This is a genomic window from Pseudobutyrivibrio sp. 49 (assembly GCF_900100545.1).
GTDB lineage: Bacteria > Bacillota > Clostridia > Lachnospirales > Lachnospiraceae > Pseudobutyrivibrio.
The window spans coordinates 1-57,671 of record NZ_FNDP01000007.1 but is presented as its reverse complement, the minus strand read 5'-3'; the positions used below and the strand labels follow the sequence as shown (position 1 = coordinate 57,671).

Sequence of the window (57,671 nt, the reverse complement as noted above, 5' to 3'; positions counted from 1 at the left end):
GATATCTCTGAGCAGCTTCATAAGTTAATTCATTTTTCTCATATAACTCGCCCGACTCCCATGAGATGTCAACAAGTGCGTCTACATCACTATTTATAGCTGCCAATTCATCTTCCATTTCTTTGATAGCATTATTAACATCAAGGCCGCTTTGAACTTCTTCATTCTCTTCTTCATTCTCTTCCGCAGCCTCGAGAAGTATTTCAGTATCTCCTACTTCTAGCCGAGATTCCTGAGCCACTTCAATCTCCTCTAATGGTTCACTTTGAACCGCCTCTGATACCTTTGGTTCTTCTTCTACAAGAATCTCTTGCTCTTCTTGCTCTTCTTGCTCTTCTTGCTCTTCTTGCTCTTCTTGTTCTTCTTGTTCTTCTTGCACCTCAGCCACTTCTGATGTCTCCGGTTCACTGACCTGCATCTCTGCAATTTCAACTGCCTCAGTTGAAGATTCAGAGATTTCAGCAGCGGCAATTTTGGTTGAATTCAGCCATATCCCCATAAATAGTACGCCGCTAAAAACCACCCCTTTAAGCAACTGTCGTTTCATACATTTCATTTAACTGCCTCCTTTCATCTACACTAATTTGAAATAAAGTATTAAACGACTATTCTCCCAGTAAATCCAACCATAGCATAAATTTATGAAAAAAGTGTAATATGCAATAAAAAAGCCATCATGCTGTTTTATTCACAGCGTGATGACTTTTACATACTCAATAATATACTGTTTAATTAAATAAGGCCTAAGAATCCGCACACAAGCACGATGATACCAAGTACAATTCTGTACCATCCGAATACCTTGAAGTCGTGCTTCTTGATGTAGTCCATAAGGAACTTAATTACAAACATAGATACAACAAAGGCAACTACCATACCTACGATAAGGATAAATGCTTCCATTGCTGTGAAGCTAAGACCAAACTTAACAATCTTAAGAAGGCTGGCTCCAAGCATTACAGGGATTGCAAGGTAGAAGGTGTACTCAGCTGCAACTGTACGTGCCACACCGATGATAAGAGCACCTACGATTGTAGCACCTGAACGTGATGTACCTGGGAAGATAGCTGCAATAAGCTGGAACATACCAATTAAAAATGCTGTTGTGTATGTGATATCTGCTACTGAATTAATCTTTGCATTGTGACCGTGCTTCTTTGTCTCAACAATGATGAAGGCCACACCAAACACAATAAGTGCAAGTGCAACACATGTAGGATTGTAGAATAGTTCTTCGAATAAATCATCCCAAAGAACACCTACAATGGCTGCAGGAACACATGAAACTAAGATGTGGAACCAAAGAACAAAGATATCTCCCTTAATCCATGCACCGATACCATTCTCGCTAAGAGGAGCTCTGTTGCCCTTCTTACCAAATGGCCAAATCTTATTCCAGAAAATAATTACTACTGCAAGGATGGCACCAAGCTGAATAACTACCTGGAACATACTGTAAAAGTCCTCAGAAACATTGAGCTTTACAATCTCATCCAAAAGGATCATGTGGCCTGTACTACTAATTGGGAGCCACTCTGTAATTCCCTCAACTATACCAAATAAAATCGCTTTTAAAATTTCTAACATTACTGTCCTCCTTAAAAAAAGCTGTCGGAATTTTTCCGACAGCTTTTATGATACTACAAGGTATTTCCTTCTACAACCTTTTCCTGCCACCCGTTAGCGTGGCGTTCACGCTCTTCCTCTTCTTTCTTCGTCTGCATGATGGCTGTGTTAAGCTGAAGCATTTTAGTATCCATCATTGAAACGATTTCCGAACATTCACGAAGATCGCGGCTGATATAATCTGGTGCATTACCTTCGAACTTGTAATAAATCTTGTGCTCAAGGCTGGCCCAGAAGTCCATTCCTATGGTACGAATCTGAATCTCTACCTTGGTGTCTACCGTCTTATCTGACAGGTAGATTGGAATGGTAACGAGCATGTGGTAGCTCTTATAACCTGACTCCTTAGGATTTTTAATATAATCCTTAATAGAAACAACTGTAACATCTGTCTGACGTCCAATCATCTCGGCTATCTGGTAAATATCCGAAGTGAAGGAACAAACAATTCGCACACCTGCAATATCATTACAATGCTCAATCATGCTAGGTATTGAAACCTCATAACCATTTTTCTTGAGCTTCTTAACAATACTCTCCGGTGTCTTGACTCTTGTCTTAATGTACTCAATTGGATTATATTGATGTACCTGCTGGAATTCATCATTAAGAATTTCAACCTTGGTACGAACTTTTTTAATAGCTGATTCATAAAGTAGCATGACGGTGTTCCAAGAGTTCACACCATCATCTGGAAACATACTCAAATCCAAACTGAATCACCTCCCCGTATTTCTTTACGTATACATTATACCACATTTCTCTGCAACTATTTATTAACTCTTTCTTAAATATTTAATTCCATAAATGCTGCGTGTCATACGCGTGTGGCCAGTCGGAGGTGAGAAGCCATATTGTAAATACGATAGACGAGCAAGCCCAGGTAAGTGGGTAGCACCAACTGATGGTGGTAAACTTTGGTATAAAATGAATCGCTGTGGTCACGTATATGATACGGACACCACACCAGAAGGTGAGCATAGTAGCCATTGGTACAATTGCTTTTCCAGCACCTCGCATTATACCTGCTGCGCAGTGTGAGTAAGCAAGTAAACAATAGAAAAAGGCGCACACTGCCACCTGCATGTGACCATAGGAAATATCCTCTGGATTCTTGATGAACCAACCAAGAGCTGTATCTGCAAACAGATAATAAATAAGTCCGATAGTCTCTGCAAGAACCACACCAGCAATAACGCTCATGCGAGCACCCTTAACTGCTCTGTCGTATTTTCTGGCACCAAGGTTCTGGCTTATAAATGTAGGAATAGCCATGGAGATACTTGTGATTGGAAGGAAGACGAATCCTTCAATCTTCGAGTATGCTCCCATACCGTTCATAGCATGAGGTCCGAAGGCATTGATGTTCTTCTGAACCACAATATTACCTATAGAAATAACAGAATTCTGTAAGCCCATAGGGAGTCCCTGCACAAGAATTTCCTTCATCATCCTTGGATGCCATTTAAAAATATCTCTGATTATTACTCCAGTATTATCGTTTATACGAATCAGGCGAATGAAGCAAAGTAATGCTGATATTCCCTGAGAAACAACTGTAGCTACTGCTGCACCAACTACTCCTGTATGGAAGCCAGCCACCAAAATCACATCAAGCACTACGTTGAGAACTGATGAGAATAAAAGATATAAAAGTGGGTGATAACTATCTCCCACCGAACGCATTATGTTCATAAATACGTTGTATAAAACGATGGTGGAAATGCCACCAAAATAAATATTAAAGTAAGTCAGTGAGTATGGAAGTACCTCTGCTGGCGTATCAATAATGCGAAGCATAAATGGCACAAAGGTAACACCAATCAATGTGGCAACCACAGAACATATCAAAGCAAATAAAACATTACTGTGTATAGATTTTCGAATGTTTTCATCATCCCCTGCACCGTAATATCTACTTATGATAATGCCTCCGCCGGCACCCATTCCACCGAAAAAACCTACAATAAAAAAGCTCAAAGCGCCGCCTGAGCTTATAGCTGCAAAGGCATTACTTTCAGCAAAGTTACCAACAACCCATGCGTCAGCTATGTTGTATAGCTGCTGCAAAAGCTGTCCCATAAATAAAGGAATGCAAAACTGAAACATTCCCTTACCTATAGACCCATTTAATAAATCAATTGATTTACTTTTGTTCATAAAACATTAATCCTCATCAAGTACGTGTATCTCAAGGTAATCAAAGGGAACCTCGTCCACAAAATTATCCTGGGTAAATCTGGCTTTTCCATGACGCTTAAAATCACGGATAGTAGAATCCAACCAAACAGGCTTGCTTGTGTCAAACTCATAGCTTGCCTTATCAACCGCGTTAAAAATCTTGTGTGTGCGAGTCTCCTCTGAATCGTCTTCAACAACAAGGTCGTGAAGCATATGATTATCCTTCCACGATTTGAACCATATTCTCATATACACCTTATCCTCTTCTCTGACGTGATGCCTCATACATCAGTATGCTTGCTGCCACTGATGCATTAAGTGATTCCAGCTGTCCTTCCATTGGAATCTTTAAGTAGCTGGTAGCAAGGGATGCAGCCTCATCTGTAAGTCCATTACCCTCGTTTCCAATCATAAAAGCTGTAGGACCTGAGTAGTCGAATTCGTCGTAGAATTTCTCTCCCTTAAGGTGAGCTGCATAAACTGAAACTCCATGCTGCTCCTTAAGCTCTGTCAAGGTAGCTCCTAAATCAGAAACCACTAAATGAGGTACTCTGAAAATACTGCCCATTGTAGAACGAACTACCTTGGGGGAGTAAAGATCTACTGTAGTATTGTTCATAATAATTCCAGTAGCACCTGCGCCCTCAGCAGTACGAATGATAGTACCCATGTTGCCTGGATCCTGTAAGGATTCTAAAACCACTATATGTGCTGGCTTTCCAGAAGACTTTCCAAGCACATCCTCCATAGTAAAATCCTGCATCTTAACAAGAGCAAGAACTCCCTGTGGGGTAACAGTATCGCTCATAGAATCGAAAACCTTTTTGGCTACCTCTTCTATTTGAACGGATGGTGCCTTGGCTGTAATCTCTGATATAAAAGATGCGCCATCTGCAGAAGAGCCGAAGCCCTCCACATAATAGATAGCATGCAAAAGAGACGATGGTACTTCTGCCACCGCCCTAATTCCCTCAACCACAAAAAGCCTTTGAGCTTTACGCTCTCTGGCTTTTTTGTTAAGTGTCATTATGTTTTTGATTTGATTATTACTCGTACTTGTAATCATTGTTCAAAGAATTGCAAATCTTGTACTGATACTCATCAACATCCTTGTGCATTGCAAGTGCCTCATCGATATCAAAATCAACGAACTCACCGTGGCGATAACCAACTACACGGTTTGTCTTGCCTTCGCAAAGAAGATCAACTGCCATAGCACCCATTGTAGATGCATAAACACGGTCCTTACATGTAGGTGAACCACCACGCTGCATGTGACCAAGGATAGTAGCACGTGTCTCGATACCTGTAGCTGCCTCGATACGCTTAGCCATAGATGTAGAATGACCAACACCCTCAGCATTGATAATGATGTGGTGCTGCTTACCCTTCTTACGTCCCTCGATGATGTGATTTACAAGCTTCTGCTCATCGTAATCATATCTCTCTGGAAGAAGAACATCCTCAGCGCCGTTAGCGATACCGCACCAAAGAGCGATATAACCTGCTCCACGACCCATAACCTCGATGATAGAGCAACGCTCGTGTGATGTAGATGTATCACGAACCTTGTCGATAGCTTCCATAGCTGTGTTAACAGCTGTATCGAAACCGATTGTATATTCTGTACAAGCGATATCAAGATCGATTGTACCTGGAAGTCCAATTGTGTTGATGCCGAAGTGAGAAATCTTCTGTGCACCCTTAAATGAACCGTCACCACCGATAACTACGAGACCATCAATACCATGCTCGCGGCACATATTAGCTGCCTTCTCCTGGTACTCAGGCTGAAGCATCTCAAGACATCTAGCTGTCTGAAGAATAGTACCACCGCGCTGAATAGTCTCAGAAACACTGTGTGCGTTCATATCTATAATTTCGCCGGAAAGAAGACCAGCGTAACCTCGTCTGATTCCTTTAACTGTCTTACCATGAGCAATAGCCTGACGAACAACGGCACGAATAGCCGCATTCATACCAGGTGCATCACCACCGGAGGTAAGAACACCTATAGTCTTAATCTTGTCTGCCATTTGATTATTCCTCCTAAATGTATCCCTTTTCAAACAATCCCAATCTATTTTAGCCTCTTTTGTAAACGTTTTCAATAGTTATTTTTTTAACGTTTTCGCTTCATTTCATACAATCTTTTGTCTGCTTCTGCTAAAAATTCATCTTCACCATATCTGGCAATGAAGGTGTTTTCATCCTCTTGGCAATATATCGTTGGAACTGGGCTCTGTTATTTACCTTAGTCAGCGGTTCCATTATCACCATCACGATTTTATCATCCAAATATTCTTTTTCTGTGTCTATTTATAGTTTTTTCTTTGAGCTCCCACAAACTCAAGCTTTTTATCCACAACCCTGACGTTGTCTGCGCCAAATTTTACACTAAGCACTTTGATGTTATCCTCAGTAGCGGATAAGCTCCAGCTTGGTGGCATTACCTTTTTTGCCTTTTCAGCCTTTAAGTAGATAACTATGCTGTCGTTGCCATCCATGGAACGAATTGAATCTGCCAGTGTAGCTTCTGATGCTTCGTACTCTGCCTTGTCTGCGAACTGAATCCAGACCTCGCGTTTACAGTCATCAAAGGATTTAACATCCTCGCAAATAAGGATAGCCTCGCGCTCGCCATCGTTCTGTACTCGTCCCTTAATGAAAACTTTATTTCCTTCTACAAGTAATGAGCGAACTCTGTCGTAGGTCTTTGCAAAGGCAAGTACCTTAACTGAGCCTGATAAATCCTCAAGAATAATATTTCCATAAGCATTACCCTTGGCTGAATACTTCAGGGCTGCTTCCATGATAATTCCACCGATGATTACCTCTGCTCCATCCTTGATACTTGCAGAGCTGCTCTCATCATCTCCAAAGGCTACCTCTTCGCCCTCATCACCTGCTGTATTAAACTCACTTGCATGAGCTGTAACATTTTTAGCAAGAAGAGGAAGAAACTCATCCAACGGATGACCACTAACGTAAATTCCCATCAGCTCCTTTTCAAAGCTTAGGAGAATCTCTCTAGGAAATTCATCCAAATCTGGCAGGCTAATCCTTAATGATTCTTTCTGCTCTTCATCTGCAAAATCAAAAAGTGACATCTGACCATCAATAGTGTTTTTTCGATCCTTATTAACTGAGTCCATGATGACTTCATAGATGCAGACCTTCTGACGACGGTTGCCCTCTAAGGAATCAAGGGCTCCTGCCTTAATCAGATTTTCGACGGTACGTTTATTGGCATCATATTTAACAACTCGCTTGATGAAATCCTCCAAATCACGATAAAGGCCATTTACTTTTCTGTCTTCTATAATAGCTGCGATAGTGCTGCTTCCAACTGATTTGATAGCAGACAGACCATATCTAATCTTTCCATTATCAACGGCGAAATCTGCCTCTCCATAATTAACATCTGGTGGAAGCAATTCAATTCCTGACTCACGACATACTGCAATGTACTCAGCAATCTTTGTACTGCTGTTAAGCACTGAGGTCATAAGGGCAGCCATGAATTCAAGCGGATAATATTTCTTCAAATATGCAGTCTGAACCGCTACATAAGAATATGCTGCTGCATGACTTTTATTAAATCCGTACTCAGCGAATGGCATAAGCTGATCAAAAAGCCAGTCTGCCTCTTCTGCTGAGATTCCGTTTTTATCAAAGCATCCCTGTACGAAGGTTGGGCGCTCTTCTGCCAGCTTGTCTCTCTTTTTCTTGCTCATCATTCGTCTGACATTGTCAGCACGACCCATGGTATAGCCGGCGCAGGTAGTCATAATCTGCATAACCTGCTCCTGATAAACAGGGAAGCCGTAGGTATCCGCAAGCACATCCTTAAGAAGTGGGAATCTCTGAATAAATGGAGACTCCTTGCCTGTATTTTTACAATCGATAATGTTTGGAATGAAATCCATTGGGCCTGGACGATATACCGCATTAGCCAATATTAAATCTCCAATCTGTGTTGGATTGAGCTGCTTAAGCAAGCTCTTCATTCCTGCAGATTCAAACTGGAAAACACCATCTGTTTTTCCAGCTGCGAAGAGCTCCATTGCCCCTTTATCGTTGTAGTCAATATCATGTAAATCAAGCTTGATGCCGTAATTCTTTTCCACCTGCTTGAGAGTGTCATTAATAACAGTAAGGTTTCGAAGACCAAGGAAATCCATCTTCAAAAGTCCGATTTCCTCAATAACTTCCTTCTCGTACTGAGTGATGATAACATCACCCTTTCCAAGGGCAAGTGGCATATATTCATCTGTAGGCTTTCCAGAAATAACTACACCTGCTGCATGTACACCAGTGTTACGTGGCAAGCCTTCCAGACTCTTACAAATATCAAGAAGCTTTCTGATTTCATCATCAGCCTCATACATAGCCCTAAGGTCTGGGCTATACTTAATCGCATTTTCGATAGTAACCTTTTTGCCATCTGGTAACACATCTGGAATAAGCTTTTTTATGCTGTTGGTGTAAGGAATTGGAAGTCCCATTACACGACCAACATCCTGTACGACGCTCTTTGGCTTAAGGGTACCGAAGGTAACAATCTGTGTTACGCAGTCATCACCGTATTTTTTACGAACATAATCGATAACCTCCTCACGTCCCTCAGGATCGAAATCGGTATCAATATCAGGCATTGATACACGCTCTGGATTAAGGAATCGCTCGAATACCAGATTATATTTCATTGGATCGATATCAGTGATTCCTGTAGTGTAACTGATTAGGGAACCAGCAGCGGAACCACGGCCTGGTCCAACAGGAATATCATGTGTGCGGGCATAATTTATGAAATCCCAAACAATAAGGAAGTACTCGATATAGCCCATCTCCCTGATGGTGTTAAGCTCATAGGTAAGACGCTCCTCGTAAAGGTGTGCATCATCACCGTATCTCTCCTTCAAACCATCGAAACAGAGCTTGTTGAGATATGTCCAGGCATCATAACCTTCAGGAACAGCAAATGGTGGCAAGCCTGCAACATGATATTCGATCTCCACATTACATCTATCTGCGATCTCCTGAGTACGATAAACTGCTTCCTTTGCGTAAGGGAAAAGATTCAACATTTCCTGCTCAGTCTTCACGTAGAATTCCTCTGTCTCGAAACGCATTCTGTCTTCATCATCCATCTTTGCTCCAGTCTGAATACAAAGAAGAACATCATGACTATAGGCATCCTCTTTATTTGTGTAATGGCAGTCGTTTGTACATACAAGTGGAATACCTGTCTCTCTTGAAAGACGCATAAGACCCTGATTTACATTTTTCTGTAAATCGATACCATGATCCTGCATCTCAAGGAAATAATTATTCTCGCCAAATAAATCTCTATATTTAAGGACAATTTCCTTTGCCTCTTCATACTGTTCACGAGCTAAGGCTCTGGCAACCTCTCCTGCCAGACAGGCTGAAAGGCAGATAAGTCCCTCATGATATTTCTCTAAAATCTCAAAGTCTACACGAGGCTTATAGTAGAATCCATCCACATAACCAGCTGAGACAATCTTAATAAGGTTGTGATATCCAACCTTATTTTCTGCAAGCAAAATAAGGTGATAATATCTGTCATCACCTTTTACCATTTCTCTATCAAAGCGCGAGCCTGGCGCAACATATACCTCACAGCCAATGATTGGCTTTACTCCCTGGGCCATGCACTCATCATAGAACTTTGTGACGCCGTACATATTTCCATGGTCAGTAATAGCAGCTGCAGTCATTCCTGAAGCCTTGCATTTTGCGACATAACTCTTTATTTTATTGGAACCATCTAAGAGTGAATACTCCGTATGGGTGTGAAGATGGACAAAACTCATAACATACTCTCTTTCAAAACAAAAAGTCTACCACTATTTTATAGTGATAGACTTTAATAAGTCAAACGTATTTTCTATATATTACTGAACAGTATCGAAGTTGATGATGTCAGCTGCGCCCATCTCATCGTAGAGCTGGTTCATGATTTCCTCTGCCTGTGCAGAATCAATCTGGCTGTAATCTCCACCATCCTCTGACTCATAGAAATATGTTCCATTTCCATCTGTGTCATATACAACTGATGCCTTCTCCATAATCTGAAGAGAATTATCATCACCGATTACATACTTGCAAACCCAGTGATTTGAAGCTGTGTAAATATATCCATCCTTTGTAGCAATTGGGTAAGCTGTTCCACCTGAACAAATCTTTCCAAGCTCTACAATATTTCCATCGTCATAAGTAAAGAGTGTGGCATCGATACCTGCCATATTACCGTCCATATTGTCGTAAGTTCCACTTGTAACTGCGAAAACATCTACATCACCAACAGTAATATTTGCATATCCCATGCCTGCAGTAATCTTCTTTTTGTTAAGCATATCTGTAAATGTACCACAGTCAGTGAAATCAATCTCTGGTGCACACTCGTTAGAAATCTGCTTAATAAAATCGATAGAGTTTTCTTCTAAGTCCTGTGCTGCTTCATTAGAAGCTGTTGGCACTGCCTCGTCCTCTACCTGTGCTGACTCTGTCTCTGTGTTAGTTGCTGCACTGCCACATGCAACCATGGACAAAGCCATAACTCCTACCATTGCTAATACCACAAATCTGTTTTTCATTGTTCCCCGTCCTCCGTTAGTAAAAATTTTAGTATTTAAATATTATAGTAGACACTTGTGTATTTTCTGTTTATTTTTGTTCTCTAAATTCGATATTTATAAGGAATTTTGCTCTTATGCAAGTCTTCTTCCAATTGCTAATTCATCTGCAAACTTCATCAATGCTTTTTCTACTCTTTCATAATCAGATTCAACGAATCTGTAAAGATAAGCATCTCCGATTTCATTCTCTACTGGTGGCTCCTCGTAGAACTCTTCATCAGTATCTCTTGTATAAAGGAATACTCCAATACCTACGATTGCAAATGCTACATATGCGATAATTAAAATCATTTCAATACCTCCTGCGCCCTTGCGCTCAACGTCTACTTTGTTCTCTGTTTCATTTTCTGAACACAGTATACGTCACGAAGTATCACAGAAGTATCACACAGAAAAATCCACCCCCTAAGGGTGGATTTTTCCTATTTATTCGTATCCTTTAACGCATATGCAATATTGATTGCGTGATCAGCGCATCGCTCGATATCTGTAACCATATCGGAGAAGATTACACCTGCGATAGGCTCGCATTTGTTCTCCATGAGACGCTCTACGTGATGATTGATGAGCTGCTTCTCCTGCTTGTCAACCTTTGACTCAAGCTTTTCAATCTTAGAAAGATTGTCATAGTTTTCAGAAGTGAAGATGTCGATAGCAAGCTCAACCTCTTCCATAGAATTCTCTGCCATTTCCTTAAGTTCCTTGGCAGCCTTCTTTGAAAGCTTAGTCTTTTTATTCTTCATGCGTGTAGCGTACTCGATGATGTTCTCAGCATGATCTGAGATACGCTCCATATCTGTTACTGCAATTGTTATAGCAGAAATACGACGAAGCATTGCTGGTGTAAGGTTCAAAGTCTGAAGTCTAACCATTGCATCCTGAATAGCATGGTTAAGAATATTGACAGTCTCCTCACGCTCCTCAACATCCTCTACCTTTTCAGGTGAGTAATCGAAGAAGCAGTCGATAGCCTTCTCATAGTTCTCTGCTGCAATAGCACCCATTCTGGCAGCCTCAAGCTGTGCCTGATGAATAGCCATGTTTGGTGGTACATTGCCCATCTGAGTCATAAATACAAGCTTTCTGTCCTCTGCTGCACGAGTCTCCTCTGGAAGCTCAGGAATGAACATATATGTAAGCTTGATGATGTAATCTGTAAATGGGAATATGATACAAACTGCCAAAATAGCAAAGATTGTATGTGTGTTAGCTATCTGACGAGCTGGATCTGATGATGTAGACTGAATCCAGCTGAGCAATGGTGTCACATTAATAATAATAACGATGATTGCTGCTCTGATTACATTAAATAAAAGATTCAGGATAGCTGAACGCTTTCCGTTTCTATTAGCTGTAAGTGAAGCAAGTAAGTTAGGTGTAACAGAACCGATGGCTGCACCAATTACAAGATATACCGCAACATTGTAATCCAAAATGCCCTGTACAACGAAGGCCTGGAAGATAACTGTTGCTGAAGATGAACTCTGTAAAAGAGCTGTAAACGCAATACCAAATACTAATGCTACGAATGGATTGGTAAGACCACTAAGGAAATTCTTGAACATTTCAGAATGTGAAAGTGGTGCAATGGCTGCTTTCATGATGGTAATACCCTGGAAGAGCATACCAAAACCCATGATAACTGTACCGATGTGCTTTACCAAATCCTTCTTTATAAATAAGTACATTACCGCACCAGAGAAAAGAAACAGTGGTGTGTATGTAGCAATATTAAAGGCTGTAATCTGTGCTGTGATTGTGGTACCGATATTAGCACCAAGGATAACTCCAATAGCCTGTGCTAAAGTCATCATGCCTGAGTTAACAAAGCCGATAACCATAACATCAGTAGCTGAAGAGCTCTGTACGAGGACTGTCATTACAAGTCCGACAACGACAGCTACAAACTTATTAGTAGTAGCTTTCTCTAAAATAATCTGAAGATTATCACCACAACTGTTTTTAAGGCCAGTAGACATAATAGACATTCCAAAGAGGAAAAGACCTACTCCACCTAACAGTGATATCATTTGTGCAATTGTCATTTTATTCTCCTTCTACCCGGTTTACATTCTTAGTAACCGCACTTTTCCTTCATGAAAAGTAAAATAATTCCCTTTCGCTTTTCGTCCGAAATTATCATACCAAATCAGAAGATGAATGTCTAAGAGTTTAATCAATTTCAGCACTTCCTACATATAAGCCTTAATAAATATGCCGTCCTCTCGGTATTCTTCTGAAATCAATTCGCCATTCTCACGAATTTTTGCAATTATTCCAGCCTCTGTATAAGGAATAAGCTTTTCTACATATTCCTTTCCGTCACGAAGAAGCTCCGCTAATATCTCACGAACTCTGTCCAAACCTTTGCCAGTTTTAATAGAAGTATGAACGGTATAATCCGCTCTTAAATCATGGTAATCATGCTCATCTGCCACCTTATCCACCTTATTAAAGATGGTAACAATAGGTTTATCAGCTACACCAAGCTTATCAAGTGTCTCGTACACGATTTCCATCTGACGATCCATCTGGGGATTGCTTACATCAACCACATGAATAATGAAATCAGCATACTTTGCCTCCTCAAGGGTACTCTTGAAGGCATCTACAAGATGATGAGGCAGCTTTCTAATAAATCCTACTGTGTCTGTTAGCAGAATCTTTTGGTCATTATCAAGGAGTAACTCTCTTGTAGTAGGGTCCAAGGTGGCAAACAATGCATCCCACTCAAGGATATTTGCATCAGTAAGCTTATTCAATAATGATGATTTTCCAGCGTTTGTGTAGCCTACAATAGCCGCCACAGGTACACCATTACGCTGACGCTTTGCTCTTGTAATCTCACGGTGTGAAACCACATCTGCAAGTTCCTTTTTTAGCTGCGAGATTCGTCCAGCAATGAGACGCTTGTCCATCTCCAGCTTTTTCTCACCAGGACCACGAGTACCAATAGCTCCACCGCCACCTGCTGCAGTACCACCTACTCGTGACATGTTCTTACCAAAGCCTGTAAGTCTGGTCATCTCGTAGCGAAGCTGTGCAAGCTCAACCTGAATCTTACCCTCGGCAGTTCCTGCTCTTGCCGCAAAGATATCAAGGATAATCAAGGTTCTGTCCATTACCTTTGTATCTAATGCATCTGCTAGATTTCTCATCTGCGCAGGAGTAAGCTCGTCATCACAGACAATTCCTGTAGCACCTGTCTCCCAGATAAGATCTGCTATCTCTTCCACCTTACCAGTACCAACATAGGTACCAGGATTTCTGCGATCCAAATTCTGCATAATCTGACCAACAACCTGCGCACCAGCTGTCTCACACAAATCCTCCAGCTCTTTAAGAGAGTCCCAGGCCTCTGCCTCGTCCCCCTCGTTAACTGCAACCAATATTACTTTTTCTATAATCTTTTCTGTATTTACCATATAAATTCCCATCTATGTTTTCTTTAATTTGATTGTAACACATATAATTGGGGTAATTCTATTGACTCGTGGCAATACATGTGATATTTTTCTATTGAAATTAAATAAACGATTTGCTAGGGGCGCATTTGCTGAGAGGTGTTACACCGACCCTTATCACTTGAACTGGATAATACCAGCGTAAGGAAGCTATTTATACGATCTCCTAGCATTATGTATGAAGGGAGATTTTTTTATTATGATTAACCACATTTCTTCAAAGGAAAACAGCAAAATTAGCTTTACAGCAAAACAGCTTGCATTCTGTGCTGTATCAATAGCTATTGCATTTGTTCTTTCAAACATTAAGCTCCTTAAGCTTCCTATGGGTGGTTCTATTACACCACTCTCAATGCTGGTTGCCTGCCTTCCTGGATTCTTCTTTGGACCAGTTATTGGCATTGTAACAGGCGTTGCTTACGGACTTTTAAATCTCATCGTAGATCCATATATTTTATTCCCAGCTCAGGTAATAGTTGATTACATACTTGCATTTGGAGCCCTTGGACTTTCAGGTTTCTTCACTAAGTCTAAGAATGGTCTCATCAAGGGATATATCGTAGCTGTTCTTGGCCGCTACGCATTTGCGGTATTATCAGGCTGGCTCTTCTTTGGAGAATATGCTCCTGAAGGCTGGAGCCCATTACCTTATTCACTTGCTTACAATGCAATTTATATTTTCACAGAGGCAGCTATTACTATCATCGTTCTCTTCCTTCCACCAGTAAGAGATTTGATGATTAGACTTAAGAACATGGCTACTGGCAATTAATAAAACAAAACGAAAGCTCTGGCCTAAAAAGACCAGAGCTTTTTAAAATTCGATTTCAATTTCCATGGAGGTTTTGATAGGGTCCCCTCCAGTAATAATGTCGTAATCCAACACAAGCTTAATCTTATTTCCCATCTCCATCATCTGATAGTTTCTGGTGAAAATAGGAAGATTCAAATCGCCCATTGGAGTACTGTAAATGTTTTCTGTCTTTTTCCCAGGAAACAGTTCAAGCTTTGAATTAAGCGCACCCTTCTGAGTCATTGAAAGGCTGCGTCTGTCAAAGGAAATAAGACAGCTGATGTCTCCATCCTCGCTGCATCTCTGATAAGAAAGATATCGGCGGTCATTTCGCTCCGCAATCTCTCCTATGTATTCCTGGTTAGTTGTCTCATCATCTGCGCCCATTTTCTGTCTGGACTGTAGATGTATTTTGCAATGATTTTTTTCCATAAATTATTTCTGCTCTCTTATAACCTCGCGAACTGCATTAATCTGATTTGATAAATGTGTGTGAATAATATTCTTAAGGAAATCCACATCTCTTCTGTCGAAGCCGTTGATAATCTGCTTGTGTTCCTCTATAAGCTGTGCATAAACTGATGGATTTTTAACATATTCGTAGCGATATCTGTACATCTGCTCACGAGCTGAATTGATAATAGCCTCAAGCTTTGGATTGGCTGCTGCTGCATATATTACATCATGGAAAGCTTCATCAGCTTCTACAATGCTACGAACATCATCCTTTCTTGTAGCTGCCTCAAAGGCCTTCATAGCCTCCTTAAGCTCCACAAACTGAGCATCAGTCATACGTTCACAGGCGCATCCTACAGCAAGAGCATCAAGGGCATCTCTTACCTCCAGCACATCCTGTAAATCCTTTTCTGTCATCTTAGCTACCTGAGCACCCTTGCGTGGGATTGTAACCGCAAGACCTTCCTGCTCAAGCATTCTAATAGCCTCTCTGATAGGAGTACGACTAACTCCAAGCTTAGTTGCAAGGTGCATCTCCATTAGACGCTCGCCTGGCTTAAGCTCCCCCTTTAAAATCGCCTCTCTAAGTGTGTTGAATACCACATCTCTAAGTGGTAAATAATCATCCATCTGTAATGTAAGATTTTCAGTCATTGTAATTTAGTAACCTCCCTCAATAGCAAGTCATTACCTACTTATTGTTAAACAATGTTGTGAGATACAACTGCTTAACCATTCCCGATTCTGTAAGGGCTTCCTTTGCCGCCTTTGCAGTTTTATTGTCCTCAAAGAATCCAAATACAGTAGGTCCGCTTCCACTCATCATGGCACCAACAGCACCATGATCCATCATGTTTTGTTTTATATCTGAAATGATTGGATACATAGGTATTGTAACCTCCTCCAAAACATTTCCCATGTGAGAGCACAGCGTCTTTAGATCCTGTGCCTTTATGTCCTCTATTAGCTGATCAATATCAGGATGCTTAACTTTGTCAAATTTGGCATCCAAATCCTGATATACCTGCTTGGTGGATACTGAAATACCAGGCTTTGCAATAAGCACTGGGCACTTAATCATAGGAGGAAGTGGACTGAGGACTTCTCCAATTCCCTCAGCAAGAGCAGTGCCTCTCATAACACAATACGGTACGTCTGCTCCCAGCTTCACACCTCTATCCATTAAATCCTTTTTTGATAATCCCAAATCAAAGAGCTTGTTTACTGCAAATAATACTGCTGCACCGTCTGTAGAGCCTCCAGCCATACCTGCTGCAACTGGTATATGCTTTTCCAAGGAGATATCCACACCTTCTTTGATTCCAAATTCATCTATCAACAGCTTTGCTGCCTTTATGCATAGGTTATCATCATTTACAGGAAGGAACTTAAGATTTGTGGACATGGAAACTGTCCCATCCTTTACCTTCTTAACAGTGAGCTTATCAAAAAGATTCACCGTCTGCATAATCATGCGAACCTCATGATATCCATCATCCCTGATGCCTGTAACATCAAGACCAATGTTAATCTTGGCTAATGCCTTTACGTCAATACTATCCATTTCTAATATAGCCTCCATGCAAAATTGTATTCTCTTGTATTTTGCACTTGTATGTTTTTTGTATTCAATACTCTTAAATTTTAACAAAGGTACCACACATTTACAAGGATTTTGTATTAAAATAAATACAATCTAGCTGTAAATTTTTATCATTAAACCGCCGATAGAAAGAATAGGAAAAGGATTTCCATATGGTTTGATATTTGGCCACGGTACAAGGAGGTTTTTATTATGGATACTAATATTCTTAATAGCGTTAGTTCTAACGTTTCGACTACTTACACCAAGCCTGTAGAGGCTAAGGATTCAACTAAAGATACCCAGGAAACTGCTAAAACTGAAGAGAAGGCTGGAAAGTTTTCAGAGGAAGCTGCTGTATATGAGAAGTCAGATGAGGAAGCTGTTGCTAAGACTGATAAATATTCAAAGGGCGACAGAACTGCTCTTGTTCAACAGCTAAAGGCTGACCAGGAAAAGATGATGAACAATCTTTTACAGATAGTTCAGAAGACCATAGCCGGACAGGGAAGTACCTTCGCTATCGCTTCTCAGGATGATATGTGGAAATTCCTGGCAGAAGGAAAATTTACCGCTGATCCTGATACAATCGCAAAGGCTAAAGAAGATATTTCTGAGGATGGATATTGGGGCGTTGAGAAGACCTCTGACAGAATCTTAGAATTTGCGAAAGCTCTTTCTGGAGATGATCCAGAAAAAGCTGATGACCTTTTGGCAGCCTTCAAGAAAGGCTATGAACAGGCAACTGGCACCTGGGGCAAAGATCTTCCAGAAATTTCTTCTAAGACCTATGATGCTGTTCTCAAGAAATTCGAAGCATGGAAGAACGGTGGAAAAACTGAAAATAACACCGAGGCAGCAGAAAGCTCTGCAAAAGCCGAGGGTTAATGGAGATTCATACCACGAAAAGGGCTGTGACAAACGTCACAGCCCTTTCACATGTTATTTTGAAGCAATAAGCTCTACCATATCGCTAACAGTTTCTAACTTTAAAAGCTCATTTTCTGCTATTTTAATAGAAAACTCTTTTTCAAGCTTTGCAATGATTGACATAATCTCTAAGGACGCTAAATCAAGATCATCCATAAAAGAACTACTCTCTTCGATTTCATTCCTTGGAATATCTGCCACATCTTCAATAGTGCTTATAATTTTTTCATAAATGTTGTCCAAGTCTTATTCCTCCGTCTGAACATAATATATCTAACCTTTTCAGCTAATTCTGTATAGTTATTCTTCACCCATAAAAAGCCGTAGGTACCAGCAAATAAAGCTACTGCATTCGCACTTACAATAATCAGATTTCTAACCCAAACAGGTCCTTGCCAGGTATCAACAAGATGCATTTGGATATAGCGTCCAATAGCTGTAATCTCAATGGCATGGACACATAAAACATATAAGGAGTTACGTCCCACGCTTCTAAGTCCATTAAGAATCTTACCTTCAAATCTATTTAGACGTAAAAACCAGTAAATAACAATATATCCATTTAAGCCTGTAAGAATAATGGAAACAGGTCCAAGTGCGTATATATTATTTGCCATATCAACTTTTACGTTTACAAGCTTTAAAAGTAATACTACTGCAATAATCAGAATTGATCCGATGGTTATACCTTTTATATGTTCACCAGAAGTGAACATTTTTTTCTTCTTAGCGTAATGACCATGACCTATATAAAAAGTGGAAACCAAGGCCTGTGAAATAGTCCAAGGCAAACAGATGTTAATAGATGAAAGCCAGCCAAGTATTGCCAGAAGTCCGGTGGCAAGTAAAAGCTTTTCACCTTCTAGATAATTGGCAAGTAGGTTAAAAATAACCATACCAATAGCCATTGCCAGGAAAAACCAAACCGGTCCGCAGGATTCCAGTACTATTCCAAAAAATGTCGTCTCTTGGGCATAGCCCATTGCAGATGCAATAAATATTTTAGCGGCCTGCTTTGTGCCAGATGCCATACCACACCCAAATACCAATGGATAAAGAACCCAGTTAGCAACAACCGTTATCAATACTGTGATAGCAAAAGGAACCAATAATCTTTTATGCTGCTGTTTAATAGATTTTATAAGTGCAGTCTTTCTAAAGCCATAGCCACCAATAATCAAAAGAATTGGCATGGCTGGCTCACCAGCTATTCCTAAAATAGTGATAAAAATATACTTTGGTATGAAATTAATATTCTCAAAGTATCCGTGAGTATGACCAATTATCATAGATACCATAAGAAGTCCCTTAAGTAAGTCAAACATTCCCAGTGTATTTTTCACTGCAAATCTGTTCGTTTTAATGTCCATTATTATCTCGCCCCATTCCTGAACAGCATAACTGTAGCTACTGTACAAATCTGCACTATCGTACCATATACAATAAATGCAATCAATGTAACGATTACATTAAATTTTTTAACATTTAGTTCACTTTTTAGTAAAAAATACTATTATTTGCAGTTATTACACACTAGTTGTATATGCGTCAAATACAATAAAATATGGCTTCCGATAAACGGAAGCCATTATAAGGTAAAATATTAACAAATTATTAAATACATGCCCTGATGAACAAGTCGCTTCTTTCACGCAAATCTATGAAGCTTCCATCATCCATCTTTACTAGTGGACACGATAAAGCCTTGCTATTAATCATGCTGATAATACCGCGGCTATCATCTGAGAGAAGTACTCCTGTGCCTATATAAGATTCTGCAATATTCTCAAGGAATACCTGTAGAATATGCTGATCATATTTAGCCTTATCCTCTCGTTGGAACTGGGCAATTACTTCGAAAGGACATATGCCTGCTCTGTAGACTCTGTCAGCTGTCATGGCATCATATACATCAGTGATACCGATTATCTTTGAGAATGGACTAATGAAATCCTTGGTAAGACCGTAAGGATAGCCGCTGCCGTCATTTCTCTCGTGATGCTGAAGTGCTGCTAACTTGATTCTTCTATCAAGCTTGGCATCCATCAAAAGATTGTAACCCAGAAGGGGATGTTCAGCCATTCTCGCATACTCTTCTTTGGTAAGCTTGTCTGGCTTAGTAAGTATGGTGTGAGGAACCAGTGACTTACCAATGTCGTGATACAAGCCACACATGGTAAGTACATCCAACTCTTTTTCATCGGTGATGCCAATCCAGCCACCACACACTCTGGATATAATCGCAACATTCACACAATGTTGGAAGGTGGATGCATCAAGTTCCTGAATATTAAGCATCATTGCCATGATGCCAAGTCCAGTGGAGTGCTTTTCAAACACTCTGTGGATCTCTTCTACTATTTCTTCACTTTCGATAGGGACTTTGTTTTCTACAAAGTCTGTAATGATTGCTTCAAGCTTATCTGTACATTTGTTATAAGCCTGTTTGAATTCTTTAAATTCTCTACTGTTTAAAATACGCCATGACTGAGTCTCTCCAATAAATTCATCTGGAGCCTCATCGTCATATTTATCAATGGCCTCTTCCTCATCCTGAACAGCCACCTTCTCTATACCATAGTAGGTAGCATGTAGAAGCTGCTGCGCAGTGATAGATGTACCCGCTTCAGCCAGCAGCTGACCACGAGGACTGACTAATCTCTCCGCAAGAATCATTCCAGGTTTGATTTCGTTTACATTGATTACTCTCATAATAAACAGCCTTCCTATAAGCTATTAACGAGCGCCCTTATCATATGGAACACCCTCAGCCTTAGGTGCTCTAGAATTCTGTGATGTAAATGCAAGTACTATGAGTGAAACGATGTATGGGAACATATTGTATACAGTTCCTGAAATAGGAAGTGCATGAAGGAATCCGATTCCCATGTATACGTTTGAAAGTGAGCGGAACAATGCGAAAAGCACTGCTGACCAAGCAATACGCTCTGGCTTCCACTGACCAAAAATCATAACAGCAAGAGCAAGGAAACCTGCACCTGCTACACCGTAATCAAAATGCCATGTAGAGTTGGCTGCTGCAATGTAGATAATTCCACCAAGTCCACCAAGGAAACCTGACATAAGAACACCGATGTATCTCATTGCGTAAACATTGATACCAACTGAATCAGCTGCCTGTGGATGCTCACCGCAAGCACGAATTCTAAGTGCAAGCTTTGTCTTGTAGAAGAATATGATTGCTACTACAAGAAGAACTGCTGCAACAACGATAAACCAGCTAAGCTGAAGTGAACCGATGTTGAACATGAACGCATTATGTCCTCTTACATAATCAAGCTTTGCAGAAAAATCTGTACCGCCTGAACGAGCTGTGTTGAAGCCCTTAATAATAACTGTTGCTGATGCTGTAGCAAGCATGTTAAGAGCTGTACCGATAAGTGTCTGATCAGCCTTAAAGTTGATACAAGCAACTGCAATAAGCAGTGACGAAAGCATACCTGCAACTGCGGCAGCTAAAAGTGTAAGTGCAATGATTGTAAATCTTGATGCATCACTAGGGAGAAGAACCATAACCATTGCGCCTGCCATAGCACCAAATACCATGATACCTTCAAGACCAAGATTGATGATACCACTTCGCTCTGAGAACATACCTCCCAAAGCTACAAGAATAAGTACTGCTGAGAAAATAAGTGTGTACTGAATTAATAATACCATCCTTTACACCTCCTTTTCTTCAGCTTTATTAGCTGTATTGTCTGGCTCGGCATTGGCATTAACCTTTACCTTGCCTGGTCTGTTAAGTATTGTTCTGAAGAATAATACAAATCCGCAGAGATAGATGATGATTGAAATCATAAGATCTGCAACCTGTGGATTGTAATAATTTGTGTTGAGGTACTGACCGCCAAGTGTGATGTACTCAACAAAAAGTCCGGCGATGATAGCTCCGATTGGATGAAGACCACCAAGGAACGCAACAGCGATTCCATTGAAGCCCATGCCTGGAACTGAAGATGCAATCTTAAAGTGCTCAACGCCTGTAAGGTAATATAAGCCTGCAGCCATACCTGCGATACCACCAGAAATAACAAGAGTGAGAATGATGTTTCTCTTTGCATTCATACCAGAGTACTTTGCAGCCTCTTTGTTATGGCCTGTAGCCTTAAGCTCATAACCGAAAGTAGTCTTGTTTAATACTACAAGAATGATAATAGCAACAATAACTGTAATTGGAATAGCAATTGTCATGTACTGGTTGCCACCAAAAACATCCTGAAGGAATCCTGGAAGAAGTCCTGAAGGATTTAAGTCGCTGATTTCGTATGTCTCAGACTTACTCTGGTTCATACATTTCTCACCACCAAGGATGATGTTACAAATGTAAAGACCAATCCAGTTGAGCATGATACCAGCAATAACTTCGTTTACATTGAAGAATGCCTTGAAGCATCCTGCGATGAAGCCCCAAAGCGCACCTGCTGCGATAGTAGCAAGTAAGCATAATGGCCAGCTCCAACCAAGTGCAAGTGATGTATAAAGTGCGGCAATAATACCAACTGTATACTGACCTGCAACACCGATGTTGAAAAGTCCAGCCTTGTATGCAAAGAGAATAGCCTCTGCACAAAGAATTACTGGAACTGATTTTACTAAAAATGAGCCCATATACTTCATAAGAGTATTAGTGCTTGCAATACGATACTTGAAGAAGTTTGTCAGGATAGCTGCCATACCTTCTCCAGCGTGCTCTGCATTCATGAAGCAGAGAATAATATAACCTAAAACGATACCTAAAATAGCACACAGAATTGAAGCAAGTAATGTCTGTACGGCTGGTCGTTTAATAAAGCTTGTTTTCTCCATTACTTAGCCTCCTTTCTGTCATCACGCTTAGCGCCTGACATGTACAATCCTAATTCCTGAAGTGTAGTAGTCTTTGGATCAACCTCACCTACTATCTCACCTTCATACATAACAAGAATTCTATCAGAAAGGTTCATAACTTCGTCTAATTCAAGAGAAACAAGAAGGATGGCCTTGCCATTATCACGTTCCTTAACGATTTCCTTGTGGATGTATTCGATAGCACCAACATCGAGACCACGTGTAGGCTGAACAGCGATAAGTAACTCATGCTGTCTATCCATCTCACGGGCAACGATAGCCTTCTGCTGATTACCACCAGACATTGAACGAACAATAGTCTTAGCACCCTGACCAGAACGAACATCGAATGCCTTTGTAAGTCTGTCAGAATACTTTCTCATGTCTGCCTTCTTGATAATACCGTGCTTTGAGAACTCTGGCTCAAAATATCTCTGAAGAATCATGTTCTCCTCAAGAGAGTAATCAAGAACAAGACCGTGCTTATGTCTGTCCTCAGGAATATGGCTCATGCCATGTGTATTCTTGTAACGGATAGACTTCTTTGTGATGTCTTCGCCACAAAGTGTAATCTTACCGCTAGAGATGTCATCAAGACCTGTAAGAGCTCCAACGAACTCTGTCTGACCATTGCCATCGATACCAGCGATACAAACGATTTCACCTGCACGAACGTTGAATGATACGTTGTGTACAGAATCATTTGAGTGAAGCTTGCTCTTAACGCAAACGTTCTCAACCTTAAGTACTTCTTCCTTAGGCTGTGCCTCCACCTTATCAACAGCAAACTTAACGTTACGTCCTACCATCATAGAAGAAAGCTCTTCCTTTGTAGTATTTGCAACGTCAACTGTACCGATATACTTACCCTTTCTAAGGATAGAGCATCTGTCGGCAACTTCCATAATCTCATTGAGCTTATGAGTGATGAAGAGGATTGACTTTCCTTCTGCAGCCAAGTCCTTCATGATCTTCATGAGCTCATCGATTTCCTGTGGTGTAAGAACCGCTGTAGGCTCATCGAAAATAAGAATATCATTATCTCTGTAAAGCATCTTAAGGATTTCTACACGCTGCTGCATACCAACAGTGATATCCTCGATTAATGCATCTGGATCTACTTTAAGGTTGTACTTATTAGATAAGTCCATAACCTTCTTGCGAGCCTCTGCCTTTGTAAGGAAACCAAACTTGCTAGGCTCAGAACCCAAAATAATGTTGTCTAAAACTGTGAAAATATCAACCAACATGAAATGCTGGTGTACCATACCAATACCAAGGTCAGTAGCGTCATTAGGGTTGTTAATCTTAACTTCCTTACCGTCCTTTTTAATAACTCCCTTTTCCGGTGTGTAAAGTCCAAATAATACACTCATAAGTGTGGACTTTCCGGCGCCATTCTCCCCGAGAAGCGCATGAATTTCGCCACGCTTTAATTGCAAAGTGATATCGTCATTTGCAATAATGCCTGGAAACTCTTTTGTGATATGCAACATCTCAATTACATAGTCTTCCATCGCAATACACCTTTCTAATTGCTTTAAAATATTCTGATGATGCTTTTCTCCCTAGAAATGCAAAACCATAGAAAACATCATTATACTTCCCTCATTGATAATAATGTTTTATATAGCTTTGAATAATCCATTATTCTAAAAATAAGGGAAGGCGTTTAGACCTTCCCTTATTGATAGTTTCATATAATTACTACGGGAAATTAGTGAATATTGTCGAATTCCTTAACAGTAATCTCAGTTGAAGGCATAGCGTCTGTTGAGTTGCTAACCTTGATTGTTCCATCGTTTAATGAAGCAACAAGTGCCTTGTAATCATCAACTGTGAAGTTTGTCATTGTCCATGTATCTGTTGGAAGCTGAACATAGTTGAGTGAAGGATCTGTACCTGATACGATACCAAGGTTCTCGATCTTTCCAGCGTAGTTAGACCAGTTACCAGCGAAGAGATCTGTAAGTGTAGCATCAACTGTTGCTGCAAGACCCTTCATAGCTGAAGTAATGCAAAGTCCCTCAACGCCGTAAGCGTTCTCAATTGTACCAGCCTGGTCAACGTCAACACCGATAACCTTGCCGTCAACCTTTGTAGCAGCCTCGCAAGCTGATGTGTAGATACCACCACCACAAGCGAATACTACTTCTGTACCATTTGAATACCATGTATCCATCTGAGCTGTAATAGCGTCATCACCGTAGAACTGACCACCATATACGTAGTTAACTTCTACATCTGAAGCATTGCCAAGCTCAACAGCTGCATCGTTACATCCCTGAACGAAACCGAAACCATAACGGATAACAGCTGGAACAGCCATACCACCAAGGAAGCCAAGCTTCTTATAGCCTTCCTTAACAGCTGCATAACCTGCCATGTAACCAGCAAGCTCTTCCTGATATGTGAATGAGCAAACATTTTCTGGAAGCTCTGTCATACCAGCGCCCTCGAAATCACCCTGTGAGCAGTCAAGTGCGATGATTGTAACATTTGGATAATCTGCAGCACACTGAGCGATCATACCTGCGAAAAGGTAACCAGGAACAATGATTACGTTGTAACCATCTGTAACAGCGTTCTCAAATGAAGCGATACGAGCATCATCTGAATCCTCTGTTGGCTTGTAGTACTGGAAATCAACTCCATTCTTCTCAGCAAATGCCTTTGAAGCCTCATAAGTTGTCTGGTTGAAAGACATATCTGTGATATCACCAGAGTCTGTGATCATAGCGATTTTCTTATCGCTAGCTGCAGCATCTGCTGCCCCCTCTTCTGTTGTAGCAGTAGCATCTGAAGCTGAGTCGTTAGATGATGAACCACAACCAACAAACATAGTAGCTACCATTGAAGCTACAAGAAGTACGCTTAATAACTTCTTTTTCATTCTTAATTCCTCCTATTAATTACGTTTTCATTTAATATTTGAAAACACCTAAGTAAAATTATAAATTATTTAGGATATTTTGCAAGGAATTTACTCTATTAGAGCACTAAATTTTCGGGGCCAAAGCCTAACGGAAGCAGCTCTGATAGGGTCATTGTCGTTATTTTCACACTAGTTTCTTCAATTGTAGATACATTTGACACATCTTCTACTTCTGCCAGCAAGATTTTAAATTTTTCAGGCGCTACAAACTCTCTTAAAACCTGTCTACATACGCCACAAGGCGCACAAAGTGGTAATGATTTTAAATTATCCATTCCACCGACAATTGCTATTGCTGTGAAATCCTTTTTGCCCTCACTTACAGCCTTAAATACTGCTGTACGTTCTGCACAATTTGTAGGAGTGTACCCTGCATTCTCAATATTGCAGCCTTTAAAAACTGTACCATCTGAACATAAAAGTGCAGCTCCAACCTTGTGATGTGAATATGGAGTATACGCCATTTCTCTGGCCTCTAACGCCAATTTGATTAACTGAAAATCTGTCAAATTAGTCACCTACCTCTGTGGCACTAAGCTCTGTGTCATCAGCTGCTATATAAACCTTAGCCTGACGTCCCCACTGATTACCTGGATAGAGCTCAACCACCTTATTAAAGCATTCCAGTGCCTTAGCTGAATCTCCTGTCAGTCTGTAGCAATCTCCTAAAAGGAAAAGCGCGGCACCGTTATTATATTTTTCATCAATATCAACTACAGTTTGGAAGTTTACAATAGCACTTTCGTAGTTTTCATCACCGTAGAAGGTATTTCCATCTTCATAATATCCCTGAATAATTGTTGGAGCCAGAGTTGTGTAAAGGCTGTCATAGGCAGTCTTTCCTGCTGTTCCAAGAACTTCCTTTGATACTAACTGAATAGACTCTGCAGCTGCTGCATCATCCCCTGCTGCGTGTGCATTCTGGGCTGCAAGCAAATTCTCATAGGACGTAGGGATATCCTGTGTCTCATCATATGCTGAAAGAGATGATTTCAGCTTATCAATCTCTTCCTGAAGCTCTTGATTTTTATCTCTTTCCTCAGAAAGATTCTCATTGAGGGCAAGGATTGTGTCTGTGTTTCCTTCTGCCATATTATCCTTAACTGTTGGAACAATAAGGAAGAAGCAGATAAGCAATCCAACCACAAGACCAAGAACAATATTGATAAGACTGGTTTTTGTGGTGTCCAACATGCTTCTAAGGGCATGCTCGTTCATAATGACAGTGTCATTTCCGTCATTGAAGGTAAACACATCGTTCTTTTTTCTGCGCTTACCAGTGTTCTGCTCTTTGAGAAGCTCCTTTACCTCATGTATGTAGCGAATGGTAGTAGTATTATTACTATCAATCTTTGCCGCTGCAGAAAGAACCTTCCTCGCATCAGCATACTTCTCATCCTGTATATACAAAAGTGCCAAAAGCTGATGTGCCTTTACCAGATTAGGATTCTGGCTGATAACCTTTTTCAGCTGAATCATAGCCAGGTCTCGGCTTCCGGCCTTACAATATTCAATTGCCTGATTATATTTTTTGATAGTGGAATTAAGCTTGGTTAATAGTCCTGGGTCATTTTCGATTTCCGCAAGATATCTGTCAGCAGTCGGATTATCCTCCTCCTGAAGATTCTTGGAAAGAACCCATTCATTGATAGCTCTGACAGTATCTCCCACCTGATAGTAGCACAAACCCAGAAGATTTCTGGCTCTGGTATTGTACTTATAGTACTGGAGGGATGTCTTCAAAGCTTCAATGGCTCCCGATAAATCGTGAACCTTTGCCTTTTCCAAGCCCTGATTATAGAACACATAGGATGTGTATACGATTTGTTTGTATAACAAAATATCGGCGCCGCAATTGTAACAAACTTTTTCGTTACCAACTTCGGCACCACACATAAAACATTGCATTTATTATTCTCCGTAAATAAAAGCTATTTATTCCTGTCTCGTTATTTTGTTGTCGCGGTAGCATTCTGCTGCGATGAAATATTAACAAGTAAATCTGTTAAATCCGTTAAATCTCTGGCCTTAATATCAGCCTCGGCCTGTTCAACCTCAATTGCAGGCTCAAACTTCTTTAACTCTTCTTCGAAATCAATCATTTTATTTATCCTTTGCTCGTTCACCAGTAATTCTTGTAAGCTTTACACCCTCAGGTGTCTTGGTAATCTCGACTCTCTCGTGATTATCTGTAATAGTAACATGATGGTCGTCAATGGAAATATTGGCACCAGCATACATACGCCTAAACACCTTAATAGAAGCATCCTTGCCAGATACGATAACTTCTTTCATCTTGGCAAGACGCTTTGTCTCTTCCTGTACAATAGCTTCATCTCGAATTCTAACACGAAGAAGCTGCATACGTCGAGGGTCTTCCTTTACATTAATTCCTCGTTCCTCACCAAGCTTATCAAAATCCTCAATTCCCTTCTTAATCTTCATTACGTTGGAATTGAGATCTTCAATCTTTTTGGCAAGCATTTCAAATTCTGCAGTACGCTCAATATCAACGCCTACAGAAACATTAGTAATAGTTCCAAATGAATTTCCTATGTCATTAGCCTCAATGCCCTGTACTGCGGAAACGAATCCACCAATAATAGAAGCATTGTTACCACTAAGCTCAATTTTACCATCACAGGAAATCTTGCTTTTGAAGAAATAGTCTGCTGTTATATTTCCAGAGCAGTTAATGATAGCATACTCCACAAACTGTGCAGTAATGGAACCACCACAGGTAATTATTGTCTTTTCATTACCCTTTACACCAGAAATAAGGAACAAATCCTTACCAGCTCTGATATCACAATCTTCAATAAGACCATGGATAATTACATTGCCTGCTGCATCGATAACTGCGCCATCACGAACTCCGCCGTGAATGATTACATCACCATTGAACTTGATGTTTCCAGTTTCGATACCAACATCTCCCTGAACCTCATGAACTGGAGAGATAATAATCTTTCCCTGATTCACCTCAATCTTTCCATCAAGCTTTGCTGTGTAGGTAAGATTGTCATTAGAACGATCAAAGCCTCGTCCAATAAGAGGTGGCAGGTCACGCACTGGCTTTGGTTCAAGAATTTGTCCACGAACAGACATACCACGAGAACCCTGTACTGCTGGATGATAAATAGCTATTACATCACCCTTTTGTACAGTCTCGATGGTTTTAATGCTCATATAATCAGCCGTACCATCCGGACGGATGGTAGGCGTTCTGTTAAATTTAGTATCAAAAGTATATTCAAAATACCCTGGGGTGCCCTGCTGCTGTGCCGTTCCCTCGGCAACCTTTATAGGTTTACCGTAGATTGGGCTGTCAGACAGACGCTTTAGCATATCCTGGTCAATTCCAAAAGTAACATTGGCATTATTCAAGAAGCCAAGCAACTGGGCTGCAGAAAAGCTTGGTACCTCGTTTTTGCCGTCAGGAATCTTGAAGGTCAAAGTGGCCTCCAAACCATTAGATGAAACTTGTACTTTTGGCGCTTGTGCTGGTAATGCCATAAGTCCCCCACATGAAAAAAGTGTAAATTTAGTCCTTCACTTACTATTTCGGTTCAAAATATGCTCACAATAAGCCTATTCTGAATAGCTTAATTATATTTCAATAATTGAGCTTTGTCATAAAGTTCACTAAATTTTGCGTATTTTTCATTAAATTTTCACGTTTGAGGCATTTTGATACGGCTTAGTACTTACCGTCGTTTGGAAGACCCTTTACAGCCTTAACAACACGGCTTGTTCCAAGTCTTGAAGCACCAAGGTCGATAAACTTCTGAGCATCCTCAAGATCAGCGATACCACCAGCTGCCTTAATAAGCTTTCCGTTTGTCATATGGTCTGCCATAAGCTTGATATCCTCAAAGGTAGCTCCGCCTGTAGAGAAGCCTGTAGAAGTCTTGATGTAATCAGCATCTGACTTAGATACTACTTCGCACATCTTAATCTTCTCTTCATCTGTAAGAAGGCAGCACTCGATGATAACCTTAAGAAGCTTACCCTTGCAGGCAGCCTTGATTGCGTTAATCTCAGCAAGAACATCATCGTAACGTCCTTCCTTAACCCAACCAACATTGATAACCATATCTACTTCTGAAGCACCGTTATCTACAGCATCTGTTGCCATGAAGCACTTAGAAGCTGTTGTAGCATAGCCATTTGGGAAACCGATTACTGTACAGATTGGAAGATTTCCGCCCTGCTCCTTTACGTACTCAGCAGCCTGCTTTACAAAGCTTGCTGGGATACATACTGAAGCAGTCTCGTACTTCATACCATCATCTACGATTCCCTTAATATCGTTCCATGTAGCGTCTACACCGAGTAATGTGTGATCGCACTTGCTTAAAATATTCTTTACATCCATTTTATTTTCCTCCTATTTCATAGAAGCTAATCTAGCTTCTACCTGAGCCATCATAGCCTCATATTTTGCGAGCTTTTCACGCTCCTCGGCAACCTTTGCTTCTGGTGCCTTGCTCATAAATTTTTCATTTGAAAGCATTCCGCGTGAACGAGCAAGCTCCTTCTCGAGCTTCTCCTTCTCCTTTGTGAGACGCTCCTTCTCCTTCTCGAAGTCTACAAGATCCTCAAGTGGAACGAAAAGTGTTGCATCTGGGATTACAGCAGAAACTGCATCACTTCCGATGCCAAGCTTGTCAGCCTGTACGATTACATCTGTTGCACCTGCAAGTGTTGCAAAGATAGGTGTAATCTCCTCGAAGATTGCGCGAACTGCTGCATCCTCAGCTACGATGTGGATAGCTGCCTTCTTTGAAGGTGGAACATCCATATCTGTACGAAGCTGTCTCATACCACGAACAACGTCCTTTGCGCGCTCAACCTTTGCTTCCTCAACTGGGAAGTTCTTTGCCTCATCATACTCAGGCCAAGCTGAAAGCATGATTGTCTCCTCTTCGCTCTGAAGTGTGCAGAAGATTTCCTCTGTGATGAATGGCATGAATGGGTGAAGCATCTTAAGGGCATTTGTAAGTGCAAACTTAGCTGTCCAAAGAGCTGCATTCTTGCTTGCTGTATACTCCTGAGAGTACATACGTGGCTTTACAATCTCGATATACCAGTCGCAGAACTGATCCCAAATAAAATCATATACCTTCTGAACTGCGATACCAAGCTCATATTTATCCATATTTTCAGTAACATCTTTAGCTAAAGTGTTTACTGCTGAAATAATCCACTTATCCTCTGTTGCAAGGTCTGCCTCAGCTGGCTCTGTAACTGCGTTATCTGCAAGGTTCATCATAATGAAACGTGAAGCGTTCCAAACCTTGTTTGCGAAGTTACGGCTGTTCTCAACACGCTCGTTGTAGAAACGCATGTCGTTACCAGGTGCATTACCGGTAATAAGTGTAAGACGAAGTGCATCTGCACCATAATTATCAATAATCTCAAGTGGATCAATACCATTTCCAAGTGACTTAGACATCTTACGGCCCTGTGAATCACGTACGAGACCGTGGATAAGTACTGTGTGGAATGGGCTCTTTCCTGTGTGAGCATATCCTGAGAATACCATTCTGATTACCCAGAAGAAGATGATGTCGTATCCAGTAACAAGTACGTCTGTTGGATAGAAGTAATCAAGCTCCTCTGTGTTCTCTGGCCAGCCAAGTGTTGAGAATGGCCAAAGTGCTGATGAGAACCATGTATCAAGTGTATCCTCATCCTGCTTCATGTGGTCGTGGCCGCACTTAGGGCAAACTGTTGGAGCATCTGCTGAACGCGCAACAACTGTCTCACCACACTTCTCGCAGTAGTACGCAGGGATTCTGTGTCCCCACCAAAGCTGACGTGAAATACACCAGTCACGAATGTTCTCAAGCCAGTGTAAATATGTCTTATCATAATTCTTAGGAACGAACTGAAGCTCACCTGTCTTGATAGCATCGATAGCTGGCTTTGCAAGCTCTTCCATAGCAACGAACCACTGTGGCTTAACCATAGGCTCTACAGTTGTGTTACATCTATCGTGTGTTCCTACGTTATGAGTGTGGTCTTCAATCTTAACAAGAAGTCCCATCTCGTCCATCTTCTTAACGATGATTTCACGAGCCTCGTATCTATCCATTCCCTCAAACTCGCCACCGTTTGCATTGATAGTAGCGTCGTCATTGAGAACGTTGATTACTGGAAGGCCATGACGCTTTCCAACCTCGAAATCGTTAGGGTCATGTGCTGGTGTAATCTTAACAACACCAGTACCAAATTCCATATCAACATACTCATCAGCAACAACTGGAATCTCACGATTAACAAATGGAAGCATTACAGTCTTACCGATGATATCCTGATATCTCTCATCCTTAGGGTTAACAGCAACAGCTGTATCACCAAGCATTGTCTCTGGACGTGTAGTAGCGAAAGTAACGAAACGACCTGGCTCGCCAACGATCTCGTACTTCATGTGCCAGAAGTGACCTGCCTGCTCCTCATGCTCAACCTCAGCATCAGAGATAGATGTCTGACAAACTGGACACCAGTTGATGATGCGGTTGCCCTTGTAGATGTAGCCTTCGTTGAAAAGCTTAACGAATACTTCCTCAACAGCCTTTGAGCAGCCTTCGTCCATTGTGAATCTCTCGCGCTCCCAGTCAGCTGAAGAACCCATCTTCTTAAGCTGGTTGATGATACGTGTTCCGTACTCATCCTTCCAATCCCAGCACTTCTCAAGGAAGCCCTCACGACCAAGGCTATCCTTCTCAATACCCTGCTTCTTAAGGTGCTCGATAACCTTTACCTCTGTAGCGATAGCTGCATGGTCTGTACCTGGCTGCCAAAGAGCTGAGTAACCCTGCATTCTTTTATATCTAATAAGAATATCCTGCATTGTGTTATCAAGGGCATGTCCCATATGGAGCTGTCCTGTGATATTTGGAGGAGGCATAACGATTGTAAATGGCTTCTTGCTGCGGTCTACCTCAGCGTGGAAATAGCCATTTTCCTCCCACTTTTTATAGAGTCTGTCTTCAAGACCCTTAGGATCATAAGTCTTAGCTAATTCTTTCATTTTCTCTTCCTTTCTAGGCATTAAAAAAGCCCCGTGCGTCGGTAAATTCGACACACAGGGCGAAGATTCGCGTTACCACCTGCATTTATATCTCATCTTATTCCTTACGGGAACGACTCGGATGGCTTGTTCGCCCTGAGGCGCTTTGTTCACCACCTGCTCCGAAGCTACCTTCGTCAGCTCAGCTCCTGGGTCACCTTTCAGCCGGTGAGCGACCCTCTCTACAGGACGACACTGATTACTCCTCTTCATCATCGCATTAAAAAACTTAACTTATGATATAAGTATTTCCTTAATCTGTCAAGGTAATTTCAAAGCCCGTGTTATAGTTTTTCTATCCATTTCATTTTTTTCTCTTGCAATAATTTTTGTCCCGTGATATATTAGCGCTTGTCTTTTTTCAAAATGTTATATCAGGTTGGTTCAACAATTTTCCCACAGGAATTCAACAGAATCTAAACCACTTTCATATTCCTTTACAGATTTAATTAAAAGGAGTATTGAAATGAATAAAAAATTAAATACAAGGGGATTTTCTACCCAAATCAAAAAAATATATGTTAAGGAGGATAATACCCTTAACAGGTTTGCACTTTTCTTATCAGGGCTTGCTATTGCTTTGATTATTCTTTTGCTTATTAACTTTAAGAATATTTTAAATGCAAGTCACTCGAATGCCTCTGAGCTTTCCAGTGCTGAGGCTATTGCTGAGATTTATGACTACATCGATTCTTTGGAGGGCTTTTCTAAGGAACAGCGTCAGGCTCTGGATTCTATTATTGCGGATTACTTTAACAACTGCGATTCAGTTTCAAGGGATGACCTGTCAGTAGTTTATGACCTCATCAATGCAAAATATCAGACAAACAACAAAGAAATTTCAGTAATCAGGGGCGACCTTGAAAGCAAGTTCAATTCTGCCTCATCTAGTGATATGGAGCACTACAGCGAACTTCTTCAGCTTGTAGATGAGCTCACTAACACTGTTTCCCAAAATCAGTCTATTGAAAAGAAGGATAAGGAGAATTTATCTCAGGCGATTTCCAATGCTCAGTCCACATCCCTTGAAAATGATGAAAAGCTTCGTGGCGATATTTCAGATGCAACTACAGCCGCTGAAGAAGCTCATGCGAAAATCTGGGAAGCTATAGAAATTCTTAACGAGCGTACTTCTGACCACGATGGCCAGTATGAATTTGACTTCGGCTATCAGAATGGTTGCTATGGTTACTATGTTGACGGTTCAGATTTCAAGCCATTCTAGGAGGTGCCTGTAATGAGTTTTAAAAAATTAATTACTATATCTGTAATCTTCTCCATGTTCGTCCTTAGAACACCAATCATCGCTTACGCTGAAGATTCTGAGGATGTAGTTCAGGAAGAAATTGTAGATGAAAATATAGCGGATGAGACTCAGGAACAGAAAGATGCAAAGACTGAGACTGAAGCGGAAGAAGATAATTCAGATGAAAACCATGATGAAGCTGATTCTGAAGCAGATGGTGAAACAGACTCTGAAGATGATTCTGAGACTGACCAAGAGGCAGAGAACGATGATGAAAATCTCGAGGATGAGCCTGATAAACCTGAAAGAGACTCCTCTGTTTCTATCAAAGGCTTCGTCCCAACTATTATTGTAGATGATGAGGGCTATCTTTCTGAGGAATACTGCGAGTGCTATGAAGCGACTTTCAAGGCCTATGATGAGCTTTCTATTAACAAGGCAATTTCTATTGTGATCGACTCTGAAAATAAATTTAACAATGCAGAAAAGTCTGCTTTTGATGCACTTGATATTTCAGGCAGCTGTCCTGAGGATTTATCCATGGAAGTCTACTATAACAAAAATGAAACTGAAGTTATCAAAATCAAAGCCTCCTATACCTTGGTGGATGAGTACGATAATGATACAAAGAAAAATGTAACGCTTTACGAAAAGGATATTAAGTAATGTTTAAGATAAATCAATTAAATAAATTTCTGAAGCCTGCCCTGTCCTTTGTACTGGCAGCTTCACTTGTGGTGCCCGCCACAACAAATGTAGCATTGGCATCTGAACTCTCTCTCACTCATAAACCCAGCTCTGAAAAAATCTTTATTCCCTTCCGAAATGAAATCCCACACTATTTATCACTAAACTCCAGCCAGAAAAGTGAGGTTGTGAAAATGTTATGGGAAAAACTTTTTTATGAGGAAGCAAACTGGAATGCTGATAAAGAAGGTTTTACATCCTGGATAGAAAAATACGACGATTACTATTCTAGTAATGATGGAACTATTAAGCTTTTATCGGACGGAACTCAAAATGGAAATATTACTGGTTCCACTGGCGACTTCGAAGCCTACTTCGGAAATACGATAAAGAATAATACAGAGTATCTAGGAGAAATACTAGGCCTGGCCGAAAAAACTACAAATGAAATTATGCAAAAAAACGTTTGCAATTATCTTTCTAACCCAGATACATATACTATTTTTGCCACTAAAATTGCAGACCTTACATCAGAGGGTTTATACATCGGTACTAAAAAAGGCTCCGACAATAATATTCTTAAGGATGGTTCCTACAATGGAATTTCATATGACCTTTATGTTCTAACTACACTGGCATCTTTGTATGAAGGTGATGGAAATGAAAGTTATCTTTCTGATAAACAGGTAGAATGGCTTAAGTCGTATCAAGAGTATTTATATGATCAATACCTGACTATTGGCGAAAACTCTCTGGCTAAAAAATATCCCTCAATCTACGATTTGATTGCCCGTTCCAAATATGCCGCCAATGACAAAGGTGGTAAAGGACAGGAATTTTTCAATTATGTGGTAAGCACTGGAAAAGGTATGGGAGCCTGGCTTAATATGAACGATAAAATCAATATTAAAGACCTTGAAAAATACGATGATATCTGTTCAGTTTTTGCCCTGGCTGACGGTTGGTGTTGTGGCAATGAATCAGCCTCAGTATGTGGCTCTCATGCTAAATGTATAAGCAATGCTAACGATGTTGAGCGTGTAGCTTATCTGCTTTACAAAAATAGTGCTGCCATGAAATATATCAATGGCTGCTCAGCAACTGCCAACCTAATTAATGATACCAATGGTGAATATGGCTATGGCACACGCTTCACTGCCAAGCATTCCGGTGCTGGTCAAAGTGGTAAATTCTTCCGCCCCTTCTATACAGGAGGTGGCTACTATGGCTACAGTGCCACCACAAGAGATTATGCTTCAGACGGCAATGGTGATGTTACTGCAGTCCACGTTGGAACTGCCTCATTACCGCTTGGAAAACTTGGTCTTATCAATTCCTCTTCCTTTGTATATGTAACTGGGCTTAAGGAACCTGCCACTCAGGGCTGGTTCGTTGAAAACAAGTTGGTTAGCTGGTCCGTCACAGTAAATGGCAATCCAATTGCCACCGATAAAAATCAATCTAGAGTTCAGTCTGTTTTCACATCACAGGGGCTCCGCTTCTACATCGGTGGACTTACTGATGTAGAACGTGCTGGAGCACAAATTAACATAACTGCACAATCTCATAAAAGCTATGATTTAAATTATCCAAATGGCTCTCCTTCAAGCTTCACATCAATTGCCGCTGTCAGCATTAGTGGAACTGTATATTTGGAAGGCTATTATCCTGACTGTATAGCAAATGGACACAACTATACAGTATCAGAAGATAATGACACGATAATCTGGGCAAAGGACTATGCAGAGGCTACCTTTAAGCCTTACTGTACAAAGGAGGCTTCTCATAAGGTAAAGCCAATTACAGTGTCCTCTGAAATCATTACTGAAGGTAATTACCTGGTATATACCGCATATTGCCCTTATGTAGATAGTACCGTCACAAAACGTATATCGAAGACAAATGGAAGCACCTCAGAAACAATCAATCTTGATGCTACTAATACATCAGGCGTTCTATATAAAAGCGCATCAAGTAGTAATGCGGTTTTTTCAGGTGGTTCAAAATCAAGTGAAAGCTATAAGCTGGCTCGTACTACAATCTCAGCATCTGTATTACCGGGAGTTATTAAATCTGGAACAAAATCTATTACAGTAAATATGGATTACGGAAACGAACTTACCAATCTTGTAATTCAAGTGTTCTCAGCCACAGGCGAAGAGCTGGGACGTAATGCAGCCACCACTACCGGCATGGCAAATGAGGTGGGAGGTTATCAGTTTTCAAATACCTTTACTGTAAAACTCCGCACTGGAATAACTGATAAGGATCTTAAAAATTGTAGAATGACAATTAACGCTGAAGTAGTTACCCAGAACTGGTCACCTTCAGGAAACCCTAATGCTTACGTAGCAGATGCCTTCACCTATGCAAGAATAAACAGCTTTACAGCTCATTACTAATCACATCACAAAAGCACCCTTTGATGGGTGCTTTTGTAGTCTGTTAAATTAATCCAAAATGCTTAAGTGCATTATAAATTCCGTCTTTATCAAAATCGGTAGTAACATAATCTGCAGCTTCCTTTGCTCGGTCTGTACCATTTCCCATGGCAATACCTACATGAGCTGTCTGAAGCATATCAAGATCATTTTCACTATCACCTATTGCGTATGTGTTTGCCAAATCAATACCAATAAGCTCGCAAGCTTTTATCATTCCTGTAGCCTTGTTATGACCTACTGGCACAAGCTCACAAACATTTTCATTATGACAAATGACCTGATAGTGAGCTGAAAGCTTGTCGAAGCACTCTAATCTTCTATCTGCCTCTACCTCTGTGGCGCATGACATTTTGTTAATTACCCAGTCACCATAGTAATCACCGCCTACAGGAACAAGGTTCTCTCCTACGTCTCTTCGAAGAACATTTCCAAAAGGATCATCGATACCAAATTCATCATCATCCATGTAAATATTTTTTGGTCCTTCAAGAATTGGTCTGAAGCCGTAGCTTCGAAGCATTTCGATGGTGTCTTTTACGATATCCTTATCAATAATCTTCTGATAGATAATCTTTCCATCTATCTCGATATGACAACCACAGGAACAAACAATACCATCAAAGCCCAGCCCCAAAAGCTCTGGATCATTGATGAAAGCACGGGCTCTACCACTACAAATAAAAGCCAGATGCCCGTTCTCTCTTAGCTTTTTAATTGCAACCTTGGCGCTTTCCGGAATGTATTTATCATAATTCCAAAGAGTTCCATCTATATCAAAAAATACTGCTGATTTCATGCTAATCCTTTTTTGTCAACTTTCTAAATATCTTTGTTTCGAGACGTTCTGCTCTGGTTACAAATGAAACCTGAGTATCACGTATCGTAATTACGTAGTGACCACTAATCTCGTCAATTTCCTGCTCAACATAATTCATTGTGCTTTCCTCTAGACTGCGATGAGCAATAATGTTGTGCTTTAAAAGAAGATTGATTACGTGAGTTTCTACGCCTGCATCTGCCACCTCGATAAAAGCCTCGTCAATCTTTTTATCCTTGATAAAATCCTCCAGCTTATCAAGACCGATTAAGGAATCGAAATGATCGATATAGTCTGTAACACCCTCGTCATTCATGGCAACACCCACGATTTCATAATCGTTTTCAAAAGAGCCCTTGAGCACTCGTTTGATAACCTCCTGAGAATGATTGCTATCGCAAACGATAATCAGCTTTGGACAAAGTGCCGAATGAAAACGGCTAAATCTTATAAAGCATTTCAATGCACTACGCTCAAATAATAAGCAGAAGTAACAGATAATAAACGCTGCTGCATAAACGCTTCGAGAGAAGTTCTGAGCACTCTTGATGCCATAAAGAACTACTGTAAAGAAAGCCCAGCTAACGAAAACCTGCACCAGCAAGGTCTGACATTCCTTGAAAAAGCTTCGCTTTATTACACCTGATAAATTTTTGCTGAAGAGCAATATTAAAAAGTATACCGCTGTCAGAACAACACCATAATCAAAGAATAACTCTCCATGGTGAACTGGTCTTGCCAAATATCTAAACTGAACAACTACAACGTAACCAATAATAAGGGCAAGCAAATCCAAAATGATAAAATCTGCATGCTTCTTCATGTACAATAATGTTTTTTTCATTTTATTCTCCTAAACCCAAAGCCTAAACCATAGGTTGTGGTGAGCTCTGGTAAAATTATTTTTTGAATAAAAACTCATTCGCTTGAACTTCCCCTTCTCTCCAATCTTTGAGTAACGGAGAAGAACATTCTTCTTGTCCTTTGGAAGCCATTCTGCCTTTGCGATTTCACCAGCAAATACTCTGGACTCATTAACAAAAGCCTTTTTCTTTTCAAATATAGACCCCTGTTTCAAATCCTGAATATTTCTTGAGGCCTTATCTGATTCTGTCTCTGTTACAGCTCCCATGGTATTATGACCTGTCTGTCTATAATATGCCAGTGGCTCATCAATAGCAACCACCTTTCCCATAATCGCTGCAATTTCCAAAACCAGTGCATCGTGCATTGGGATATTTTTCATATCTAATTCTGGCTCAAGCTGAACTACCAAATCCCTGAGCTGACGATTAAAGCACATCGTGCATCCAGCAGCTGGATTATCTATTAAGATTTGAGTATATGCCGTATTTGATGGCAAACGACCAATATATCTTATGAAGGAATCGGATAGATTATTCAGATTATCATCGGCAACAACCATATCCGTAAATACACATACCGGCTGAACCTCATCCCCTTCATAATGAATCATCCCCTCAGCTTCTTCCAAGGCTTCCACGGACCGCTTCACCTTTTCTGGAAACCAAACATCATCCTGATCACAGAACATATAATAATCTGCTTCTGTTTTGCCAAGCATCCATAAAAAATTCTCCTTTGGACCGCCACAGGAATCACCATACAAAATCTCTATCCTGTCAGGGTATTTATCACGATATTCATTTATTATATCTACAGTTGAATCTGTAGAGCCATCATCATGAACTACCAGTCTAAATTCCTGACTAGTCTGTCCAAAAAGACTGTCTAGCTGCTGCCTAAGGTATTGTTCACCATTATAGGTAGCAAGAAGTATAGCTGTATCTCTCATTATCTGTTAAACCCGTATCCAGTACCTGTTTTCTTCTTAAATTTAACATTATCAATAAACAAACCAAGATTAGCCAACGAGCAGGTAATCTTTCCAAATGTACCACTGGCTCTAAACTGATTCTTGTAGCTAATCATTTCATGAAGTGTGAAAATATCTTCCTGCTTAAAATACTCGCAGTCATGAAGCAAATCAATGAAATCAAATACTGATTTATCTGTAACTGTAGTGTCTGCAGATAGATTAGCTGAAGTGTATCTGTGAACATATAGTGGCTCATCATAATAATGGAATTTCATGCCCTTAGCCAACATCAACAGCCAAAGGAAATAATCATCTGCTCCATTTTCTGTCATAATATGTTCCTTCCAGAACTCTGGTACAGAAGACTTTTTGATAAGGCACTGACCTGGGGAGATAATCTGAATGCCGATTCGTAAATACGTATTCAAATCTCCAATCAAAGCCTTGTGTGCGCTATTACGATACCATAAAAGCCTGCTGCCGTCTGACTGCTCTAGTGAAGCATTTGCTACTTCAACATCAGACTGAGAAGTCAGCGCTGATTTAAGCAACTTTACAAGTGCGTCCTCTGTAAGGGAATCATCCTGGTCCAAAAACATGATGTAATCACCAGAGGCTTCTGATAACCCTGACACTCTGCTATAGTGAATACCTTTGTTTTCTGGATTAGTAATTACCTTAATGAACTGTCCCTCAGAAGCAGGTGCCTCAAGCTTTTTCCATGGACTGTCATTTACAAGAATCACCTCAAGCTCATGCCCCATTTTTGTAAGGGATAATTCGTTGGCAATAAGTATATCCACTAAATTATCCATATATTTATCACCCTCATAAAAAGGTGTGATTACCGAAATTTTCATTTTTTGTCTCCAATATAAAATTAACCTAGTAAAGGATATTATACCCTTTACTAGGTCTATTTGTCTATTTAGAACCTGATCCCTTTAATACGACTGCGATTGTCTTAAGGATAATCTGTAAGTCAAGTCCAAGTGACCAATTCTTAATATATTCTGTATCAAGTGCCACGACTTCTTCGAAGTCTGTGATATCACTTCTACCGCTTACCTGCCACATTCCTGTAAGCCCTGGACGGCTGGCAAGACGAGCTTTGTGATGCAACTCATACTGTACAAATTCATTCTCTGTAGGTGGTCTTGTACCAACCAGAGACATATCTCCGATTAAAACATTCCAGAACTGTGGAAGCTCATCGATAGAATACTTTCTAATGAAATGACCTGCTGGGAAGATACGAGGATCGTTCTCCATCTTGAACATAAGTCCATTCATTTCATTCTGATCCATAAGCTCTTTTTTACGCTCCTCAGCATCAGTGTACATGCTTCGGAACTTGTAGAACTTAAAGCGGCGACCATTCTTTCCGATACGTGTCTGTGAGAAGAATACAGGGCCTGGGGCCTGAATCTTGATTACAGGTGCTATGAAAACAAAAGCAACTGCACTGATAAGCAATCCTACCAAGCTACCGAGAATATCGATTGTTCTCTTGCAGAAGGCTTCACGGTTTGTGGCCATGTGCATACTAGTTGTCATAGTGATGTAATCACCATAGTACTCAATAGCACGGTTCTTCATCAGATGTTCTGTATGGATAAGGGAAATGTGAACTGTACATCCCAAATCTGTAAGACGCTCAGCAAGAAGTTCCTCGCTGTATCTATTCTTTCCATCGATGAAAACCTCATCTACTACATGGGTACGGATGTATTCAAATACAGAATCACAATCTCCTACAACAGGAACACCCTGTATTTTCTTTCCAACCCAATCCTTATCAATAATGGCACAGCCAACAACCTTGTACTCAACATAATCAGATGCCGCCAACTGGCTAAGACAGTGATTAATTGTGCTTGAATCAGCGATAACAAGCATCGATGATTTTAAGCTGTCATCATGCTTTCTCACACGAACAATACGCTTAAAAACAATACGAACTGCAAACATGATAAAGACCATAAGTACGAACCATGATAAAATCACAACTCGTGAAATACGATTTGAATATCTGAATGCATAGAGGAATATTAATATTCCACATAAGTTAACAAACGAATGAATTACTACTGCTTTTAACTCCTGCCACTTATTTCTATGAACAATACCTGTATATGGATCTCTCAAAGCAGCATTTAAAACGCTGGCAAAGACGATCATAATCATGATATTTTCATAAATATACTCGTGTGGGATTACATCCCAGAAAAGTATTCTTTCGAAGCGGAAAAACAGGGCAATTATCATAGCAAGCAAAGCTGCTATAGTGTCTAATAAAATTATGTCCCAGTGCTTTGCCCAAAACTTTTTCTTTTTCTTATACATTACCCTACCCTTTACAATACAACACCGTTTTTCTGAAGTAACTCTCTTGCACTATCAACTGAATCTACCCCATGAAGATTCTTGATTGGTGCGAACTCATAATTTCTATCAACCTCGAATGCAAGGTTGTTATCCATCATGTGGATCATATCAAGAACTAAAAGTTCGAACTTATAACCATTTGGTTCTGTAGGCGATACCTTCTCACCTGCCTCATTAATAAATGGAATCTTCTTTTCTACTACGTGTACAACGAGGTTGTTGTTAACAATCTCATCAAGCTTCTCAACTGAGAATAAGTAGTTAAGAATAACACCATATTTGTAAAGAAGACTTCCGTCCTCAGCCTTTGCCTCAGACATCTCCTTTGACATCTCATAGTACTCTACGATGCTTGGCTTGCCATCCTCTAAGCAAAGAAGTCCCATCTTCTCAGCTGGCTCTACCTTACGAACAACCTTTGAACCTGATACATAGTTTCCAAGGATTGTAGCGCCAACAAATAAAGGATCTGCAATTCTCTGAAGAACATTATCTACAGCAAATACATTGATCCACTTAAGACCACGTGCCTGAATATCACTCTTAAGACCTGCCTTCATCATAGAAGCATACCAACCACCGTTTCCGTTTGGTGATGTAGCAAGACGACCTTCCTCCTCAAGAAGAAGCTTTCCGTCATAATCTACTGCGCAAGCCATATCCTGAATGAAGAACTTAACGTAATCTGGATTGTAACCGAAGTAATTGTGCTCCTTAAAGAAGTTCTGAGTAGCTTCATCGTTCTTCTCACTAGTCATGATGTAAAGAGGAACAAATGCACCTGCCTTATTAACTACTTCCATAAGGTTATTGATGAGGCACTCGAAAATAAATAACTCGTGTGTCTGACCAACATTGTAGCAACCCTTTGGTAAATCAAAACCAAGACGTGTACCCATACCGCCTGCGAGAAGAACGGCTCCTACCTCGCCTTTTTTGATGGCCTCAAGACCTGCTGCTTCGAACTCAGCCTTTCTCTCAGCGATTTCTGAAAGCTCAATAGCTGGAGGAACTGTAAACTCTCCTCTAGCATCATTTGAATCATTTCCGATGAGCTTAAAATCAGACCAGTTGATATTTTCGATCTGAGCAAGAAATGCTTCCTGCTTTTCAGCGGAAAGATTATCAAACCCTTTCATTACATGACCCTGTCCAGCTTTTTCAAGGATCTCAATAGCTTTTTCCTTTGTCATATATCTCTATCTCCCTACTAAATATTGTCACTGCGAACATTTTGTAGCACTTCTTTGCTACAACTTTCTCCGAGTTCACAGTTTCTTCACAAGTGTATATATAATACTATCTTTTTCGCAAAAAATGTGCATAAAAATGCATGCTTTTTATGTTGCATAATAGTGATTTGACACACTATCAAAGATTGTGTGTAGATTATTACACAGCATATCCCTTCTCAAATCGATAGTGACACACCAAATCTTTGCCAGTTACAGAAATAACCTGAACTGTTTTATTAATAAAATCTATGTATTCTTCATGATGTTCAACATCAGTAAAGAACATTATATAACCAAGAACCTGTTTCATTCCGGTGTTTTCCTGAACTATGTCGCCCACCTGTCTAAACTGCTGAATATTAAATTCCTGTGGACGAGCTCGTAAAACATCAAGTCCCCTTATTTCAGCAATTTCACCTGGCTTTAACCAGATAGCATAACTAAATAATTGTCCCTGCTGTGGTACTGTCTTTGGATTTGTATTTTCTCCCAAAGCATTATCAAGCATTACGTCGCAAAGGAACTTTTCACCTGGAAATTTGCCTCCTGGCAAACGATAATTCATTTCAAGAACAGCAACCTTTTCACCATCAGTGATAACCTGAATACCTGCAACACCAGCTTTGATTTCGAGCTTCTCAAAAAGCTCAACAATTGGCTTTTCTAGTATTTTCTCAAACATTTTCTTGTGCTTGGTTGGACATGCTCCAAATACACGTCTGTGAGCGTCATATTTGCAGGCACAATCATCACCCGCTGCGTTCATATAAGGCACTCCGTCTATGACTCCGTAAATAAGTCCTACCTGCTCACCAGGCACAAATTCTTCTACAATAACTCTCTTGATTGTAGACTTTTCATAAGCATCCAAATATCCCTCTGTTAGCTCGGCTTCATTATTGCAGATATGAAGCCCAATGCTAGAACAACCATCCGCTGGCTTAACAACAGCTGGATATTTTATCTTTGCCAAATCGTCCGCTCTCAATTCTATATCAAGATCGTATTCATATGGAACTGGGATACCACATTCCTGACAAATCTCTTTGAAAGCCAGTTTGTCATTTGTAATATCCCATGCCTTCTGATTGGCATAAAATGGTAAATTTAATCTTTCGCAAAGTTCTTTATTAGCTTTAATACAAACTTCGCTGGCGCCGCAAAGAATGGCGTCGATTTTTTCCTGTTTACATCTCTCCTCTATAGTATCGATATCAAGAACACTTAAATTCCATGCCTCATCTGCCATAGCTTTCACTGGAGATTGTTCCAGCGAAAGATTGTCGGTAACAATTGTGTACACTCCCCTTTCTTTCGCATGCTTAATTAGTTCATCCACATGACAATTGTTGCCCAACAATAATAACTTTTTCATAACATAAAACCTCAATTTCTAAAAAAACAAAAACTACTTACTACCCTTATTAAATTTTCCCCTGCATTTTCAGAATTAATTTTCTAAGATGTCTTGTCGAATGTATGCGCTTTAATCCTTTCTTGTCAGAAGCATCCTCAATTAACTGATTGAGAATCACCTTATAATCTTTTTTTGAAAATTTATCTGCACAAACTTCCAGCTTCATAAGCTCATATTTTCTTCTAGCATCGAAGTCGAGCTCTACGCCGAGAACCTTGGCAGTCTTTTCCATATCCTTCATTCCAGCTATGTACTTCAGAACGTTGTCTTTACTGTAGAAATCGTTCTGTGATGACCATGAGCCACTTCCTTCTGTAAGAACATAACGGTATGCAGCTAAATATTCTCCTAAGTTGTACATCTTACCTACAGCAAGCATGCAAAGAACCTGAGAACGATCAATCATTTTGCTTATATCAATGTTTGCTTCCATAAGCTTTTGCTGAAGTGCACCATAAGCTACTCTTCTATACATTGAAGTAGCTGTCTGTCCTGGGAGAAGATAATCCTGGAACATCTGTAAGGTGTACTCGCCACCTTCCTTCATGAAGCCACTCCACTGCTCAAGCTTTTCCTGTCTGTTTCCTTCTGCATCAACAATATGACAAAAACCAAAACAAGCCACATAATCTGGATGTGAATCCAAGAAATCAACCTGCTTCTGAAGCTTGTTCTCATCAATCCAGTAATCATCACCCTCTATAAAGGCTATGTACTCTCCCTGAGCACGCATCATAAGATCCAAAGTATTTCCATGCATACCAAGATTCTTCTCCCGAAGAACAGGAACGATGATATCAGGATACTTTTCTGCAAATTCCTTTATAATTTCAGCATTGCCATCTGTTGAACAATCATCTCCAACAATTGCTTCAAACTCAAAATTTGCCTTCTGTGCGATAATACTTTCAAGAGTTTTTCGAATGTATTTTTCCTGATTGTATGTAGCAACTACAATACTTACCTTCTTATTTCCCATAAGACTATTCCTCCACTAGGTCAGCAGGGCTTTCATAACCTTCTACCAACTCAAAATCATTTAACATTTCTGATATCTGCTCTTTTGAACAGAACATCATAACATCTATAATAGACAGATTTGGGATGAACTCATCACCAAACTGCTCATAGCTAATGTCTTCCTTCGTCTTTACGAATTTCAAGCCAACTTCGTTTGCTCTGAAGAAATCCTGAAAATAAAGCTTTCTACCACCAATAGCATTGTAATATTCTGTACCACCAAGCTTTTTACAAGTGGCAATAACATAGTTTTCTCTCTTGTAATCTCTGTCGAGAATGACATCCCTTGAAGCTAATTTAATTGGTGTAGTAATACCTAGCTCTCTTGCAGTAAGGGTTATTGCATTTTCAAGAAAAGTAGCAAGATTCTTCCCCTCTTCAGTAAGACCAAATTCAAGAACCTGTTTTACATGCTCATATACATGTTCAAAGTTTGGTGCATGTCTATATTCACACTGAAGTGTGTGAAGCATCTTCTCGATTTCTTCCTCTGTAAGTGAAGTCTCATGCTCATTGATAAGCTTATTCTGAGAAGGCTTACGAACAGGAAGTCTAAAATACTGAGGCTCCTTATTTATCAAGATCTTGTTTCGATTAATGTATCCTTGCTTTATAAAGTTCAGATTATCTGCTAGCACATACTCATCTACTGCATTCATAAGCTGCCAATATCCTATGTATGGAAAAAAATATGGCTGATTAATTCCTAACTTCAATTTTTCATTCTCCTCTTTTCTATAATAGTTTTAAGCTTCAGTACGCTTTTATTAACAATTACCGCTGATAGGATTGTTAACACTATTGAAGAAATCAATACCAGGATATTTTTGCTAAATATCCTTTGCATCAGACGAATAATAATCTGGTGTGTTAGAAAGATTTCCCAGGTGTACTCCCCTACAAAGTAAAACAATCTTGATTTTAGATTTAACCTCTGAAGGAACAACACGATGATAACGGTCATAGTAGTTGATCGTATCATTGTTGAATAATCAAAAGGCAGTTTCATGATTGCCAGATAAATGCTGATTACTGTTAAAATAGTTCCTACTGGCATAATCACCCAATAGATTTTCTTTTTTAAAAAGCTGGTAATCTGCTCCTTGTACATAAACAGGGCTACTCCCATGAAGAAGGTCAGTATGTCATCATACCACCAATCTCCAAATCCCAAAAGTTTGAGGGTGAAAGGATAAATCATATTACCTGCGAAAATGAAAGCTAATCTTTTTTTGTCTGAATCAAATAGCGAGTAAGCAATATCTGATAAAACAAAGAAGAATAGAATTGCCGTTAAAAAGTTATTTGTTGGCAAAGTAAAAATAACTATAGGTAAATATAATCTCCAACTTCTCTTAATCCACATCTTTTTCAAATCAGGCTTTCCCTGTAAGCGGGAATATCCTAAAGCTGTTGTATAACCTGATATCAAGAAAAAGAGTGCTATTGTAAACTGTGCGAAAAAGTAGACTCCAAAAATTGGTCCTTCGCAATTGTTTAACTCAACAAAATGATGAAAGAATACAAATATAATTAGTATTCCTTTCAGGGTCTGCGTCTGTCGTTTTGAAAAGAATTCCTTTTCAAATTCCCCTGTGTTGTAACGATGTGAAAATGCATATAGCAACAATAATGGGAAAACGCCTAAGCCAATAATGTTAGTTCCCATTAGTCCTTATTTTTTCCTTTCAATCATGTCACAGATTCTTTCAACCTGTTCAAGCTCCAAATCTGTATACAATGGAAGTGTAACAATCTGTCGCGAAATGCGATGAGCAATTGGAACATCTCCCTTATAGCCTGCATTCTTAAAACATGCAAATTCATTTGTAATAGGATAAAAGTATTTTCTAACATGAATACCCTGAGTTCCTAAAAGCTGATGCAAGGCATCTCTATCCATACCGTATTCTTCTTCGTCTACGATGATTGGACAATATGTATAGTTAAGCTCTACAGCATCCTCATCATACTGTAGGAGCTTAATTCCCTTTATCTGAGAAAGACGCTTTCTGTATGTATCAAAAAGAATCTTACGCTTCTGTCTGTTTTCTTCGAAATGAGAAAGGTTACAAAGACCCATGATGGCCTCAAACTCGTTCATCTTTGCATTTGCTCCGACGAACTCCACATTCTCCTCATCCATGATTCCAAAATTATGAAGCTGATAAACTCTTCTCATAACATCAAAATCATTTGTAACTGCACAGCCACCCTCAATTGTGTTGAAGGCTTTTGTAGCGTGGAAACTGAACATTGAAGCATCTCCTGCCTTGGCAATATTCACACCATTCACCTTTTCACCAAAGGCATGGGCAGCATCGTAAATAACCTTGAGGTTGTGCTTCTTTGCAATCTCTTCAATTCTATCTATATCACATGGCATTCCATATACATGAACTGGAACGATAGCTGTTGTCTTATCAGTGATAAGCGATTCGATTTTATCTACATCAATTGTACAGTCGCTTTCCCTAATATCACAAAAGACTGGTGTCAAACCATTACGTACAATAGCATGTGTTGTGGATGCAAATGTAAATGGAGTAGTTATAACCTCTCCTGATAAATTCATGGCCTGTAATAACATTTCAAGTGCCATGTGACCATTGCAAAGTGTAAGGCAATAGTCCACATCCATGAACTCCTTTAATTCAATGATAAAATCCTTTGTAAATTTACCTAAATTGGTAAGGTTGTGTGTACTCCAAATTTCCTTTAAGTACTCCATGTACTCCTCTAATGGTGGAAGTACTGGTTTTGTGACATAAATTCCCTGACTCATAACATTTCCCTTTTAAAAATCATTCATAAGCTGCTGAATTTCAGCTTCATTTATAACTGTAACCTTAGTATCGCATATACGATATACTCTATCGCATGCAGATAATACACTAGGACGATGTGTTGTAAGGATACAGGTACGTTTTGTGTCCTTCTTCATGAGGTTACTAAGAACCTTTCTTTCTGTAGCAACATCAAGAGCGGAAGTCGCCTCATCCATAAGTAGTATAGGTGTCTTTCTAAGGATTGCTCTTGCAATTGCAAGTCTCTGATTCTGTCCCTCAGAGAATCCAACACCACTTTCACCGATATTGTGATATATACCATCTGGAAGCTTCTGCACAAAATCATATGCACAGGATTGCTTTAATGCATCTATGATTTCCTCATCAGTAGCATCAGGAGCTATAAGCTGCATGTTTTCCTTGATAGTTCCAGAAAGCATTGTATTGCCCTGTGGAACATAGGCTATAAGTGAACGAGTCTCTGTTGAGAATCCGTACTTTTCGCCGTTTTCTGGAAGCTGTGCGTATACATTTCCGGAAGCAGCCTTAAGAATTCCAAGAAGGATTCTAAGCATTGTTGTCTTACCTTCACCTGAAGGACCAACAAGAGCAATGATCTCTCCTGGATTAGCCTCGAGATTTACGTTGTTGAAAATCTGACGTCCTGTTTTGTATGCAAAGCTCATATCATCAACATGAACTGAAACACCGTTTTTATCTGTCTCAACTGCAAACTTTTCATACTCTACAGTCTCAACAAGCTTTTCGTTATGGATGTTGATAATATCTCTTACACGTTCAATTGAAACTGTAAGCTGTAATGAAAGGGGAATCTGCTGTAAAAGTGCCTTTCCTGCAACAGCGATTCTGTATGCCATCATGATTACTACTGTAAGGGCACCAAGTGTCATAGCACCTGAATCAACTCTGAAAAATGCCCAGCCGATACAGATAATTGCTGAGAAAATACCAGCAAGGTATGTGATAATCCATGACATAAGTGAGTACATATTGGACTTCATGTCAGCAGCATATCTGTCCTGCTCCAAAAAATTAATTCGTCTATAGAATTCATCTGCAAGACCGAATGCCTTAACAGCCTGAATATTGTGGAAGGACTCCTTGCTGTAAGCAGTCTCTTTACTTTCAATCTTTTTAATTGCTGTCTGTGACTCATATATTTTTCTCATGAATAATCTTGATGAGAATACGATTATAGGAGCAACAACAATAACTACAAGAATCATGCTAGCATCATTCACAAGAATAACTGTAAGTGCCACGATAATCATCAATGATTGTGTGATGATTGTGGTAAGGAACGTACCTACATTCTGCGAAATTGTCTTTGCATCGGTAGACATTCTTGTAATCAAATCACCTGAGTGAAAGGCTGTAAGCTCTTCCCAATCAGCCTTAAGTACTTTATTGAAAAGCTTCTTAACCATATCTGCCTGCATAGAATTGTAATTCCATGCTGCTGTACGGTTTGACGCTATGCTTAGTATGGCGTTTCCAAAGAACAACCCGGCGTATAGTAATCCCATACCTATTACCTTGTCTGTGTTCTTTGCAACTGCAAAATCAACAACATTTCCAATCTTATAGGTTATGAAAAAGTCAACACCCATACGCATTATTTCTATAAAAGCATATAGTAGGATTCTGCCTAAATACATCCTGTAAAATGAGTAAACCCATCTAAGGTTGTAATATAGTCTGCTAATAATTCCGTCCTTGAAATTTAATACTTTATTTTTATATTTTCCCAAAACGCTCTCCATTCTCTAACTGTCTGAATTTTGTTTGTACTCTTCTGGATTAATTATCACAGAGAGGTACTCAAAACGCTGATGTCTGTCCAGCTGCGAATAGTTTTTTATATACTCACGGAGCATTATCCGCCTGAATTTATTATTCAAACCATACTTCTTAAAGGAAGAATGGTCGTAGGTTGGCATTAGCCAAATAATCTCTTCAAACAACGAATATACTATCAATCTGTAGAAGCCACCGTAGATTTGCCTTTTGCAAAATTTCACCCTGTCTTTGTGGGCTTCTATGATATCGAAGTGCTTTATATTGGCTGCCTGCTTTGCACCGGTTATGCTGTCATCTCGGATTCTGTAATGATACAAAGCCTTTGGCGTTGTGCATATCAAGCGAGATTCATCTATCAATCTATGGATAATGTATTCATCCTCGTGAAGCTTTCCTGTTGGATAACTCACCTTGTCAAAAAGCTTTTTCTTATAAAGCTTGTTCCAGGCCACATTTATCACCAAATAATCTTCAGTAAAAATATTACTGAGAATATTCATTGCTGAGGTTCGTGAGTATACCTTGTTATCTTTGATGCTAATTTCCTGTGGTGTGCTGCTTTCCTTTATCAATCCACAGACTGTGATATCAGCATCAGTTTCCATTGATACCTTCAGCAGCTCTTCAATGTAATCTGGTTCAACCCAATCATCTGAATCAACCACTGCTATATACTGACCTGTTGCCGCCTTGATTCCTGTGTTTCTGGCTGCAGACAAGCCGCCATTTTGTTGATGTATGTATAAGAAGCGTGAATCCTTTTGTGAAAAGCTTTCGGCAATATTACCTGAGCTGTCAGTGGAGCCGTCATCTACCATAATCACCTGAATATTTTTGTAGGTCTGACTTGATATTGATTCAAGACACTTTGCAAGGTAATCCTGTACGTTGTAGATTGGAACCACAATGCTTACCTGTGGATTGTCTGGCTTTTGGTAAGCAGGCTTCACACCTATATGTTCCATCAACTCAAGAACCAGCCTTGGTTCATTAACAAATGATATCTTTCTTGCGAAAAGCTTTTCTGACTGCTTTAGCTCATCTAAATCCGTATATGCGAATTTGTAAGGATTTCCACGATTCCAATCAATTAGCCTTAGATTATCCCCAGCTATCCTCGCTTTATAAACTGAATTGTAAGCTACCGTTGGAATAAAGAATTCATCTGGGGTGTTTGCAAAGGTGGAAAGCCTCATGATTTTGTTTTTCTTTGATAGCAAAAATCTTGCAAAATCATCCGTAATGGAAACCCAATTATCGCCCTTTACAAATTCAATATTTTGGTATTTTTTTCTTCTATCAAAGCCTTTGGCTTCCTGCCTTCCAACGAGCTCCCAATTTTTATCTTTTATGCGCCGTAGAATGGCATTTTGTTTGCCAGGGCCATCAAAATGACCTCGCCCTATCCACCGCATAAAGTAGTGATAATATCTTATTTTCCAAGCGAACTCATCACCGTTATCACCGTCAAAATGATAGTTTATGAATTCTAAATCCTTATCTCTTAAATAGTCGTGGATTTCATCCTGAGATTTTAAAGGAAAATCTACTCCCGAGAGGAAATGATAATAATGATAGTGCCCTGCCTTTGTGGCTTTTTCTAAAAGCTTCAGTTCACATTTCACAAAGCTTGAATGTCCCCAGCGGACCTTCATTCTTGGCACAAAGAATAGACCAGCTTTTTCTACCCAAGATTTGATTTCATCAAAATCTGCGTAGCTGGTTCTTTTGTCGATATGTATAAATATGTCATTTCTATCATCATCAATCGCCTGTAATAAATACTTTAGTGATTCAAAATCACTGTGCGCCATGACTAGATATGCATGCTTCTTTTCCACAACATTAATCTCCTTTAGGACAAGCCTTTAGGATAGCTTCCACTCCCTTAAAGTCTCCCTTTTTCGCAACATGCGATATAGATCATAACCCTTTAAATATATCTCCCTTATATGGTCTTTATTTAAGTGTGCGGCTATGTAAAGACCATATCTATAGTAAAGCTTAGATATTTCAGGATAAAACATCTTGCTAAACTCATCTTTGTGTTTTAAGGTCTCTGAAAGATATTTTTTGTAAAAATCATCATCAACCTCTTTAGAAATCTGTAAGGCTTCCTCCGCAGTATATGACTTAAAGCCATGAATCATCAGCTTGTAAAAGAGCTGATAAAATTTGCCATTTAATTCTTTATCGAAAGCCTCATTAAAACGAGATTCAATCCCCTTTGATAATTCCAGATGCTGCCTGAAATTATTAGATAATGCTTTTGACTTTGCCATTGCTGAATCTGATCGGATAAGATAATAGTAAAGCCTGTCTTCAATGCAATTGATTGAGTTTGCATAGAATCCATAGCAAGTATTAAATTCTAAATCCTCACCGATGTGACAGCTTTCATCAAAGGCAAGACCCTTTTCTTTTATTATGGAAGTACGGAATAGCTTGTTCCAAACCTCATAACCAATGAAATATTCTAAAAGCTCATCTCTAATAAGATTAAAGCGAGCTTCCTGTGTGCTGGTGTCTTTAAAGCCATGGTGGAAGCTATACTGCTCCAGTAGATTGCCCTCTTCGTCAACACGATTGTATTGGCAATTAACCCAATCTGCTCCTGTTGATTCCATAGCATTTACCAATCGCTCAACCCCATTCTTTGCAAGATAATCATCTGCATCAACGAACTGGATGTATTCGCCATTTACCTGAGTCAGGGCAAAATTTCTAGTGGCTGAAACGCCTTCATTCTCTCGTCTAAATCCCCTCACTCTTTCATCTTGTGCCATGAAGCCCTCAATATGGGACCAGGTGTTATCCTTTGAGCCATCGTCAACAATCAGCACCTCAATAGCTGTGTAAGTCTGCGCAAGGATAGATTCGATGCAGCTGTCTATGTAGTTTTCTACGTTGTAAGCTGGAATAATGATGGATACCAGCTTTTTATCTTTGCACAACCTTTTCACCTCTTACAAATACTTGATAAATGTCTTGCAGAATAACCCTGGGGTTATTGTAAACATCTTATATTTAGCCTTCTGCTTATCTGAAAGCAGATATGAATATTTATCATACATCTCAGAATACTTTTTCTTTACAGCATTCTGCATGTTAGGATTGCCTGTTTTGTAGAATTCGGCCAGCTTAATGAAAATCCATTTAGCAACCTTTAGCGCGTATTCTTCATCGTCATATTTTTCCAGAGCAAGCTGGATTCTCTCATCATATGCATCAGCAAATTCCAGATGATACATTGCATTTTTATTTTTCTCACCAGTGATGCCGGTTTCATTGGAACGATAAATGTAATTCTGTAATGGAACAAAGGTAACATTTTCCACTGTTCTAAACATATTGTTAATCATGAATTCGTCTTCATGATAGATGCCCTTTGCAAAACGGTTTTCCTGAAACAGCTTTCTTTTGTACATCTTGTTCCAGATAACAACCATGATTACATATTCTTTTGATAATGGGTTAGAAAGCCAATCCATGCATCCTTTTACATCAAGTTTTATCACCTTGTCCAAAGGCCTGTCAGGCTCACCAACCTTGGCTGAAACTATATCGCACATAACAATATCAGCATCAGTTTTTTCCATGGCAATGATAAATGTCTCAAGGAAATTCTCTGTTACAAAGTCATCGTTATCAACAAAGCAGATATAATCACCCTTTGCCATTTCAAGTCCCTTGTTGCGAGTAACTGCAACACCTGAATTATTCTGATGAACAACCCTTATTCTAGAATCCTTTTTGTACCATTCATCACAAATAGCACCACTAGAATCCTTTGAGCCATCATCAATGAGAATAAGCTCAAAATTCTGATAGGTCTGTTTCATTATTGAGCTAATGCAATAATCAAGAAATTTCTCAGCATCATAAACTGGAACGATTACTGATATTAATTTATCCTGTGGTCTTTGCTCCAAATCAGTGTTCTCCTTTTAGCTTGTCTTTAATAGAAATTATATCTTTAAACAGCTTTTGGCCTTTTTCTTCTCCAAAGGTTCTGTTAAGAAACCTCATTAGCACAGTGTATTTATGTGCGCTTTTCCCCTTCCAGCTTTCATCAAAATGATGAATTGAAAAGGTATTTTCGGTAATTTTAGTTCTTCCAGTGGTCCAGCTTTTAGGGCAAAAATAATCTACTGGATATACCTCCATTCCATGGATTTGCTGATGTGTGCCATCTAGCCTTAGTCCGTGATTAAGCAACACCTTTGTCCTTAGCTTGGGACTTTCGATGTATTGATCTAAACCATCATATTCTGCAAGCATTTCTTTAAATATTGGATAGCCTGCAACTCCACCGAAGCCTTGGCCGTCACCTATTAGGTCTGTTCTTTCAAAGCCGATAAATGCATTTGCTTTACATAATGGTGATAAATCCTTTAATACCTCAACATCTGTATCCAAATAAATTCCACCATGCTGAATTAGTACATCTAAGCGAGCATAATCAGAAACGAATGCCCATTTTTTATCATTAAAAGCCTTTTCCATAAATGGATGTTTATGAATATCGTAATTGTTTTCGTTCCATTCGATTATTTCGAAATCTGGGCAGTGTTTTTTCCAGGAATCAATGCAACGCAAAACGCTAGCAGATTTCTCTGCCCCACCAAACCAAAAATAATGTATTTTTTTAGGTATTAGTAACTCACTCATAAAACTCCTCAAGGTTATTTGCAGTGATGATTAAATTCACATATAATCAAGATATGAATAAAACAATCACAACAATAATTCCATTTTATAATTGTGGCGCTGGGCTATGCCAAATGCTTGACAGTATTTTGGCTGGCACTGTTACGCCAGATGAAATACTTTTAATCGATGATGGCTCCACTGATAATTCACCAGCTATCGCCATGGATTATGCTAGTAAGCATCCATTCATAAAATACATACATCAAGATCATGCTGGTGTATCCACCGCTAGAAACCTAGGCGCCAAATATGCCACATCTCATTGGATTAGTTTTTTAGACGCAGATGATTATTTAGAAAAAAATTATTATGAATGTATGATTTCTGGTCTAACGGATAAAAATATAGCTGGATGTGTATGCGGATATTTTACCGAGGTGGATGGTCTCACAACCTCCTACACTGGCTCATATCCAAAAGCCATTGATTCAAGCACTCTTTTAAAGGCTATGTTTTCCGACGATAATGTCAGAGGTTTTTTATTTACTCGTCTCTTTAGAGCAGAGCTTATAAAAGATATTTACTTTAATACCGCTATAAGTATGTGTGAAGATTTATTATTTCAAACCACCTTGTTTTCTAAGAATCCTGATTTGAAATTTACTTATATAAATCTTCCTTTATATCACTATGTGCAAAGTAGCACATCTGCGACCAATAACATTAATCTGTTCAAAGGAACAGTATTTAAATATAAACCTGCCTTCGATGAAATCAGAAATTTGATTTCAGAAGACTTTGTGGAGGACAGCTATAATTCAATTCTTGAATACAGCATGTACCGTCTTCTAAAAGAATATAAGAATGGGAATAAAGAGGTGCTACCTCAAATTAGAGGAGTTCAAACTGAACTAAAAAATGTTCATCCTTCCCATTCCTCAAAAAGGCGCCTGGCCTACATAATCGCTCCGATTATGTATAGCCATCTTAGCCCTTCATAAGCTGGTATATACCACGGAAGAAATAGAATATCTGGAATATTCTAGTTCTTAAGCACACATATCTAAGTGTGCTTATTTTTTTTGCAGCGTATGTTTCTTTTAGTATGGTCTGAAATTCTTTGGATTTCAGTTCTTTGCTTAGCTTTTTCTTAACGCTGCATCTTTCGTCTCGTTCAGCTGCCTCATACATGCTGGTAAGACGACAAACCCAATCATAAATATAAAGGCTTTTTACAACTAAAATATTGTCAGCTGTAACACCGGATTCTTTTGATATCCAATTAATAAAACGCCTGTAGATACATTTTGTATCTTCTAAGTCACCAACATGATATGTGATAGAAAGACTGTCACGGGTTCTCTTTACATAGTGATATAGGCATTCATTAATTACACCTATATTTCCAGGACATTTTTCCAAGTAATCTAAATTAAATCTAAGGTCTTCACCTATGTTAGTGCCAACGTTGAATCTGATATTGTTATCATTTAAAAATTTCAAATCATAACATTTGTTAGTAACAAAATTAAAAATCTTAAGCCATGCAAGGGTAGATGCTGCTGTGCGGGAAATCAAATAACTTTCGCCTTCAACGAAGCCGTAGCTTGCTTCCAACAAACATTTTTTATTCTTTACATTTCTGTTGTAAAGATTATCAAAAAACATTCCGCAACAAATAAAGCTTATTTCAGAATTGGACCAATCCTCTATAGCGCGAGCATAGCGCTCTACAAGATTAGGCTCAGGATAATCATCCGCATCACAGAAAATTACATATTCTCCTGTTGCATGATCTATTCCTTCGTTACGTGTAGCAGAAACACCCACATTGCTATGAGTGTATGCCTTTACTCTAAAATCTCTCTGTGCATATTCTTTCAGAATTTCATAGGTACCATCAGTAGAACCATCATCTACTGCTACTATTTCCAGTTCCTGATATGTCTGATCTAAGAGAGCATCAAGACAATGTCTTATGCTATTTTCACCGTTGTATACCGGTATTACTACCGAAATAAGATTTTTCTTCATAACATTTATGCCTTAACAAACTTCCACAATAATAGTGCCAGCTTTTTTTTAGTCTTTATAGTTTGCGGAATACCATACTCTTTAATCATTTGATTATAGAGCATACCAACTTCCTCTTTTTTTTCAGAAGAAACATTTCTATATATATATTTAACGTATTCCAAAACTCTCAATATACTGTGGTCAGCGAGCACCCTTTCCCCGCGTTCCTGAAAGTATTGAATACGTTCTTTTATTGACAAAATGTAATCAGGATATCTTTTTTCTAATCCTGATGTCATGATGCTGCAATCACGCTGATAATATTTATAAAAACACTCAGGTATATAGGCTACTAATTTGGATTTATATAATACCTTATATGTGGTTGCTTCATCTTCGTGAAGTGTTGAAAGTAACTTTACCTGCAATAAAAATTTCTTTTTTTCTTCAAAATAAATGAAGGCAAGGATAGATTAATCTGAAGCATTTTTTGTCAGATTGTTCCATTCCTTGCCTTCTTCGATTATTATAGCTCTTGTTGTGTATACTGCTAAAAAAAAGCAGGAGCCGCACCTACCACAGTCCGCTCCCGCCTTTTCTAGTTATGCATAAATTAAACTATACACAACCCTTTACAGGAAACTATGATAACTTTACTCGTGAATGAAAACAACCCTTTATCTCAAACTTTTTATAATGAATTAATTGAAGACCTCCAAATTTACAAAATTTCATGT

At 39.5% G+C, this 57,671-nt stretch carries 52 protein-coding genes and 1 riboswitch (1 of these 53 running past the window's edge); of the genes, 6 read left to right on the top strand and 46 right to left on the bottom strand.

Annotated elements, in window-relative coordinates; all coding sequences use genetic code 11:
* From BLP54_RS08010 to hflX, 12 genes are all read right to left on the bottom strand, one after another.
* On the bottom strand, positions 1–556 hold the beginning of the coding sequence (locus BLP54_RS08010; protein WP_090168555.1) for a hypothetical protein. The gene continues 956 nt to the left of window position 1, outside the view; the window shows 556 of its 1,512 coding nt (coding positions 1–556); its start codon is at positions 554–556; its stop codon lies off the left edge, out of view.
* Between the two features lie 176 nt (positions 557–732).
* The gene (locus BLP54_RS08005; protein WP_090168553.1) at positions 733–1,587 is read right to left on the bottom strand and encodes an undecaprenyl-diphosphate phosphatase; all 855 of its coding nucleotides are present in this window, start codon (positions 1,585–1,587) and stop codon (positions 733–735) included.
* Between the two features lie 53 nt (positions 1,588–1,640).
* Positions 1,641–2,327: a GTP pyrophosphokinase gene (locus BLP54_RS08000; protein WP_028246036.1), complete on the bottom strand. Its 687-nt coding sequence runs from the start codon at positions 2,325–2,327 to the stop codon at positions 1,641–1,643.
* A 94-nt stretch (positions 2,328–2,421) separates the two neighbouring features.
* Positions 2,422–3,786, bottom strand: coding sequence for an MATE family efflux transporter (locus BLP54_RS07995; RefSeq protein ID WP_242870664.1), 1,365 nt, complete (start codon positions 3,784–3,786; stop codon positions 2,422–2,424).
* 6 nt (positions 3,787–3,792) lie between these two features.
* Positions 3,793–4,056: a hypothetical protein gene (locus BLP54_RS07990; protein ID WP_090168550.1), complete on the bottom strand. Its 264-nt coding sequence runs from the start codon at positions 4,054–4,056 to the stop codon at positions 3,793–3,795.
* A 7-nt stretch (positions 4,057–4,063) separates the two neighbouring features.
* On the bottom strand, positions 4,064–4,873 hold the full coding sequence (locus BLP54_RS07985; protein ID WP_090168547.1) for a TrmH family RNA methyltransferase: 810 nt from the start codon (positions 4,871–4,873) through the stop codon (positions 4,064–4,066).
* Positions 4,854–5,843, bottom strand: coding sequence for a 6-phosphofructokinase (gene pfkA / locus BLP54_RS07980; RefSeq protein ID WP_090168544.1), 990 nt, complete (start codon positions 5,841–5,843; stop codon positions 4,854–4,856). The genes BLP54_RS07985 and pfkA overlap by 20 nt, the downstream gene beginning before the upstream one ends.
* 279 nt (positions 5,844–6,122) lie before the next feature.
* The gene (locus tag BLP54_RS07975; protein ID WP_090168541.1) at positions 6,123–9,647 is read right to left on the bottom strand and encodes a DNA polymerase III subunit alpha; all 3,525 of its coding nucleotides are present in this window, start codon (positions 9,645–9,647) and stop codon (positions 6,123–6,125) included.
* An 81-nt stretch (positions 9,648–9,728) separates the two neighbouring features.
* Positions 9,729–10,430 (bottom strand): hypothetical protein, encoded by a 702-nt coding sequence (locus BLP54_RS07970; protein WP_090168538.1) that lies wholly within the window; start codon positions 10,428–10,430, stop codon positions 9,729–9,731.
* Positions 10,431–10,544: 114 nt separating this feature from the next.
* Positions 10,545–10,763 (bottom strand): hypothetical protein, encoded by a 219-nt coding sequence (locus BLP54_RS07965; RefSeq protein WP_090168536.1) that lies wholly within the window; start codon positions 10,761–10,763, stop codon positions 10,545–10,547.
* A 131-nt stretch (positions 10,764–10,894) separates the two neighbouring features.
* Positions 10,895–12,517, bottom strand: coding sequence for a Na/Pi cotransporter family protein (locus tag BLP54_RS07960; protein ID WP_090168533.1), 1,623 nt, complete (start codon positions 12,515–12,517; stop codon positions 10,895–10,897).
* Positions 12,518–12,664: 147 nt separating this feature from the next.
* Positions 12,665–13,897, bottom strand: coding sequence for a GTPase HflX (gene hflX / locus BLP54_RS07955; protein ID WP_090168743.1), 1,233 nt, complete (start codon positions 13,895–13,897; stop codon positions 12,665–12,667).
* A 108-nt stretch (positions 13,898–14,005) separates the two neighbouring features.
* Positions 14,006–14,101, top strand: a riboswitch (TPP riboswitch).
* A gap of 34 nt (positions 14,102–14,135) precedes the next feature.
* Between hflX and thiT the strand changes: the two genes are divergently transcribed.
* Positions 14,136–14,708 (top strand): energy-coupled thiamine transporter ThiT, encoded by a 573-nt coding sequence (gene thiT, locus BLP54_RS07950; protein WP_090168740.1) that lies wholly within the window; start codon positions 14,136–14,138, stop codon positions 14,706–14,708.
* 42 nt (positions 14,709–14,750) lie between these two features.
* Here thiT and BLP54_RS07945 read toward each other — a convergent pair whose 3' ends face one another.
* From BLP54_RS07945 to ispE, 3 genes are read right to left on the bottom strand one after another with little or no spacing between them, the layout of a single operon-like run.
* Positions 14,751–15,161, bottom strand: coding sequence for a YwiB family protein (locus tag BLP54_RS07945; RefSeq protein ID WP_090168530.1), 411 nt, complete (start codon positions 15,159–15,161; stop codon positions 14,751–14,753).
* A 3-nt stretch (positions 15,162–15,164) separates the two neighbouring features.
* Positions 15,165–15,839, bottom strand: a complete 675-nt coding sequence (locus BLP54_RS07940; protein WP_090168528.1) for a GntR family transcriptional regulator — start codon at positions 15,837–15,839, stop codon at positions 15,165–15,167.
* A 37-nt stretch (positions 15,840–15,876) separates the two neighbouring features.
* Positions 15,877–16,749 (bottom strand): 4-(cytidine 5'-diphospho)-2-C-methyl-D-erythritol kinase, encoded by an 873-nt coding sequence (ispE, locus tag BLP54_RS07935; RefSeq protein ID WP_090168736.1) that lies wholly within the window; start codon positions 16,747–16,749, stop codon positions 15,877–15,879.
* Positions 16,750–16,980: 231 nt separating this feature from the next.
* On the opposite strand from ispE, the gene BLP54_RS07930 reads away from it, so the two are divergent.
* Positions 16,981–17,655 carry a hypothetical protein gene (locus BLP54_RS07930; RefSeq protein ID WP_090168523.1) on the top strand — a complete coding sequence of 225 codons (675 nt, stop codon included), beginning with the start codon at positions 16,981–16,983 and terminating at the stop codon, positions 17,653–17,655.
* A 54-nt stretch (positions 17,656–17,709) separates the two neighbouring features.
* Here the strand turns inward: BLP54_RS07930 and BLP54_RS07925 are convergent, their stop codons facing one another.
* From BLP54_RS07925 to BLP54_RS07870, 13 genes are all read right to left on the bottom strand, one after another.
* Positions 17,710–17,940 carry an acyl carrier protein gene (locus tag BLP54_RS07925; RefSeq protein WP_242870663.1) on the bottom strand — a complete coding sequence of 77 codons (231 nt, stop codon included), beginning with the start codon at positions 17,938–17,940 and terminating at the stop codon, positions 17,710–17,712.
* Entirely contained in the window at positions 17,913–19,067 is a 1,155-nt protein-coding gene (locus BLP54_RS07920) for an acyltransferase family protein (protein ID WP_090168518.1), read from the bottom strand. The genes BLP54_RS07925 and BLP54_RS07920 overlap by 28 nt, the downstream gene beginning before the upstream one ends.
* Before the next feature lie 244 nt (positions 19,068–19,311).
* Positions 19,312–20,409, bottom strand: coding sequence for an HD-GYP domain-containing protein (locus BLP54_RS07915; RefSeq protein ID WP_090168515.1), 1,098 nt, complete (start codon positions 20,407–20,409; stop codon positions 19,312–19,314).
* A 24-nt stretch (positions 20,410–20,433) separates the two neighbouring features.
* On the bottom strand, positions 20,434–21,378 hold the full coding sequence (locus BLP54_RS07910) for an ABC transporter permease (RefSeq protein ID WP_090168512.1): 945 nt from the start codon (positions 21,376–21,378) through the stop codon (positions 20,434–20,436).
* 3 nt (positions 21,379–21,381) lie between these two features.
* The gene (locus BLP54_RS07905) at positions 21,382–22,527 is read right to left on the bottom strand and encodes an ABC transporter permease (protein WP_090168508.1); all 1,146 of its coding nucleotides are present in this window, start codon (positions 22,525–22,527) and stop codon (positions 21,382–21,384) included.
* Positions 22,527–24,065: an ABC transporter ATP-binding protein gene (locus BLP54_RS07900; protein ID WP_090168505.1), complete on the bottom strand. Its 1,539-nt coding sequence runs from the start codon at positions 24,063–24,065 to the stop codon at positions 22,527–22,529. Before BLP54_RS07900 ends, BLP54_RS07905 begins: the two co-directional genes overlap by 1 nt.
* Positions 24,066–24,265: 200 nt before the next feature.
* Positions 24,266–25,441: a BMP family lipoprotein gene (locus tag BLP54_RS07895; protein WP_090168502.1), complete on the bottom strand. Its 1,176-nt coding sequence runs from the start codon at positions 25,439–25,441 to the stop codon at positions 24,266–24,268.
* Between the two features lie 98 nt (positions 25,442–25,539).
* On the bottom strand, positions 25,540–25,992 hold the full coding sequence (locus BLP54_RS07890) for a cytidine deaminase (protein ID WP_090168500.1): 453 nt from the start codon (positions 25,990–25,992) through the stop codon (positions 25,540–25,542).
* Position 25,993: 1 nt separating this feature from the next.
* A complete protein-coding gene (locus BLP54_RS07885; protein WP_090168497.1) occupies positions 25,994–27,391 on the bottom strand; it encodes a tetratricopeptide repeat protein in 1,398 nt (465 codons plus the stop codon).
* A 41-nt stretch (positions 27,392–27,432) separates the two neighbouring features.
* Positions 27,433–27,585 carry a hypothetical protein gene (locus BLP54_RS15815; protein WP_176754510.1) on the bottom strand — a complete coding sequence of 51 codons (153 nt, stop codon included), beginning with the start codon at positions 27,583–27,585 and terminating at the stop codon, positions 27,433–27,435.
* Position 27,586: 1 nt separating this feature from the next.
* Positions 27,587–28,999, bottom strand: a complete 1,413-nt coding sequence (locus BLP54_RS07880) for a DUF342 domain-containing protein (protein ID WP_090168494.1) — start codon at positions 28,997–28,999, stop codon at positions 27,587–27,589.
* Positions 29,000–29,183: 184 nt separating this feature from the next.
* On the bottom strand, positions 29,184–29,861 hold the full coding sequence (deoC, locus tag BLP54_RS07875; RefSeq protein ID WP_090168492.1) for a deoxyribose-phosphate aldolase: 678 nt from the start codon (positions 29,859–29,861) through the stop codon (positions 29,184–29,186).
* A gap of 12 nt (positions 29,862–29,873) precedes the next feature.
* The gene (locus BLP54_RS07870) at positions 29,874–32,522 is read right to left on the bottom strand and encodes a valine--tRNA ligase (protein WP_090168730.1); all 2,649 of its coding nucleotides are present in this window, start codon (positions 32,520–32,522) and stop codon (positions 29,874–29,876) included.
* A gap of 505 nt (positions 32,523–33,027) precedes the next feature.
* Here BLP54_RS07870 and BLP54_RS07860 point away from each other — a divergent pair.
* The 3 genes from BLP54_RS07860 (at position 33,028) to BLP54_RS07850 (ending at position 36,896) form a co-directional block, all read left to right on the top strand.
* A complete protein-coding gene (locus tag BLP54_RS07860) occupies positions 33,028–33,786 on the top strand; it encodes a hypothetical protein (RefSeq protein ID WP_090168487.1) in 759 nt (252 codons plus the stop codon).
* Between the two features lie 12 nt (positions 33,787–33,798).
* Entirely contained in the window at positions 33,799–34,473 is a 675-nt protein-coding gene (locus BLP54_RS07855; protein WP_090168484.1) for a hypothetical protein, read from the top strand.
* A gap of 215 nt (positions 34,474–34,688) precedes the next feature.
* Positions 34,689–36,896, top strand: a complete 2,208-nt coding sequence (locus BLP54_RS07850; RefSeq protein WP_090168481.1) for a hypothetical protein — start codon at positions 34,689–34,691, stop codon at positions 36,894–36,896.
* A gap of 43 nt (positions 36,897–36,939) precedes the next feature.
* On the opposite strand, the gene BLP54_RS07845 is transcribed toward BLP54_RS07850, so the two are convergent.
* The 16 genes from BLP54_RS07845 to BLP54_RS07770 all read right to left on the bottom strand — a co-directional run bounded on the left by BLP54_RS07845 (position 36,940) and on the right by BLP54_RS07770 (position 54,936).
* Entirely contained in the window at positions 36,940–37,734 is a 795-nt protein-coding gene (locus tag BLP54_RS07845) for a Cof-type HAD-IIB family hydrolase (RefSeq protein ID WP_090168478.1), read from the bottom strand.
* A gap of 1 nt (position 37,735) precedes the next feature.
* Positions 37,736–38,599 carry a Rossmann-fold NAD(P)-binding domain-containing protein gene (locus BLP54_RS07840; RefSeq protein WP_090168476.1) on the bottom strand — a complete coding sequence of 288 codons (864 nt, stop codon included), beginning with the start codon at positions 38,597–38,599 and terminating at the stop codon, positions 37,736–37,738.
* A gap of 9 nt (positions 38,600–38,608) precedes the next feature.
* Positions 38,609–39,571, bottom strand: coding sequence for a glycosyltransferase family 2 protein (locus tag BLP54_RS07835; RefSeq protein WP_090168473.1), 963 nt, complete (start codon positions 39,569–39,571; stop codon positions 38,609–38,611).
* Positions 39,571–40,455 (bottom strand): glycosyltransferase family 2 protein, encoded by an 885-nt coding sequence (locus BLP54_RS07830; RefSeq protein WP_090168470.1) that lies wholly within the window; start codon positions 40,453–40,455, stop codon positions 39,571–39,573. The genes BLP54_RS07835 and BLP54_RS07830 overlap by 1 nt, the downstream gene beginning before the upstream one ends.
* A gap of 64 nt (positions 40,456–40,519) precedes the next feature.
* A complete protein-coding gene (locus tag BLP54_RS07825; protein WP_090168468.1) occupies positions 40,520–41,941 on the bottom strand; it encodes a sugar transferase in 1,422 nt (473 codons plus the stop codon).
* An 11-nt stretch (positions 41,942–41,952) separates the two neighbouring features.
* Positions 41,953–43,176, bottom strand: coding sequence for a UTP--glucose-1-phosphate uridylyltransferase (locus tag BLP54_RS07820; protein ID WP_090168466.1), 1,224 nt, complete (start codon positions 43,174–43,176; stop codon positions 41,953–41,955).
* Positions 43,177–43,375: 199 nt separating this feature from the next.
* Positions 43,376–44,593, bottom strand: a complete 1,218-nt coding sequence (locus BLP54_RS07815; RefSeq protein WP_090168463.1) for an ATP-grasp domain-containing protein — start codon at positions 44,591–44,593, stop codon at positions 43,376–43,378.
* A gap of 49 nt (positions 44,594–44,642) precedes the next feature.
* Positions 44,643–45,614 (bottom strand): glycosyltransferase, encoded by a 972-nt coding sequence (locus tag BLP54_RS07810; protein WP_090168460.1) that lies wholly within the window; start codon positions 45,612–45,614, stop codon positions 44,643–44,645.
* 4 nt (positions 45,615–45,618) lie between these two features.
* The gene (locus BLP54_RS07805; protein ID WP_090168459.1) at positions 45,619–46,371 is read right to left on the bottom strand and encodes a WbqC family protein; all 753 of its coding nucleotides are present in this window, start codon (positions 46,369–46,371) and stop codon (positions 45,619–45,621) included.
* Positions 46,368–47,324, bottom strand: a complete 957-nt coding sequence (locus BLP54_RS07800) for an acyltransferase family protein (protein WP_090168456.1) — start codon at positions 47,322–47,324, stop codon at positions 46,368–46,370. The genes BLP54_RS07805 and BLP54_RS07800 overlap by 4 nt, the downstream gene beginning before the upstream one ends.
* A 6-nt stretch (positions 47,325–47,330) precedes the next feature.
* Positions 47,331–48,440, bottom strand: a complete 1,110-nt coding sequence (locus tag BLP54_RS07795; protein ID WP_090168453.1) for a DegT/DnrJ/EryC1/StrS family aminotransferase — start codon at positions 48,438–48,440, stop codon at positions 47,331–47,333.
* A 12-nt stretch (positions 48,441–48,452) separates the two neighbouring features.
* Positions 48,453–50,216: an ABC transporter ATP-binding protein gene (locus tag BLP54_RS07790; RefSeq protein ID WP_176754508.1), complete on the bottom strand. Its 1,764-nt coding sequence runs from the start codon at positions 50,214–50,216 to the stop codon at positions 48,453–48,455.
* Positions 50,217–50,231: 15 nt separating this feature from the next.
* Positions 50,232–52,106 (bottom strand): glycosyltransferase, encoded by a 1,875-nt coding sequence (locus tag BLP54_RS07785; protein WP_090168447.1) that lies wholly within the window; start codon positions 52,104–52,106, stop codon positions 50,232–50,234.
* A 27-nt stretch (positions 52,107–52,133) separates the two neighbouring features.
* Positions 52,134–53,219 (bottom strand): glycosyltransferase family 2 protein, encoded by a 1,086-nt coding sequence (locus BLP54_RS07780; RefSeq protein WP_176754507.1) that lies wholly within the window; start codon positions 53,217–53,219, stop codon positions 52,134–52,136.
* Between the two features lie 12 nt (positions 53,220–53,231).
* Positions 53,232–54,197 (bottom strand): glycosyltransferase family 2 protein, encoded by a 966-nt coding sequence (locus BLP54_RS07775; RefSeq protein WP_090168441.1) that lies wholly within the window; start codon positions 54,195–54,197, stop codon positions 53,232–53,234.
* A gap of 1 nt (position 54,198) precedes the next feature.
* On the bottom strand, positions 54,199–54,936 hold the full coding sequence (locus tag BLP54_RS07770; RefSeq protein ID WP_090168438.1) for a glycosyltransferase family 32 protein: 738 nt from the start codon (positions 54,934–54,936) through the stop codon (positions 54,199–54,201).
* A 26-nt stretch (positions 54,937–54,962) separates the two neighbouring features.
* Here BLP54_RS07770 and BLP54_RS07765 point away from each other — a divergent pair, with 26 nt between their 5' ends.
* Positions 54,963–55,919, top strand: a complete 957-nt coding sequence (locus BLP54_RS07765) for a glycosyltransferase family 2 protein (RefSeq protein WP_090168435.1) — start codon at positions 54,963–54,965, stop codon at positions 55,917–55,919.
* Here the strand turns inward: BLP54_RS07765 and BLP54_RS07760 are convergent.
* Together BLP54_RS07760 and BLP54_RS07755 are read right to left on the bottom strand one after the other, a co-directional pair.
* Positions 55,906–56,952: a glycosyltransferase family 2 protein gene (locus BLP54_RS07760; protein WP_090168431.1), complete on the bottom strand. Its 1,047-nt coding sequence runs from the start codon at positions 56,950–56,952 to the stop codon at positions 55,906–55,908. The genes BLP54_RS07765 and BLP54_RS07760 overlap by 14 nt on opposite strands.
* A 5-nt stretch (positions 56,953–56,957) precedes the next feature.
* The gene (locus BLP54_RS07755) at positions 56,958–57,362 is read right to left on the bottom strand and encodes a hypothetical protein (protein ID WP_090168429.1); all 405 of its coding nucleotides are present in this window, start codon (positions 57,360–57,362) and stop codon (positions 56,958–56,960) included.
* Positions 57,363–57,671 lie beyond the last annotated feature (309 nt).

What these genes read in the sequence shown, in the direction of transcription:
- BLP54_RS07905 (WP_090168508.1), bottom strand. Translation starts at nt 22,527, where the DNA reads ATGGAGAAAACAAGCTTTATTAAACGACCAGCCGTACAGACATTACTT.
- BLP54_RS07910 (WP_090168512.1), bottom strand. Translation starts at nt 21,378, where the DNA reads ATGGTATTATTAATTCAGTACACACTTATTTTCTCAGCAGTACTTATT.
- BLP54_RS07985 (WP_090168547.1), bottom strand. Translation starts at nt 4,873, where the DNA reads ATGATTACAAGTACGAGTAATAATCAAATCAAAAACATAATGACACTT.
- BLP54_RS07830 (WP_090168470.1), bottom strand. Translation starts at nt 40,455, where the DNA reads ATGAAAATTTCGGTAATCACACCTTTTTATGAGGGTGATAAATATATG.
- BLP54_RS07945 (WP_090168530.1), bottom strand. Translation starts at nt 15,161, where the DNA reads ATGGAAAAAAATCATTGCAAAATACATCTACAGTCCAGACAGAAAATG.
- BLP54_RS07970 (WP_090168538.1), bottom strand. Translation starts at nt 10,430, where the DNA reads ATGAAAAACAGATTTGTGGTATTAGCAATGGTAGGAGTTATGGCTTTG.
- BLP54_RS07765 (WP_090168435.1), top strand. Translation starts at nt 54,963, where the DNA reads ATGATTAAATTCACATATAATCAAGATATGAATAAAACAATCACAACA.
- BLP54_RS07795 (WP_090168453.1), bottom strand. Translation starts at nt 48,440, where the DNA reads ATGAGTCAGGGAATTTATGTCACAAAACCAGTACTTCCACCATTAGAG.
- BLP54_RS07855 (WP_090168484.1), top strand. Translation starts at nt 33,799, where the DNA reads ATGAGTTTTAAAAAATTAATTACTATATCTGTAATCTTCTCCATGTTC.
- pfkA (WP_090168544.1), bottom strand. Translation starts at nt 5,843, where the DNA reads ATGGCAGACAAGATTAAGACTATAGGTGTTCTTACCTCCGGTGGTGAT.
- BLP54_RS07835 (WP_090168473.1), bottom strand. Translation starts at nt 39,571, where the DNA reads ATGAGAGATACAGCTATACTTCTTGCTACCTATAATGGTGAACAATAC.
- BLP54_RS08000 (WP_028246036.1), bottom strand. Translation starts at nt 2,327, where the DNA reads ATGTTTCCAGATGATGGTGTGAACTCTTGGAACACCGTCATGCTACTT.
- BLP54_RS15815 (WP_176754510.1), bottom strand. Translation starts at nt 27,585, where the DNA reads ATGATTGATTTCGAAGAAGAGTTAAAGAAGTTTGAGCCTGCAATTGAG.
- BLP54_RS07940 (WP_090168528.1), bottom strand. Translation starts at nt 15,839, where the DNA reads ATGACTGAAAATCTTACATTACAGATGGATGATTATTTACCACTTAGA.
- BLP54_RS07885 (WP_090168497.1), bottom strand. Translation starts at nt 27,391, where the DNA reads ATGCAATGTTTTATGTGTGGTGCCGAAGTTGGTAACGAAAAAGTTTGT.
- BLP54_RS07880 (WP_090168494.1), bottom strand. Translation starts at nt 28,999, where the DNA reads ATGGCATTACCAGCACAAGCGCCAAAAGTACAAGTTTCATCTAATGGT.
- BLP54_RS07915 (WP_090168515.1), bottom strand. Translation starts at nt 20,409, where the DNA reads ATGAGAGTAATCAATGTAAACGAAATCAAACCTGGAATGATTCTTGCG.
- BLP54_RS07840 (WP_090168476.1), bottom strand. Translation starts at nt 38,599, where the DNA reads ATGAAAAAAACATTATTGTACATGAAGAAGCATGCAGATTTTATCATT.
- BLP54_RS07870 (WP_090168730.1), bottom strand. Translation starts at nt 32,522, where the DNA reads ATGAAAGAATTAGCTAAGACTTATGATCCTAAGGGTCTTGAAGACAGA.
- thiT (WP_090168740.1), top strand. Translation starts at nt 14,136, where the DNA reads ATGATTAACCACATTTCTTCAAAGGAAAACAGCAAAATTAGCTTTACA.
- BLP54_RS07825 (WP_090168468.1), bottom strand. Translation starts at nt 41,941, where the DNA reads ATGTATAAGAAAAAGAAAAAGTTTTGGGCAAAGCACTGGGACATAATT.
- ispE (WP_090168736.1), bottom strand. Translation starts at nt 16,749, where the DNA reads ATGGATAGTATTGACGTAAAGGCATTAGCCAAGATTAACATTGGTCTT.
- BLP54_RS07810 (WP_090168460.1), bottom strand. Translation starts at nt 45,614, where the DNA reads ATGGGAAATAAGAAGGTAAGTATTGTAGTTGCTACATACAATCAGGAA.
- BLP54_RS07900 (WP_090168505.1), bottom strand. Translation starts at nt 24,065, where the DNA reads ATGGAAGACTATGTAATTGAGATGTTGCATATCACAAAAGAGTTTCCA.
- BLP54_RS07770 (WP_090168438.1), bottom strand. Translation starts at nt 54,936, where the DNA reads ATGAGTGAGTTACTAATACCTAAAAAAATACATTATTTTTGGTTTGGT.
- BLP54_RS07860 (WP_090168487.1), top strand. Translation starts at nt 33,028, where the DNA reads ATGAATAAAAAATTAAATACAAGGGGATTTTCTACCCAAATCAAAAAA.
- hflX (WP_090168743.1), bottom strand. Translation starts at nt 13,897, where the DNA reads ATGGTAAATACAGAAAAGATTATAGAAAAAGTAATATTGGTTGCAGTT.
- BLP54_RS07975 (WP_090168541.1), bottom strand. Translation starts at nt 9,647, where the DNA reads ATGAGTTTTGTCCATCTTCACACCCATACGGAGTATTCACTCTTAGAT.
- BLP54_RS07850 (WP_090168481.1), top strand. Translation starts at nt 34,689, where the DNA reads ATGTTATGGGAAAAACTTTTTTATGAGGAAGCAAACTGGAATGCTGAT.
- BLP54_RS07820 (WP_090168466.1), bottom strand. Translation starts at nt 43,176, where the DNA reads ATGACAAAGGAAAAAGCTATTGAGATCCTTGAAAAAGCTGGACAGGGT.
- BLP54_RS08005 (WP_090168553.1), bottom strand. Translation starts at nt 1,587, where the DNA reads ATGTTAGAAATTTTAAAAGCGATTTTATTTGGTATAGTTGAGGGAATT.
- BLP54_RS07760 (WP_090168431.1), bottom strand. Translation starts at nt 56,952, where the DNA reads ATGAAGAAAAATCTTATTTCGGTAGTAATACCGGTATACAACGGTGAA.
- BLP54_RS07930 (WP_090168523.1), top strand. Translation starts at nt 16,981, where the DNA reads ATGGATACTAATATTCTTAATAGCGTTAGTTCTAACGTTTCGACTACT.
- BLP54_RS07815 (WP_090168463.1), bottom strand. Translation starts at nt 44,593, where the DNA reads ATGAAAAAGTTATTATTGTTGGGCAACAATTGTCATGTGGATGAACTA.
- BLP54_RS07895 (WP_090168502.1), bottom strand. Translation starts at nt 25,441, where the DNA reads ATGAAAAAGAAGTTATTAAGCGTACTTCTTGTAGCTTCAATGGTAGCT.
- BLP54_RS07845 (WP_090168478.1), bottom strand. Translation starts at nt 37,734, where the DNA reads ATGAAATCAGCAGTATTTTTTGATATAGATGGAACTCTTTGGAATTAT.
- BLP54_RS07920 (WP_090168518.1), bottom strand. Translation starts at nt 19,067, where the DNA reads ATGGACATTAAAACGAACAGATTTGCAGTGAAAAATACACTGGGAATG.
- BLP54_RS07800 (WP_090168456.1), bottom strand. Translation starts at nt 47,324, where the DNA reads ATGGGAACTAACATTATTGGCTTAGGCGTTTTCCCATTATTGTTGCTA.
- deoC (WP_090168492.1), bottom strand. Translation starts at nt 29,861, where the DNA reads ATGGATGTAAAGAATATTTTAAGCAAGTGCGATCACACATTACTCGGT.
- BLP54_RS07995 (WP_242870664.1), bottom strand. Translation starts at nt 3,786, where the DNA reads ATGAACAAAAGTAAATCAATTGATTTATTAAATGGGTCTATAGGTAAG.
- BLP54_RS07965 (WP_090168536.1), bottom strand. Translation starts at nt 10,763, where the DNA reads ATGATTTTAATTATCGCATATGTAGCATTTGCAATCGTAGGTATTGGA.
- BLP54_RS07960 (WP_090168533.1), bottom strand. Translation starts at nt 12,517, where the DNA reads ATGACAATTGCACAAATGATATCACTGTTAGGTGGAGTAGGTCTTTTC.
- BLP54_RS07990 (WP_090168550.1), bottom strand. Translation starts at nt 4,056, where the DNA reads ATGAGAATATGGTTCAAATCGTGGAAGGATAATCATATGCTTCACGAC.